The sequence below is a fragment of the Mucilaginibacter angelicae genome, from assembly GCF_042434235.1.
Classification (GTDB): Bacteria; Bacteroidota; Bacteroidia; order Sphingobacteriales; family Sphingobacteriaceae; genus Mucilaginibacter; species Mucilaginibacter angelicae.
On record NZ_JBHLTS010000020.1, the window covers coordinates 57672 to 115342 of the forward strand.

Below are 57671 nucleotides of genomic sequence, written 5' to 3' on the forward strand. Positions count from 1 at the left end.
AAAATTAGATATGTACATTTCCTGTTAGTTTACCTAAGTCGCCAAATATTTTACGATTCCGGCCAATCCCGCCTTCTTACTTTAAGATGATATTATGAACCGCCCTTTTATCAAACTACGACCTCATTGACCCAAACCTACCGGAAAGAAAATAAAGGATGTGGTATTTTCCCATGTGTTTGTGGTACTTTTAATCTGTCTGCCTTTAAATAAACTTTGACCGGGTTGGCCATAATTTTATGCAGAGGCTATGTTATTTTTGTATCGGATGCCCGATCAAATATTTACATCAATGCAATGCTCCCAATATTAACTGATCTTATTGCCAGCAATCTCAGTGTTGTTTTTTGCGGGATTAATCCCGGCTTAAAATCTGCGTGGGACGGGCACCACTTTTCGGGGCGGAGCAACCGCTTTTGGAAAGCTTTGCACCTGGCAGGCTTTACACCCCATCAAATTGAGCCGTTGAATGATGCATCTATCCTTGATTTCGGTTACGGGCTGACCACTGCCGTAGAAAGGGCAACGGTGCGGGCAGATGAACTTTCCAAAGATGAGTTTGCCGATTCCATCGAGGCTTTCAAAATAAAAATGGCTCGTTTCCAGCCTAAATATATTGCATTCCTTGGTAAACCGGCTTATATAGCCTTTTCCGGTAAAAAGCAAATTTTGTGGGGCCCTCAACCGGAAGATTTTTGTGGGGCAAAGGTTTGGGTACTCCCTAATCCGAGTGGTTTAAACCGGGGATTTACCCTTAATGATCTTATTACCCATTACAAGGAATTGTATGAGGCTATTTCAAAGCCGACTGCTATAATATAGCCCAACAGTAGGTATAGGCGCAAGGAAATCGCTTTTAAAATCAATAGTAAACACGTGGCACCTAACGGAGCCTTAAAGCTTCCATTTTGTCTCCTATAAACACGATACTCCTACGGAGTTTTTAGCAATTGATAAGACACTCCATAGGAGTATCGTGTTTATAGATATTTTGACCCCAATATAATGGCTCCGTTAGGTGCCACGTGTTTACTATCGATTTCAAAAGCAATTCCCTTGTAATGAGCGGATTTCTGCTTGTGCTTACGCTTTTAATAAAGTATTTTTACCTATAAGTCGAACATAGATAAACCAACCAATAGAAGCCTATCCATACTCCAATATCTTTGAAAAACGAGTTTAAAAATATTGACTAACTGGCAAGCATTGAACATAACAAAATTGCAGTATGAAAGTCATATCAGTAAATGTAGGCCAGCCACGGGATATTCCATGGCGTGGACAAATGGTTAGAACATCCGTATTCAAAACGCCTGTTGCCGGGCGTATTCATGCAAGAAAATTCAACTTAGACGGCGATGCCCAGGCCGATCTCATGGCCCATGGCGGCGAGCACCGCGCCGTTATGGTTTACCAGGCCGAATCATATCAATACTGGGGTGAAACCCTGCAGCGTACAGATTTCACTTATGGGCAATTCGGCGAAAACTTTACCATAGAGGGACTGGCCGATAATGAGGTTTGCATTGGCGATCGCTTCAGGATCGGTTCGGCAATTTTTGAAGTTACCCAGCCCCGGGTAACCTGCTGGCGCGTGGGTATCAGCACCGGGGTACCGGAAATGCCGGCCCTGCTTGTTACACATAAACGACCGGGGTTTTATTTCCGTGTGATACAGGAGGGAGATGTTGGCGCGGGCGACGTGATAGAAAAGATTGCCGACGGCGATGAAAAAATGACCGTTGCTGATATTGAAGCGCTGCTTTATTTAAAAGATCACCCTGAAGATAAACTACAACAAGCCTTAAAAATTCCTGCGCTTAGCCAGGGCTGGAAAGGATCATTTCAAAATTTGCTTGATGCTGTTTTGCAAGGTGCCGCCAAAGGAAATGCCGGTTTGAGCGGCCCAATTGAACCACTTGCCTGGACAGGCTTCCGACCGTTCATCGTAAAGCGTACGCGTATGGAATGTGAAGGAGTGCGTTCCTTTGAACTGATACCATCCGAAGGCAACCCAATACCTTCTTTTTTGCCGGGACAACACATTGCAGTCCGGATACACCCAACCAGGAGCGGCGCTCCACTGATACGGATGTATTCTCTTTGCGGGCCGCCGGGTGAATCTGGTTTACGCATTGCGGTAAAGCTGGAAACAAACGGCGCGGGTGGCACTTATATGCATGAACAGGTACATGATGGCGACCTGTTAGAGATCAGTGCACCGCGCGGCACTTTCACTTTGACGGAAAGTAAAAAGCCATTGGTTCTTCTTAGCGCCGGGGTAGGCATTACGCCTTTATTAAGTATCCTTCACCATGTTGCCCGCCTCGATCCTGACCGTGAGCTTTGGTGGATCCATTCCTGCAGAAACAGAACTTACGAGGCATTCAGGGATGAAGTAACAACCCTTGGAATGCAGTTGTCCTCATTTCAGCGAGTGGTCATATACAGTTCCCCCAATAACGGTGAACATTGCGGCATTGACTATGATATTAAAGGGCACCTTGATTTGCAGTCCTTACAGGATATGCAACTGCCGATAGAAAGTGAATGTTACTTATGCGGGCCGCCGGCCTATCTCTACAATATCACCGCTGCATTGAAGACCATCGGAATAGCCGATAATAATATTAAATCCGAACTATTCGGAAGCAGCCCCGAAACGGCTGGCGGAAACGGGAAAGCCCCTCACCTTCCCGCAGAAAATACCGGGCTGGGTCCACTCGTTACTTTTAGTAAAAGCAAAGTCTCTTTTCGGTGGCATCCCCGCTTTGGCAGTTTGCTGGAAGCAGCTGAAGCTTGTGATATTCCAGTTAAATGGTCATGCCGGATGGGCGTTTGCCATCGCTGCGAAACGGGTATGATTGACGGAACGGTTGGTTATTCCCCAAATCCGCTTGATCTTCCGGCAGATGGGAACGTACTGATCTGTTGCGCTGTTCCGGAAAGCGCTGTAGACCTGGACTTGTAAATAACTATGCAGAAAAAGACAATTCTAAACCAGGATATTCTGCCCCATCAAATGCTCTGAAGGGCGCGTTTTGGTAACATTATAAAATGTGTTGCTAAAGGAGGACAAGCTTTGATAACCGCATAAAAAAGCTATATCAGCTAAAGAATGTTCATTTCCAACAATGAGTTTGAAAGCCTTCGCCATTCTCAACAGTTTCAGGTATTGCAGAAAAGAAACACTTAAGGTTGACTGGAAGAACCTTGACAAGGTTCTTTCGCTAACTCCAAACTTTGAGCTGATGCTTTGCAGCGTATGGCTTTCGGAAAGGTTATCTTCAAGGTGTGCCAGTATTTTAAGCATCCGTTCATTTTCTGTAAAGGGCAAAGCAACCGAAAGCGCCTGGTTACTTACCTGCGACAGGATGTTTTTAATACTTTGTAAAAACGTAAACCGCTCATCATCCGGCAGGATATGCGCATTCCATTGCTCCGTGAACCGGATCATCTGGAAAAGGAGGTCATTTATAGGGTAGATCCCGACTTTGCTATAAAACTCATTTTGTGAATCTCCATTGGTATGAAAAAACAATGTCCGGCATTTAGTTGCCGGATTACCTATCGTAAACGTATGTTCCACCCCTGCCGGGATCCAAAAATAATGCCGTGCAGGTATTACAAAAAGCTTTTCCCTGAACCTTATATATCCCAATCCCCCTTCAACATACGTTAGCTGACTTTTAGAATGCTTATGAAAGGGGATAAACTTTTCGCATTTCTCATGCATCACAAATATCGAATCCTTATACAATTCTATCTCTTCAAGAGATGCTATCAAACTCATTTTATTTATCTTATCTAATTTCTGAGTTCCGGAAACCGGCTCAGACAGTTATTGAAGTCCTGAATTTTTAAACAATGAAAAAAGAATGATCTACCCCACATGACAGGAGTAGATACATTCAAATCAAAACAACAATTAAACAACAATTATCTTCCGAGGGTGTCTCATTCAATAATTTTGGCACCTCATTATTAGTTTCTTTTAAAATTACTTAAGCCTGATTTCGCTTAAGCTGCATCCCTGCGCCACCATCGGGAAAACATTATTCTCCCGCGTTACCATCACCTCAAGCAAAAATGGACCTTTACTATTCATCATTTCATCCAAAGCACCGGGTAAATCTTCACGGTCAGAAACACATTTCCCCGCAATGCGGTAAGAGGCCGCAAGGGCAACAAAATCCGGGCTCTCGAGGTCTGAAAACGAATACCTGCTCTCGCTAAATAACTCCTGCCACTGGCGGATCATCCCTAAATAGCGGTTATTCAAAACGATGATCTTAATATCTATTTTGTTTTGCATGATAGTGCCTAATTCCTGCAAGGTCATTTGAAAGCCACCGTCCCCGGCTATGGTGATTACAGTTCTGTCGGGTGCGCCATATTTTGCGCCGATTGCGGCAGGCAGGGCAAAGCCCATTGTGCCTAAACCACCGCTGGTTACATTACTTCGGGTTTTATCCATTTTTGCATAACGGCAGGCCACCATTTGATTTTGGCCAACATCCGATACGATGACTGCTTCGCCTTTGGTAAGCACATTTAAGTGACGTACAACTTCACCCATCGTTATTTCGCCCGAGGCTGGGTTTAACTCGGGATTGATAACGATATCAAGCTCTTCCTTATAACGTGTTTGAAACTCCGTCAGCCAGGCAGTATGTTCTTTTTGCTCGATCAAAGCAGTGAGCATTGGCAAAGTTTCCTTACAATCGCCCCAAACGGGCGCTGTTGCTTTTACATTCTTATCAATTTCGGCGGGATCAATATCCAGATGAACCACTTTGGCTTGTTTGGCATATTTATCTAAGCGACCTGTAACCCTGTCATCAAAGCGCATTCCAATCGCAATCAGTAAGTCACACTCGTTGGTTAATACATTGGGGGCGTAATTGCCATGCATTCCCAGCATGCCAACGTTAAGCGGATGATTGCCCGGGATTGCACCCACGCCCAAAATTGTCCAGGCACTCGGGATACCCGACTTTTCTATAAATACTTTAAACTCTGCCTCGGCACCACCTAAAATCACGCCCTGCCCCCATAACACCAATGGCTTTTTAGCCTCGTTAATTAATTTGGCTGCCTGTTCAACATATTCCGGGCGAACAATCGGTTTTGGCCTATAGCTCCGGATATGGTCACATTTGGTATAACCCTTATAATCAAACAACTGCAACTGCGCGTTTTTGGTTATGTCAATTAAAACCGGCCCCGGCCTGCCGCTGCGGGCGATATAAAAGGCTTTGGCTAAAACAGCCGGAATTTCTTCAGCATCGGTTATTTGATAGTTCCATTTGGTTATCGGGCCGGTGATATTGATGATATCTGTTTCCTGGAATGCATCAGTCCCCAACAGATGCGCGTAAACCTGCCCGGTTATACAAACCACCGGGGTGCTGTCTATCATGGCATCGGCAATACCTGTTATCATGTTTGTTGCACCGGGCCCGCTTGTTGCAAGGGCTACTCCTACTTTTCCTGATGTGCGGGCATATCCCTGAGCGGCGTGAATTGCGCCCTGCTCATGCCTAACCAAAATATGTTCGAGCTTTTCGCTGTAATAATATAATGCATCGTATATCGCAATATTAGCACCTCCCGGTACACCAAAAAAAGTACCGACACCTTCGGCAACCAATGCTTCTAATATGGCTATTGATCCTGAAATTTGTTTCGTTTCGCTTATTATTGCCGTTGCTTCCTGTTGTTCAGTTTCCATTGCTGCCTGTTATTTGTGTGTATACTATTATTTAAAATGGTCTGTTTATGCCCTAATTCAGTTAAATTCACCTAATTCGATCGGATTATTTTCTACTTTCTCAAGCTCAAATACAAATTTAGACCGCTCATTCCAGTATCTTATTTCAGAAACAGCCAATCTTTTTATCATTCCGGCCATTAACATGATCAAGTGAAAATGCCTCAACCCTGAATCATACATCTGTCAAAGGCACCATCATGCGCTTATTCCAGTGTACATACGTTTTACTAATAGCAGGAACAACCAGGATAACAAAAGCCAGAACCAGCATTACCACCGCAAATACCATAAAAATAGCCCTGTTAGTTAACAGCTGACTTTGTTGTGTTAGATTTTGCCATATAGCTGCATTTGCTAAACCCGAGGCCTGCTCTGCTGTGAACCCTTTTGAAACATACAGCGCACGGTAAGTATTTAAACGGGTAACCATATTTTGATTTTCGGGTGTGAGGTAAGCAAGAAAGCCCTCTTTAAAATATTGGTTAAAGTATAGCTGCAGGTTATAAAAGCCCGCAAATGAATTTGCAGTCGCGCTAAAACGGGTACAGGCAGCTATGATCATACCGCTTGCTCCTGCAGACGCAGGGGCCGACGAAAGCACACGGATCATGATAGGAACAAACAAAAGGCCCGAAGCAACACCCTGTACAAATACAGGCAGGAGCAGATCAGTGAAGGACAAATCGGGAGTCAATAAAAAGCTCATCCAAATGTTGAATGCTGCCAACAATACAAACCCTGCTACCAAAAGCACTTTAATAGTAACCTTTTTGGCAAGCATCATCCGGATAGAAAAAACCAACAGACCTACCATCCCCACTATATTACACATAGCAAGTACCATCACCTGGAGCGTACTCCACTTAAGCACTCCGCCCGCGTAGCTATAAACCAGGCCGATACTATCCTTAGTACCATAATAAATGGCAAGCAAACAAACAGCGCTTACAAAATTCCATGATTTAAACACACTAAGATGGACAACCGGCCTTTTGACAATGCTTTGCCTGTATAAAAATAACGATGCACCAATTACAGTAGCAATGCTGCTGTAACGGATCCGCGGGTCGGCAAACCAATAGTATTTAGATCCGTAAATAACGGTGTAAGCCAGGGCAAGGGCGCTAAAGGCAAATATGACCATCCCACCCCAGTCAATCTGGTACAAAGGAAAACGTTTATGCACCGATACACCTTTTAACATTAGCAAAGTGATGAGCAAGGTAACGAGTTGGAAGCCGATCAGGTAATAGTACGTTACTTTCCAATCTGCCGATTCTACCACCGCGCCGGCAAGCAACCCTATCAAAACTGTGTTGCTAAGCAGGGTTCCATAAAATACTGCCGGTGCTATGGTTTGCACCCGTTCCTGGGGCAAACGCGAAAAGATCAGCAACAGGCCAAATACAATCACATTACCTGTAACAATCCCCTGAAAAAACCTTATAATAAGAAACAAATTGATATCACGGCAGTACAAACAGGCAACATTGAGTACTATGGCCAGCATCATACTGGTCAATAAATAGCCCCGGGTTTGAAAGTATTTGAAAAAGCGAAACTGTACCGGTAAAACAGTAATAATACCGGCGTAGGTTGACATTACTCCAAACTGGATATCCTCAGGCTGTGCACCGAGGTATGCCACCATGTAACTTTGGGTAAGTACAAACATCCCCAGCTGCACCAGGCCCGACAGCAAGATCATAAACAACGCAATGCGTACGCCCCAATGCCAGCCTGTAATCCAATCTTTAAAATATACCGATTTCATGATTACGATTTCTTTTTAACAGCCACGGTAACATTCATACCAGGTACTACGCTGGCTGATTGTTCATCTGCAAACTCAATCTTTACCGGCACGCGCTGAATGATCTTAACAAAATTGCCTGTAGAATTGTCCGGAGGTAAAAGGGAAAAACGTGAACCGGTAGACCCTGCAATAGCCAAAATCCTCCCTTTAAATACCTTGTTATCTATGGCATCCACGCGAATCTCCACTGGCTGCCCAACATACATGCCGGCTACCTGCGTTTCTTTATAATTGGCGGTGATCCATTTTTCCTTTTCATTAATGATGCTCACCAATGGCTGACCGGGTTGGATCTGCTGACCCTCCAAAATATTTTTACGTCCCAGCCTGCCTGTATATGGGGCACGGATAATGGTATAAGATAAATTAAGCCTTGCCAGCTCCAGTGCTGCTTGTTTCCGTTTTACATCTGCCTGCAATACGGCAAAGTGAGTTTTCAGCTCCGCTATTCGCGCTTCGTTAGTCTTCAGGCCGTTTATGGCGGCGCTGTAATCGCTTTCTGCCACATCATAATGTGCTTTCACCAATTCCAGATCGGCGCCGGTTGCGGCTTCTTCTTTCACCAGGTTGGTGTAACGCCTGATATCCTGTTGCTGCTGCACATATTTGGCCTGTGCTCCTTTGATCTGATCCTGGTTGATATTTGTACCTGTTTCGGCCGAACGGATGCCGGCTTCAAGCACGGTTAGCTGGGCATGGGCATCATCCATAGCGGCTTCTGCAGCCTCCAGTTGGGCCCGGTACTCCCTGTCATCCAGCATAACCAGTGTATCGCCCTGCTTAACCAGTTGGTGCTCGTTAAAGTAAACGTGCTGAATATAACCACCCGCCCGCGCAGATACCGGGTTAATATATGACTCGACCTGGGCGTCGTTAGTTTCTTCGTAGTGTTCGCTGTATTTCAGGTACTGAAAAAAATACACAGCCCCTGCAACTAACAAAACTGCCGCAATAACCGTGATAATAATATTACCCGGATGCGTTTTATGATTTTCTCTTTTCATTTTTTTAAGTGTTGATTATAAATTCCCGCTGGTGTAAAGAATATGGTAATAAATAGCAAGCGCGTCGGTTTGCGCCCTGATTAAATTGAACCTCGATTCCTGGTACAGGTTATCTGCATCCAGCAGATCTGTTAACAGGGAAAGTTGATTTAAATATTTAGTATTTACTATCCGGTAGTTGACCAGCGCCTGTTCTACAGAGTGCTCATTAACCGAAATCCTGTTGAGTGCTTCGGCATATTTTACATAATAAGCCCTGGCCTCCGTTTTCACATTATCAGTATAAGCCTCCTGCCGCACCTCCAGTTCTTTAACCCGGAGTTTGCCCGCAGCTACTTTGCTTTTATTGTGATAAAGCGATGAAATACTGTACTGTGCTTTCAGCCCCACAAACCCGAGGGCATAAGCCTGGTTAACCGGCGGGAACACCAAAAAATTGGGATAATTAATGCCATAGGCGCTGTAAAAGCTTAAACCTGGCATGTTAGCGCTTTGGATTCCTCTCAGTCTGGCCTTTTGTGTCTCCACATTTTCGGCTGCTTTTTGCACACTGTATGATGACACCCCGGCCGCATCTATAAGCGGAAGTAGTGAACTTAATGCAGGCTTAGGCATCCCGGCCGAATCAACCGGCGAAATCCGCACAGAATCAGGAACATTGATCAGCACATCTAATTTCTGGTTAGCAATTGTGATATCGTTTTCATTTTGCTCTAAAGAAAGCTGAACGTTTGATAATGTAACTTCTGCCCTCAAAACATCACTCCTGGTAACTTTTTGATTTTTGTAAAGCGTATTAATATTGCTCAACCGGGTTTGCGCCCTTTTAAGCTGATCAAGGATAAACTTCTGCAAGTCATTAAGCTTAACAAGGTCAAGGTATTGATCAGCCGTTTGTAAAGCAATATTTCCCGACTGATCCAGGGCATTCAATTTTGCCTCGTTTAAGTGCGAAGTCTGCTCTTTTTGCAATGCCCTGAGCTTTCCGCCGTTGTAAATATTAAAGGATGCCTCAACCCCTAAATTGGCAGCATTACGCGTAGGTGGTGTAGATATTGTAATTGAATGGCTCAGCCCTTCTGAAAAAAGCGTCAGGTTTGAGAACCGCTGATATGAACCACCAACATTAATAGTTGGCAATGCTGCTTTGAAAGCATCTTTACGGTCTTCACCGGCAGCGCTTTCTTCGATATTAGCGGCCTGTACCCATCTATTTTGAGTTTTAGCAAATTGTACCGCTTCTGCAAGCGTAAGTTTATAGCCATTGCCGGGGCGCTCCTGAGCTCCCGATATGATCGGGTTCAGGATAAAAATAGTCGTCGCAAAAGCGAAAACTAATAAGATATAAATTTTTAAACTTGTCATGATTCATCCCCCTGTTAAAGTTTTGATAAGACAAATTTCCGGTTAAACAGCAGGTAAAAGTCGACCAAACTACTTCAATGTTCGTCGAAATGGCTTATATCGATCTAAGAAGCCGTTTAAAATTGCAAATATTCATTGCCGTTGGTTTTAACCAACGGTAATAAGTTGAAAAGTCTTGGCTTTAGCCTAATTATGCAAGCGGATTTGGGCTGAAGCCCCTTATGCTACTCATTATTCCGTTGGTTAAAACCAACGGCAATGAAGCTTTATTTACCTGTAATAGATATTCATAAATTTTAAACAGCTTCTAAAAGAAGAGATAAAATTTAATTGAACTTTTTACGGTACTCAACCGGCGACATCCCGGTTGCCGCACGGAAGAATTTTCCGAACACAGACTGATCTGAAAAATTCAGCATCCCGCTGATCTGGGATACAGTGAGTGTTTTGTTTTGCAGCAAAACTTTAGCCTCCAGGATAATGGCATCATCGATCCATTTGCCGGCAGATCTGCCAGATTGCTTTTTAATTGCCGCCGAAAGAGATTTGGGTGTTAAATGAAGATGATCTGCATAAAATTCGAGCTTGCGTTCCTGCTTATAATTATTGCTGAGCAGATACCTGAACTTTGCAAATAAAGGGTGAGATTTTACTGAAGATGACGTACCGGAGATTTGTTGCCAATGATAAGCGTCAACTTCATAAACGAGGGCAAAAATATAACTCCGGATAATATCGGCCTGGTTATATCCGGATCCGGATTGCGTTAGTTGGATGAGCTCATAGATCTTGCTGAATTTAGTAAGCCCCGGCTCCTTCAGTGGTAAAACGTGGAGATCGCTGTTTTCAAAAAAGTCAAACCTCGACAGAAAAAAAAGATCAGCGTGCCGTTCCAGTAAAAATGAGTCTTTGAAAAATATAACATCCATTTTCAGCAAGTCGCTGTTCTTGGTGAAATACCGGATAACCGAAGGGCCAAGGGTAATAATTGAAGGCGCTTTAACTTCCCACGATGCGAGGCCGGCATTCAGTTTCACGCCGCCCTCTTTTATATAAACAATCGCATAGCTTTCTGCCCGATAAGGCTCTTCGTGATAAGGGCGATCACCTGAACTCACAAAAAGATATTCCTTGCTGGTATCGGGCACAGCGAATAGCCTGCTGTGCCTCGAAAGAGAAAAAGTTTTCATGCTATCCATCAGCACAAAACTACAATATTAAGTGTGCTTTCTCCCTTTATACTTCAGCCCCGTTTAAGCCGGGTTTGATTTCGGAGGCATGTTATTCAACAATATGGTCAGCTACTTTTTTTACTGTTTTTTTCTTTACGCCGGTCTTGTCACTAACAATACCAGAAGCCAGATCTTTAGCTTCGTCTTTTAATTTATGCTTAATAGATTGGATCACTTCGCCCCCGCTTTCGGTTAAAAACAAATAAGCTAATGTGCCGGCCAATACCGCACCTGCGGCCACTGCAACGATCAGCCTGGTATTATCTTCTTTTTTAAATAGATTTTTCATAATTGTTTAACAAAACAAGCGACCAATTGTTAGTATAAAAAATGAGGAATTATGCCATGGTACAACATAATTGCCTGTTAATGTTAAAGCTTGTGAGGCCTGCTAATACCCAATTTCCTGATTCTGGAATTAAGAGTTGAAGCATTCATGCCAAGAATATCAGCAGCACCGCCCTTCCCTGAAACCCGCCAGCCACACTCTAACAAAACCCGCTGAATATGAGTTCGTTCATTTTCTATTCTTGTTTTATCCGGCCTTCCCGTAGTGGCCGAAGCTTTAAGCAAGGGAGGAATTTTTGTTATTAAAGGGCCATCGTTGATAAGCATACTTCTGAATATAAAATTTTCAAATTCCCTGATATTTCCCGGCCATTCATAATTCAAAAGTTCAGACAAGACATGCTCTGAGACATCAGTAATGGCATTGCCAGCCTCCTCAGCATATTTTGAGATAAAGTGTCTTGCAAGCATGGGAATATCCTCTTTTCTTTCCCTTAGGGGTGGCGTTTTTATCGGAAATACGTTCAACCGGTAATAAAGATCAAGGCGAAACTTTCCGTTTGCAAGTTCCTGCTCCAGGTTGCGGTTCGTTGCTGCGATGACACGCACATTAATTTTTTTGGTTTTACCTCCTACCGGCTCAATTTCCTTTTCCTGTAATACCCGCAAAAATTTTATCTGGTCATCTGCGGGCAATTCTCCAATTTCGTCGAGAAAGATTGTCCCATCATTTGCCTGTTCAAACTTGCCGATCCTTTTTGTTAAGGCGCCCGTAAAAGCGCCCTTTTCATGCCCGAATAACTCCGGTTCAATAAGATTGGCAGGAAGTGCAGAACAATTGACTACAACAAACGGACTATTATTCCGGGCAGAAAGTGCATGAATTTCCTTTGCAACTAACTCTTTTCCCGTACCGCTTTCGCCCAGAATTAAAACAGCGATATTTGACCTCGCAGCAATCCTGATCTGTTCATACATTTCCCTCATTGCCCAGCTATTACCAATAATCGAATTCGGGATTTCATCCTCTGCTTTTGTAAGGGCTTTCTTCGGAGATGGCTCTTTAAGTATTCCGCTCTTTTTTTGCTTGTCGCGGTATAGTGCAATGTCAATCATAACAAGCACATCCTTTTCACGAAAGGGTTTAACGAGAAAGCCATAAGGCTCTGTTACTTTAGCTTCCTCAAATGTTTTTCTATTGGAATTTGCCGATAAATAGATGAATGGTATATTCCTTTTGTTCAATTCCCTTGCCAGATCAATTCCTGTTTGATCACCTTTGAGAATTATATCCAACAAAACAAGATCGATATGCTGGTCGGCAATTGACCGTAAACCCTCCTGAACCGATCTGGCTACGGGCGGAACGATGTAGCCTGATTTCAATAGCGTGCGCTCAAGGCTATGTGCCTCGATAAACTGATCTTCGACAATTAATATTTTGGGTTTCACGATTAAATTTTTTAGGGATTGCGTTTTGTACTTTTTGAAAATCTGATGTCGAATTGTGTCCCTTTTATATTTTTTATTTCAAGTGCTGCTTCAAGGTCCTGGCATAACCCACGGATCATTTTGAGACCCAGTGAGCCCCATTTAAGAGGATCGTTGCTCAGGTTTATCCCGATTCCATTATCCCCGATTATAAGCTGTACCTCTTCTCCGGCTTCGTCCAGTTTAATACTTATCACATTGTTTTCCTTCCGCCCAACAAACGCATGTTTTATAGCATTGGTAATTGCTTCATTTACAATTAACCCTATTGGTATTGCGGCGGAAATATCAACATTCAAAGGTTTCAAATCCAAGCGATAGCAAATTGGCTGGTCGCTTCTTAAGCTCTCTTTCAAATAACCAATTAAGTCTTCCAGGTAAATTTGAAGGTTAATAGTTTCAGATTCATCAGTAAGATAAAGTTTTTGATGAATAAGTGACATGGCATAAATGCGGTGCTGACTGGTTTCTATAGCCTTCAATGCGTCATCTTTAAGAAATTCGGCCTGTATCTGCAACAGGCAAATAACGGTATGCAGGTTGTTTTTAACCCGGTGATGCACTTCCCTTAGCAGCCATTCCTTATCCTGCAATAACACTTGCAGTTGTTGATTTTTCTTTTGTATTACAGACGACATTTGTAATTTTCTCCGGTATTGCTTGTAATAAATGGCGCCAACCAAAGCAAAAGCAATTGTTCCGCAAATACTTATATTTCTAAACGTTTCAGCATTCCTTAGATTTGCATGTTCAAGTTGCTCGCTTTTGGTTAGAAGCTTAATCTCCTCACTTTTTTTATCCGCCTCATATTTATTTTGCAAATCATGCATGGCGGCCACCTTAGATTCCTGGTAAATGATGTCGTCGCATCTTTTGTTTGCCCCAAGATATTTCATTGCCGACTTATAATCGCCTAAAGCTGAGTCAGCAAGGAAGAACATATAATAAAGGTGCCCATTACTTTGCACAGAGGCCTCATTTCGTCGTTTTAGTGCCTCCTGCAGATAAGGGAGCGCCTTTTGGTATGCCCCGCTTTCAACGTAAAAGAAAGCTAATCTATGATAAGTTGCTTCGTCCAGGTCCTGTACGGATTGGGCCAGGTGGAACTCCTTTAAAAAATACCTTTCAGCTTGTTTGTAATTTTTAAGTTTCAGATAGCAATCACCAATATCCCCGGCTTCAATTAGTTTGGATTGATAGGTTCCAAGATGATATTTTGGATAGGACTTCTGAAAAAATATCAGTGCATTTTTATATTCTTTTTTGCTTATCATTATTTGGCCTATTGCCTCTATCGACTCTGCAAGCGTGGTTTGAATGCCCGGGAAAAGTATGTAACATTTCATGGCCTTATTATAATGATCTGCCGCGTCCTGAAACTTTCCCGTATTGCGAAAAATAAAGCCCAAAGCATAGTTTGCATCTCCAATACAAAGGCTATCCGATTTATTTTCAGCCTCCCGGACAGCCTTAATCCCAAACAACAATGCCTTGTCATAATCACCCTTTTGATTATAGAGATTTGTTAATTCAAGGTCTAAATATTGAGGCGGTATACAGTGATTTTTCCCTGCTTTTGAAGCAGCGGCAAGTAGTATTTGCTCCGATTCAACGAAGCGGCCCTGTTGAGCCAATATGGAACCTTTGATCCCCGAAATGCGAATGCCGGTTGTGCAGTCATTGAATTTATTTGCCAGGGCAGCGGCAGTGTCAAGATATTGGGAAGCCTTTTGAAAATTTGATGACGATGTTCCTTCCAAACGCAGGCGGTATTGGAAAGCAAGCATGAGCAATAAATCAATCTTAGCCTTATCATGTAAATCAGGCAGCTCTTTTTCCGCATCCGTTATCCTGCTAAGCTGAATTAAAGCATCGGCAATAAGTAAAACCGCTTTATTAAAGTTATCCCTGTCATTTAATTTGGAAGCCTGTATTTTGGCCTGCCTGGCATAGATCAAACATTTTTCTAATGCCTGGATCCGGTTCAACGGTTTATAATAATAAATACTTCCCAGATTTAAGAGACTCTGCACTTTTCTTTCACTTTCCGACTGGCTTTTTATTTCCTTCAGTAAGGAAACCTCCATCACAGGGTTAACACGATCTGGACACCTGTACAGTTGCCCCAATGCTGAAATATTATTTAAAAGGAAGAAGCATACTAAAAAACCGCACCGTTTTAATGACCGTCGGAGCAGTGCTTTTTTGATTCTGAAGTTCCATGAAGTGCCAACACCAATTGTTTTCCCATTTTCCATATTGAAAGAATCCCCCCTCCCAAAGTCTGAAACATTGTTAGGGTTAAGTTACAAAGAAATAGCCGCAAAAGTAACTGTTTTTTATCGTCTCATTTCAACATAATGCCTTAACAAATTTTGTTAGATATAACAAGAAGTATAAAAATAATATTTCACAAATATCTAATAAACAAACACTTATACGTTTGGCATAACCCTTGTATCCAGCCGCTCAAACAGCATTGAAAAGTTTCACAATGCTGAAAAGCAAGTGGTACTTGAGGAACGATCTACATCGGGGAAAAACACCACAAATACATTGAAAAGCAATTTGAATCAGATCAATTTGAAGGCTAAGAAAATCATAAGAAAGGGAATTTAGGGATGGGTGACGGATCAATACGGGCAATTAATTAAATACATAAATAAACAACTGATTTTAATGACGCTAATGTTTAGAAACATCAATTAAAACTATTAAACAAAACGATTATGAAAAACTCAAATGCAACTATTTTAGATGCCGCAACAGATCCGGCTATTGAACCTAAGGTAAGATCATTTCTTGCCGAATTAAACAAAGACAGCAGCCCCTTCTGGGAGCTTCCTGGCGACCAGGTCCGTTCCATTTTAACCGGTTTGCAAAACCAAACACCGGTGGATGTTTCGGGGATTACCATCGAAGAAAAAACAATATCACCCGAAGGTAACCCCATTTTGCTTTATATAGTTAGGCCTGAAGGAGTAAGCGATAAACTACCGGTATTGTTGTTTATCCATGGCGGAGTATGGAAAGCCGGCAACTTTGAAAACCACAAAAGGCTTGTACGTGATTTGGTGGTGGGTGCACAGGTGGCAGCCGTATTTGTTGAGTATACACCAATTCCGGAGGCCATCTATCCAACTCAAATTAATGAAGTGTATGCCGCTGCAAAATGGGTTGTAAATAACGGCGATGAAATAAATGTAGATGGTAAACGCATGGCAGTGGCCGGAAACAGTGTTGGAGGTAATATGTCGGCGGCCATGGCATTGATGGTAAAACACATGGGTGAGTTTGATTTATTATTCCAGGTTTTATTATATCCGGCTGTGGGTGCCGACTTTGAAACTGAATCGTATAACGCTTTTGGAACCGGCCGGTTCCTGACTAAAGCATTTATGCAATATGGATGGGATATCTACGCACCTGATCCTAAAACCAGGGCAATCCCGTATGCTGTACCGATGGCTGCTTCTGTTGAACAGTTAAAAGGCCTGCCGCCTGCACTTATTCAAACAGCCGAAAATTGCCCGCTAAGGGACGAAGGAGAGGCATATGGCAGAAAATTAAGTGAAGCCGGTGTTAAGGTAACCTCAACCCGTTACAACGGAATGATCCATGATTTTGGCCTCCTTAACGGCATAAACGATACCGCAGCCGTCAAATCATCTATCCTGCAAATTACAACAGAGCTTAAGCAATACTTGAAGTAATCGAAGCTGATTATTATCATTTCGAAGAGCAGGCCACAGCAACAAAATAACTGACACATTCATAACCAACAAATAATAACAACTAAAGGTATATTAAAATGAAAACTCAAAATTTTATCAAAACAGTGCTGCTGCTGTTAGCAGCTACGCTTAGCTTTAAGCTATCGGCACAAACAATTGATGCGGCTAAAGATCCGCGAATTGACCCGCAGGTGCGCGAATTTTTACAAAAATTGAACGATGCCGGGAAAGGGCAAACCCCAATATATAAATTGCCGGGTACAGGGCCGGCCGATGCACTTACCGCATTGCAAAACCAGACGCAGGTAGATATGTCTGGCATAGAAGTAACTGAAAAAGATATCACACAGGAAGGCGTTGCTGTCCACATCCATATCGTTAAGCCGGAAGGGGCAAGTGCCAAATTACCGGTAGTTGTATTTTACCACGGGGGCGTATGGTTAGTAGGCAACTATGAAAACCATAAAAGGCTTGTAAGGGACATTGTTGTAGGTACAGGCTTTGCAGCGGTATTTGTGGATTACTCATTATTGCCGGGATCAAAATATCCAACCCAAATCAATCAGGCGTATGCCGCCCTAACCTGGGTTGCAGCCCATGGCGAAGAGATAGGTGTTGACCCAACCCGAATGGCTATTGCCGGCAATAGTGTAGGTGGCAACATGGCAGCAGCCATTGCATTGATGGCTAAAGACAAAAATGGCCCCGCATTGCGTATGGAAGTATTGCTTTATCCGGCAGTTGGTGCTGATTTTAATACCGGATCATATAAAACATATGCAAACGGCCGGTTTCTTTCAAAGGATTTCATGGAATTTGGGTACAATCTTTATACACCAAACCTGCAGACCAGAAAAGAAATCTATGCCGTACCCATGGCCGCAACAATTGATCAGTTAAAAGGATTGCCACGCACTATTATTCAAACTGACGACAATGACCCGCTACGTGACGAAGGCGAAGCCTATGGCCGCAAGCTACTTGAGGCTGGTGTAGATTGTTCGGTGACCCGCTACATGAACCTGATCCATGATTTCCAGGTATTAAATGCCATCAACAACGTGCCTGGAGTAAAAGCATCAATCAGGCAGGTATGCACCGAACTAAAAGATGCCTTGAAATAGAAAGAATTTGATTTGATACACACCTGTTAAAACCCATACTAAAAATTTTTATATGTTTTGTACCGGCGACAAGTTATGGGATAACCATCGACCTTACGCCGGTACATAACTTTTTCAGCATAGGATTTTAAAGTATTTTATTGGAAGATAGGGAGTTACGGGCAATTATTTAATAAAAGGCGTAATTTTATAAATTACGCCTTTCCTGGTTATTGACAGGTTTATTTTGTGCTTCGAAAAAAGAAGAATGCCGCCAACACACGCGGGTTGTTGCCGCTACAGGCAATTTGTTTTCGTAGCCTTAAGAAACTTTAAGAGTTGAAAATCAATATATTGTACCTGCGACTCCCAGGATGTTATAAATAAATGGAAAAGGCGGAATTGCACCTTGTGATAAAAGAATGTTTAAGAAATAATAAAATTCATCAGAAAAAGCTGTATAAAACCTTTTATGGCTTTGCATACAGTATTGCTTTACGTTATGCAGGTGGCGGGGAAGAAGCATCCGTTATTATGAATAAGGGCTTTTATAATGTTTTTGCCGGGTTAAGCAATTATGACAAAACATCTGAATTTAAAGAATGGTTGAAATATCATATTCTCATTGCGGCTATTGAATACCTTTTCATGATCAGGCAACTTCCTGCAATGCTAATTGAATCAAAAACAAGTGATAGTAATCCCGTCTCTGACAATTTAGGAACGGGGTTGTCGTACGATGAGAAGATTCAAATGCTGAATCAACTCCCTTATCGTTGCCGGGCAGTTTTTAATCTTTTTGCCATTGATGGTTATGAACATGAAAGAATTTCAGATATGCTCCATATTTCAGTTGACACTTCCAGGCTACTTTTAGCACAGGCCAGGGAGAGTTTAAATTACTTCATGAGCTTGTTATCATGAATTAAATCAATTTGATTATTATTAGGAAGGAAAATATCCCTATTTACTTCACTGATTGCCCAAACTTTGAAATTTCCATGGCGGCCAATATAACCCTTCAGCGTTTATGGCGCCCTCATCTTTTAAGCAAAGTTACAGCATGCCCAAGCTACACGCCAGCCTTCTTCAGTATAACGCATTCTCCAACTTTTTATCTATTTTAAACAGATCATTATACTTAATAAGTTCGTCATCTTTAAGTGAGCAGGTAAGGTAAGTTATATTCAAACCCTGCCGAATTAATTTCCGTTTGTTCGTTTGTCCTGCAAATAATTTTGCTATTAATTTATCCCTTCCCCATATAACCATATTGCCGGTTCGTGATGCCCGGTTATCATCGTTACCCAAAAACTTAACCGGCAATTCCTGTTTACCTTTATTGGGAGATGGAGATAGAAGAAAAACGATTTTATCACCCTGTACACTCACACTCACAACAGAATGATTATGAGTTCCATTAACAAGAGCTGCTAAAGAAGCCTGATCCGCTTTTATCCTTAAATAATAATTGCTATCCGGTTCGTGTATTGTTAAAGTGAGTGATGGAATATTAAGTTCCACCTGGGTTTTTCTGCGGATGCTGTACCAGCGCAGGCGCTCCATATTTATTGCCATAAGGCGGATACCTGCTTCCGGAAACTCATAACAATCACCCACAAATAAGCCCGTTTGTAAATAAAGTTGATGACGAAAGTCGCGGTATGCCTTTGATTGCGGCTGCACGTCAGTGATCGCCTTAGTAAAATCCTGGCTCAGCAAAGCGGCTTTAAGTACTAATGCCGCATCAAAATCACCTATACCTGCATCAATTTTCTCTGCAGAATAATCCGGATTGAACCTCCCATAATGAAGGTTATTGATAAAAATGATAAGAGCATCAGTTAACCACATATCAAACTGCACTTTTTGCAGGCTACTTATCTGGGTATGATGATTGGTCAATAATTCTAATTGGGTATATGTTAGTTTTTCGGGATGATAAGCGGTATGGTTTAAGCCGTATTGATTTACACAATCCAATAATATCATAGCATCTCCGGCATGCATTTTAACTGTATCGGGCGCAATCCAGGCAAGTTTATATCCCAACAGGCGGTAAAAACGCGCTACCGAAAGGGGATAATACAACTTTTTTTGCTGCTTGCCGAGCTGCTGCCGAATGACGGGAGTTATAGCTGTATCCACGCCAACAAAATGATATGAAACAGACCTTGCCGCCAACCCTAATGAACTAAACATCAAACACAGGCAACAGCTTAGCTTTAAGAGATTTTTCATACAAAAGAATTTTGTGCCAGAAACGAGGCTATGAAGGGTTTTAAATTACGGATGATCCGTTTGTATGCTTTAATTGGATTTGGCAATATCCAACACCATTCTGCCCTCAATATCCCCTGCTTTCATCCTGTCAAATATCCCGTTGATATCCTCCAGACCGGCCGTATGAACAGTTGCTTTCACTTTACCCTCCAACGCAAATTCAATGGCTTCCTGCATATCTTTCCTGGTGCCAACGATAGAGCCGCGAACAGTGTACCGGTTAATGACTGATTCAAAGATGGGCAGGTCGAAATCGCCTTTTGGCAAACCGTTTAAAGCTATGGTTCCTTTTTTCCGCAATGCTGATATGCCTTGTTTAAAAGCAATAGGTGAAACCGCTGTTACCAACACGCCATGCATGCCGCCGGTTGCTTTTTTCAAACACTCTCCCGGGTCCTGGTTCAGGGCATTTACCGTCAAATCGGCTCCTAAACTCCTGGCCAGTTGAAGCTTGTCATCAGCTACATCAATAGCAGCTACATGCAGGCCCATGGCTTTGGCATACTGAACTGCAAGGTGCCCTAAGCCTCCAATGCCCGATATAGCGATCCACTCACCGGGTTTAGCTTCAGTTTCTTTTATCCCTTTATAAACAGTAACACCGGCGCAAATAATAGGCGCCATTTGGGTAAAACTTATGTTAGCAGGAAAATGGGCCACATACCGCGAGTCGGCAATTACATATTCTGCAAAACCGCCATCTACGCTATAACCTCCGTTTTGCTGGGAATCACAAAGTGTTTCCCAGCCGGTTATGCAAAACTCGCAGCACCCGCAGGCACTGTACAGCCAGGGCACGCCTACAATATCACCTTCCTTAACATTTTTAACGCCATTGCCAAGCGCTGCCACATAGCCAATAGCCTCGTGCCCGGGTATCAACGGCATTTTAGGCTTGGCCGGCCAATCGCCCTGGCAGGCATGCAAATCGGTATGGCACACACCGCAGGCCATCACTTTTACCAATATTTGGTTTTCGCCCGGCTCTTTCACCGGCATTTCCTCAATTTGCAGCGGCTGTCCAAATGCATGGATCACCGCGGCCTTCATTTTTTTAGGCAGCATATATCTTTTTTATAAATGATCAGGAACGGTTTATTTGGCAGCGGGAAATATCAGTAAAGGAATATCCAGCCGCCCGGCCATTTTTTCGCTATGGCTTCTTTTCAGTAACCGGTAAATGAAATCGTGGGGCCGGTGTATCATCACCAGCATATCAACCTGTCCATACTCGCATAGCCAGCTTAAACCGGCTTCCACATGGTCGTTTCTTACACTGCGATAATAGATGAGCGGATAATTTGCTTTGTTAGATACCCCGGTCATGAAGTTTGCAATAGTCTTTTTCAATTCTTCCGATACTTCCCCGTCATGAATATGGGTAAGCAAAATCTCTGCACCTAATATTTTGGCTAAGGGTATTAAATGAAATAAACTCTCCAGGTCATTTTCGGGATGGGCAAAATCTGTCGCGAATGCTATCTTTTTAAGGGGAACGATCTTAGTTTCGGGTGAGATGAGCATTAAAGGTTTGGTAGTGGCTTCGATCATGTTTTTACTATGGTTGCCTAATAAAAAACTGCTCATCCCTTCGCCATGGGTCCCCATCACTACAAGGTCTACCGGGTTGTTTTCCACATAGCTTTCCACCACATCAGTCACCATACCCGATTCATTTCTGAACCTGATTTCCGGCTTAAACTCATCGGGCCGGGCAGTTTTTTCCAGTTGGGATTTCAGGGTTTCGAGTCCATGGGCGCTGTCTGTTAAAAACAGTTCAATATCATCCATTGGCCAAACTACCACACCCGATTGCGGCATTTCTGCGGGCACAATAACCGCGTTACAGAGTACGATATTGGCCTTGATCTGTTTGGCCAGATTATAGCCATATTCAGCAGCATGCTTTGCATTGGCTGAAAAATCAGTAGCAACAAGTAGCGTTTTCATGTTTTGAGTGATTAATATTTGATATCACAAAGCTGCCTGTTTTTGCCGGTGAAAATAATGACGAGGGTCACCTTTAAATATGACCCTTAACCAAAACAAACTGTTTATCAAATAAGTACATGCGGTAAATTGTGCTGCGTCAAACGAAAAGTATTAATGATGATCATGTGAGCTTAATACTGCGGTAAGATTAGATTAAACCCAATAATCAGAATGACGAAGATCTGTTATCAGAACATGCCTTATCGTTATTTGTTTTTTTTAAATCATTGATCCATAAAACACAAGGGGCTGTAAGTTTATGATACAGCCCCTTCACTACAGGTTAAAAATGATTATTATTTAGTAACTATATTTATCCGCCCTCCTGTTTTAAACAGATCATGTGATACAAAATAACCCGCATTAACCTTTCCATCAACCTGTATTGATGTTACTGCCCTACCCTTGCCGGGCTTGCTGATAATTAATGTTTTGCCATTACTGGTTATCCATTTTACTTCGTCAAACAGCGGCGCGGTTACAATGTATTTCGGATCGGTTGCCGAAAAGGGGTACAAGCCTAAGGCGCTGAAAACATACCATGATGACATTTCGCCGGCATCATCCATACCGCTGAGCTCCAGCCCTTCATTGCCAATGCCGTACAGGTTATTTAAAATATAGTCGATTATTTTTTGTGATTTTGCAGGTTTGTTGATGAATATGTAAGCGAAGGGCGCTTCATGATCGGGCTGGTTACCCTGGCAGTACTGGCCTATCATGGTTTCCACATTGCGGGCAATATAGTTAGGGTTCCATGGCAGGGTAAACAGCGAATCGAGCTTTGATTCAAAGCCTTTTGGCCCGCCATAAAGCTCAATCAGCCCCGGCATATCATGCGGCGCAAAAAAGGATACCTGCCAGGCATTAGCCTCGCGGTACATGTATTCATAATATGGGTGCTGCGGATCGAAGTTTTTAATCCAATCACCATTTTCCAGCCGGCCGCGCATAAACCGGGTAGCCGGATCAAACATGTTTTTATAGTTTTTTGAACGTGCCATCAGGATCCGGTAATTGGCCGTGTCGCCTAACTTTTTGGCTATCTGGGCTACCGAATAATCATCGTATGAGTATTCAAGAGTTTTTGAAACGCCGGCTTTGGCTTTGGTTTCAACCTCTGGCCTGGCAATGTCAGGATCAGAGATATAGCCTTTTTTAATATACTCGGTAATAAATGGGCGCGGCCCGCCTTCAACATTTGCGTTTCTTAACAGTAATTTATAAGTGCCCTCAACGTCAAAATTGTCAATCCCCCGCAGGTAAGCTCCGGCGATTGATGAAGCCCCGTGATCACCATGAAAAAACGTAGGGATAAAGCCTGTTTTGTCGCCTACATCTTTCAATGATTTAATAACATCAAGCGTTACATCAGGAGTGATCAAACCTAACAACACATCCTTATTGCGATAGGTATCCCACAATGATGGTTCAGTATAATACCTGGCCCCGGTTTTCACTATGTTCTTTTTGGCATCGGTAAACTCGCCGTTTACATCACTGCGCAAAGCCGGCCAAAGGAACGAGCGGTACAGACACGAATAAAACATGCGTTTTTGTTTTTCGGTGCCGCCCCTTACCTGTATGTTTGATAATAGCTTTTCCCAGGTTTGCGTTGCCTCAGTACGGATAGCATCGAAGCTTTTGCTGCCTATCTCTTTCTCCAGGTTTTCCTTGGCGTTTTTTTCACTTACAAAGGATAGGCCTATTTTAAGCTCAACCGGGCCGGTACCGCCATCAGCTAAATATAACATCGCGTATCCGCTGCGCTGCCCATCATCCGTTTTTTCTAATTTGTTTATTTTGGTGTTTATCGTAGCATAAAAATAAACGTTTTCGCCTCCCTGGAAACCTTGTACAGCGTTAGCCCCCGCCTGCTCTATGCGCCAGGTTGATACCCTGCTGTTAGCTTTGCCCAAATCAAAAAGGATTTGCCTGTTGCTATTGTCTTTAAACTCATATTTATGATAACCGCACCTTAATGTTGAGGTAAGGTTCACATTTACATGATAATCGTCAAGATACACCTGGTAAAAGCCCGGTGCCGAACTTTCTTTTTGGTGCGAAAACTTTGAACCAAATTTGCTGCCCTGTGGCTTTGACACCGGCAGAATGGGAATATTACAAAGGTTCCAGTGGCCTTTATTGGTATGCGTAAAGCCATAAATAACCGAGTCTTCATATTGATAACCCGCACCCGAGCCATAAGCAGTTATTGGGCTTAATTGTACCATGGCATTTGGCAATGAGCTGCCCGGAAAGGTAAGCCCGGCCCATGACCGCCATCCTTTGGGTAACTCATAACCCAGAATTTTAGGATCATTAAGCGGCGCGGTGCCTATAAACGTGTTTACATATTTAGTGTACACCGGTTTGGTTTGAGCGTTTGCCGCGTTTACCGTAAAAAAAATCAATAATGTTAAACAGATCAGGGTTTTAATTGGATTGTTCATTGATAAGTTCTATTAGCGTTACAAATTACCTGCTAAATTGATTTAGGGCAAGGCAAAATATAAATATTTATTGATGTTCTGTTCATTTTTTTAACGTTGAATGCCCCACTCCGTTTAAGTTAAAATCTCCAATTTCATTTTTCCTGAAAAGTATTTCAAAACTGTAACAAACCTGCTACTCAAAACCGAATAATTGTTATATTGACAACAAATTTCACGGCCCCCAATTACCGTAACCATAGATAAACCAAAATGAAGATATTCCGGCGCGTTCAGTCGTTTAAAAAGCGAAAAAAACAATCATTTTTAATATTGGGGGGATTATGTTCCCTTGTAATATCTGCCGGCTGCAGCCATAAGCCGGATGCTGTACCCGAACAGCCACTCTTCAAACTACTACAGCCCGAACAAACGCATATTGACTTTGCCAATACTTTAACCGAGGGTTTGAACACCAACGTGCTGATGTATGAGTATTTTTATAACGGAGGCGGCGTTGCCACCGGCGATTTGAACGGCGACGGCCTGCCCGACGTTTATTTTACCGGAAACATGACCGATAATAAACTGTACCTGAACCAGGGCAATATGCAGTTTAAAGATATCACCACCGAAGCGGGCGTGGCAGGTCGCCCCGGCCCCTGGAAAACCGGCGTAACCATGGCCGACGTTAACGGTGATGGCAAAATTGACCTGTACGTTTGCTACTCGGGCAAGGTACGGGCCGAAAAGCGGGTTAACCAATTGTTTATAAACCAGGGCAACGATGCCAGCGGCATCCCCATGTTTAAAGACATGACCGCGGATTACGGTCTTGATTTCCCCTCATTCAGTACCCAGGCTTACTTTTTTGATTACGATCGCGACGGCGATCTCGACCTGCTGCTGGTTAACCATAATCCGGCCCGGATCAGTATCCTCGATGATGTTTTTGTTAAAGATATGATGGCCAAAAGGGATGCTGAATCAGGCATTCGCCTGTTGAGGAATGATAATAATCATTTTACAGATATTACTATCGAAACAGGCATTGTTAATAATCCCCTATCCTACGGTTTAGCCGCAGGTATTGCTGATGTTAATGGCGATGGCTGGCCGGATATTTATGTATCCAATGATTATAGCGTGCCCGATGGGTTGTATATCAATAATACCAAAGGCGCATTTACCGATGAGCTTCAAAAACAGATCGGGCATACTTCATTTTATTCCATGGGTAATGATGTGGTGGATATCAACAACGATGGCAAACCAGATATTTACACATTGGATATGTTGCCTGAAGATAACAAACGCCAAAAGCTTTTATTCGGCATTGATAATTATGAAGCGTTCGACCTGAACCTGAGGGTGGGCTTTTATTACCAGTATATGCGCAACATGATGCAGATCAACAACGGTGATAACTCCTTCAGCGAAATTGGTCAGCTGGCAGGTGTTTCCAATACCGACTGGAGCTGGTCGCCCCTGTTTGCCGATTATGACAACGATGGCTGGAAGGATCTTTTTGTAAGCAACGGCTACACCCGCGATTATACCAACATGGACTTTTTAAAGTTCATGGGCGATAACCTTAAGGACAGGCGGGTAATGCGGCAGGATTTGCTGAATATTGTAAACCAGATGCCCTCCTCGCAGGTTAAAAGCTACCTGTTTAAAAATAACGGCAATACTACATTTACCAATACCAGCCAGCAATGGGGAATAACGCTGCCATCAAACAGCAATGGCGCAGCCTATGTCGATCTGGATAACGACGGCGACCTTGACCTCGTGGTAAACAATATTAATCAGCCCGCCTTTGTTTACGAAAACCAGGCAGCAAAGCAAAACAGCAATCACTATTTATCTATAAACCTGAAAGGTGCCGGTGGTAATACACAGGGTATCGGCGCTAAAGTTGCTATTTATAATGGCAATAAACATCAATACCTGGAGCAGATGCCAACCCGTGGTTTTCAGTCGTCCGTATCACCCGTACTGCATTTTGGCTTGGGGAAAGATGAGCAGATTGATTCTTTAAGGATCACCTGGCAGCGGGGCGGCTCACAGTTGCTTACTAAGGTAAAAGCCGATAAACAGATCACTTTAAATGAAAAGGATGCCACAGGTAATAGCCCGGTTCAAAAATCGATAAAGCCAATATATAAGGAAATTCAATCACCCATCGCATATGCCGAAAGTGATAATACTACCAATGACTTTAAACGGCAGCCTTTACTGATCAATTCCATCTCATTTTCCGGCTCATGCCTGGCCAAAGCCGATGTAAATGGCGATGGTCTTGAAGATGTGTATGTTGGCGGGCATGATGAAAAAGCAGGTATTTTATACCTGCAGCAAAAGGACGGCAGATTTATAACTAAAACCACCCCTGCTTTTGAAGCTGACAGGAAGAGTACCGATGCCGCCGCTGTTTTTTTTGATGCGAATAACGATGGCAAGCCCGATCTGTATATTTGCTCCGGCGGATACGCCGACTATAAACCGGATGATGCTTTATTACAGGACAGGCTATACCTCAACGATGGTAAAGGAAACTTTATAAAATCAAAAGACGCCCTGCCCAAAATGACCGGCAGTAAAAGCTGCGTAAAGATATCCGATATTAATGGCGATGGTTTTGCCGATCTTTTTGTAGGTGGCAGGGTTATCCCGGGGCAATATCCTGAAGCGCCTGAAAGTTATATTTTGATAAACGATGGCAAGGGAAAGTTCAGTAACCAAACGGCTAACTATAACCCGGCGCTAAAAAATACAGGCATGGTAACCGATGCCGCCTGGGTTGATATGAACGGCGACAAAAAGCCCGACCTGATTTTAGTTGGCGAATGGATGCCCTTAACGGTTTTTGAAAACGCCAACGGCAAGCTCACTGATGCCACAACAAAATACTTCGATAAAAAATATACCGGCTGGTGGAACTGTATCAGTGTAAGTGATATCAATCACGACGGGCATCCCGATATTATTGCGGGGAACCTGGGCTTAAACACCCAATGTAAAGCCAGTGACGCCGAGCCGGCAGAATTATTATACAAAGATTTTGACGATAACGGCTCGGTCGATCCCATCCTTTGTTTTTATATTCAGCACACAAGCTACCCTTATGTAACCCGCGATGAAATGCTCGACCAGATGAGCATGATGCGTACCCGTTTCCCCGATTATAAAAGCTATGCCGATGCAACGGTTGATAAAATATTTACCCCCGAAGAATTGCAGGGCGTAAAGAAGCTCAGCACCAATCACCTGGCCACTACCCTTTTTATCAGCAATAAGCAAGGGAAACTGCACGAAGCGGCACTGCCAATCCAGGCGCAATACGCCCCGGTTTATACCATAACCACGCTTGATTATGATCACGATGGCAAAGATGACCTGTTGCTTTGCGGTAATATGAACCATGCCCGCATCCGTTTTGGCAAGTATGATGCCAATTACGGGGTATTGCTTAAAGGCGATGGAAAAGGCGGTTATAGTTATATGAGCCAGCAGCAATCAGGCTTTGGCTTAAAAGGCGATGTGAGGGGCGTACTTCAATTAAATAATATGTTGCTTTTCAGTATGGATAAAGGCAAACTGAAAGCTTACACGCCACAGTAATCAAATTATGAAAAGAAATATATCAATAGCACTGCTTGGTTTATTTGCGATAACAGGCTGCCATAAAACACCGCCCCCGCAGTTAGGTAACAAGGATGTCGGCAAGGTAATTAGCCAGATGGCCGCCGTGATGATCCATGATGTTACCAACCCACCTTTGGCATCGCGTTTTTTTGCTTATACCTGCCTGGCTGGGTACGAGATTGTGTCACAAAATGATAAGCAGGTTAAAAGTATGCATGGCATACTGAATGATTATCCTGCCATCAGTACTCCAAAGCAAATTTCGGGCTATAACAGTCAGCTCAGTGCCTTGCTGGCTATGTATGAAACAGCCGGGAAACTTCAGCCATCGGGCAGTTTAATGCTTAAAAATGAGGATGCTTTTTTAGATTCATGCCGGGCAATAGGTTTTAGCAATGAAATGATTGACAGTTCAAAAAGTTATGCCAAATTCATCAGCAAAAAAATACTGGCTTATGCCAAGGCAGATGGTTATCGTAAAATAAGCAATTACCCACGTTATAAACTTAAACGCACGCCCGGCAGCTGGGACCTTACCCCGCCGGCCTATATGCTGCCTGTCGAACCTTATTTCAATACCGTACGGCCTTTCACGCTCGATTCGGCAGCGCAGTTTGTTCCTGATCCGCCTGTTCCTTTTTCTACCGATAAAAACTCGGCCTTTTATAAATTTCTGCAATTGAGCTATGCCAAGAGTGGTAACGGCTTAAAGCAGGAAGAGAAGGATATCGCCAACTTTTGGGATTGCAATCCCTTCGCTGTTCAAAACGACGGGCACATGCTCATCGGGCTAAAAAAGATCTCGCCGGGGGCGCATTGGATGGGCATCGCAAATATTGCCTGTAAGCAATCTAAAGCAAGTTTTTCAAAGACCCTGGAAGTAAATACTGTTGTTGCCGTAGGTTTGATGGATGCCTTTATTTGCTGCTGGGATGATAAATACCGCACCAACCGCATCCGGCCCGAAACAGCCATCCGCCAATATATTGATCCGCATTGGAAACCTTTACTGCAAACCCCGCCATTTCCTGAATATATCAGCGGGCATTCGGTGGTTTCGTCAACATCGGCGGTGATCCTTACCCACTATTTTGGCGATAACTTTAAATATACAGATAGCGTGGAGATTAGTTATGGCGTACCGCCAAGGCATTTCAGCTCCTTTACCCAGGCCGCTAAGGAAGCTGCCATATCCAGGTTTTGGGGTGGCATCCACTTTATGGATGCCATTGATAACGGCATTATACAAGGTAATAAAGTAGGCAAAAGGGTGTTGGATAAATTAAATAACCCAAAAGGGTCATGAAATAAATATGTGTAATTGACAGTTGTTATAATTTAAATTTTATATTTCTTTGTTCTTAGAAGCTGTTCAAATTTGACGAGTATGATTTACAGGTAGATAAAACTTCATTGCCGTTGGTTTTAACCAACGGAATAATGAGTAGCTATAAGAGGGCTTCAGCCCAAATCCGCTTGCATAATTGGGCTAAAGCCAAGACTTTTTAGCTTTTTTACCGTTGGTTAAAACCAACGGTAATGAATATTTTGAATTTTTAAACAGCCTCTTAAATCTACTATATAAAGTTTAAACCATTCCAACTATTATATACACCTATGCGCCAATCTCATTTTAATAAACAACTCATCAGGGCTTTACTGCTTTTCATTTTTGTTTTTAGCCATAAAGCAGGGTTCGGCTTTCAGCAATCAGATAACGGGCTATCCAAATCGGATACCGCCTCTGTGCCTAAAGAAATTGAAGACCCCGAAAACATCGGCATCAATAAAGAAGCCAGCCATGCCACCCTTATGCCTTATAGTTCATTAAAAGAAGCATTGGCGGCAAATCGTCATGCGTCATCATTTAGTCGCAGCCTTAATGGCCTCTGGAAATTTAACTGGGTAGACTGGCCGCAAAAGCGCCCGGTTAATTTTTATAAACCCGATTACGATGTATCTAAATGGAAGGATATCAAAGTGCCATCCAACTGGCAGGTTGAAGGCTATGGCACCCCCTACTACAGCAATTTCACGTACATCTTCCAAAAAGATTTCCCAAGGGTAATGAGCACCCCGCCCGTAAAATATACTGCTTATAAAGAGCGGAACCCGGTGGGCAGCTACCGCCGTGATTTTACCGTACCTGCCGAATGGAACGGTCGCCGTATTTTTATAACTTTTGATGGCGTTGATGCAGGTTTCTTTATCTGGGTGAATGGTAAAAAGGTTGGTTACAGTGTAAACAGCCGCAACGCCGCCGAGTTTGACCTCACCAAATACCTTAAACCAGGTAAAAATACTTTAGCTGTCGAAGTTTACCGCTTTACTACAGGTAGTTACCTTGAAGACCAGGATATGTGGCGCTTAAGCGGCATTTTCAGAAACGTAACCCTCTGGAGCAGTCCGCAGGAACACATCAGGGATTATTTTGTAAAAACAAATTTTGATAAGCAATATAAAGATGCCGATGTGGTGGTATCAACCAAAATTAAAAATTACGGCACAGTGCCGGTTAAGGCCCGTGTATTGGACGTAGCTTTATATAATGGCAGCGTACCGGTACCCGGAGCAACCGCCAAAAAAGCTATCCCCGCTTTAAAAGCGGGCGAAGAGGTTGTGGTTGAAACCAGCTTTCATGTAAACAATCCGCAAAAATGGACGGCCGAAACCCCTAAGCTTTATACAACCGTAGTTAAAATTAATGATGGGGCAAATGTAGTTGAAACCTTATCATCACGCACAGGTTTCAGGAGCATTGAGATTAAAGGCCGCTTATTCCTGGTTAATGGTGTGCCTATCAAGCTGAAAGGTGTAAACCGTCATGAAAACTGGCCTAACGATGGTCACGCGGTTACCGAAGAGCAAATGATCAGGGACATTGTACTGATTAAACAGGCAAACTGCAATCATGTGCGCACCTGCCACTATTCAGATGATCCGCGTTGGTATGAACTGTGCGATCAGTATGGTATTTACCTTGTTGCCGAAGCTAACTTAGAAAGCCACGGCGCCTGGGACGAGTTTAATGAAGAACCAGGGATCAAAGCAGCGCTGATTGACAGGAACGTGGCCAATGTGGAGAATTTCAAAAACCATCCATCGGTTATTATCTGGAGCTTAGGTAACGAGTGCGGCAGCGGCGGCTCAAATTTCAGGGCCATTTTGAAAGTAATTAAAGGTATTGATACCTCCCGCCCTACGCATTACCAGGGTTTCGGCATCGGCAAAAACAACCCTGCCGACATGGACAGTGAAATGTATACCGATGTAGAGAACCTCGAAAAAAATGCCAACGATAATACTTTAACCAAACCGTTTTACCTTTGCGAATATGCGCACGCCATGTTCAACTCCATGGGTTCGGTAGATATTTATAACGACCTTTTTGATAAATACCCGCAGTTATTAGGTGGTGCCATCTGGGAATGGCAGGATCAGGGGATCTATAACAACCGCGATCCTAAACACCCGATTACCGCTTTTGGCGGCGGCTTTGGCGAGTATCCAAACGACCAGTACTTTATCCATAAAGGAGTTGTTTTCTCTGATCGTTCATTAAAACCACATTACCCTGAGTTAAAACATGCCTACCAATGGATCAGCATTCATGCTAAAGATCTGAAAAATGGTATCGTTACTATTAAAAACCGGTACCAGTTCATTAACCTGAACAGCTTTACCGCCAAATGGGAAGTTAGCGAAAACGGCACTGTCATATCATCCGGTAACCTGGCATTAAAGGAAATTAAACCAGGCAATGAGTTGGAGGTAAAGATCCCATACAACGTTACTCCTAAACCCGGAGCAGAATATTTCCTGAGGGTTTCATTTGATCAGGCGGCTGATAAAATGTGGGCCAAAAAAGGATATGAAGTTGCTGCCCAGCAATTGGAATTGCCAATAGCTATCCCTGCCGCTAAAGAACAACCTGCAACAGGTAAATTAACTTTAGCCGAGGGTAAAGACGAAATTAAAGTAAAAGGCCCCGGCTTTAGCCTGGAATTTGACAAAGCGAAAGGTACTTTTTCGAAAATGGAAAAAGATGGCGAAAACGTTTTGCAGGATAACGGCGGCCCGATGCTGCACCTATGGCGCGCACCACACCGCAAGGATGATATGTGGGCTTATGATGATTATTGGGTTAAATATGGTTTAAAAGATTTAGCCTGGAAAACTGATGAGGTGAAAGCCAGCCAGCTTGCTACCGGCGAAGTGGAGATAAAAGTAAGCCTTACCGGCACAGGTAAAAATGATTTTGCGGTTCATCACCAGGCGGTTTATACCATTAACGGAAACGGCAATATCAAAGTGGATAACAACGTAAGCTTTAATGGAAATGATAAGATTGTGTTCGGTCGCTTAGGTGTTCGCCTGTTCCTGAAGCAGGACATGAACCAGTTTGAATACTTTGGCCGCGGCCCGATGGAAAACTATGCCGACAGAAAAAGCGGCTTTGACGTTGGCCATTATACAAGCAGCATAGCCCAACAAATGACGCCTTATGAAAAACCGATGGATTGCGGTAACCACGAGGATGTACGCTGGGCTAAAGTATCCACCGCCAATGGTTTGGGCATAGCTGTTAAGCAGGCCGGCGAACTGTTCCAGGTAACCGCATTGCCTTACAGCGATGAGGAAATGACCGATGTTGAATACAAAATAGACCTGCCAAAAAGCAAAGGCACGGTGCTATGCATCAGCCATAAAACTTTGGGTGTAGGTTCATACGGTTGCGGCCCTAAACCGCTGGAGCAATACCAGGTGTACGCAAAACCTGCATCGTTTAGCTACCAGATCCAGCTGTTGGGTAAAAAGTAAGAGCCTGAATATATAGTAAATAATATATTTCCACCGCGTCATTGCGAGGTACGAAGCAATCCCCGATTAGCAGGTCTGCCCTGTATAGTTTGGGATTGCTTCGTACCTCGCAATGACGCTTTTTTATTGCTTCTAAGACAATTTTCACCTTACTTCGAACTTAAAACTAACGACTTAATACCAAGCAAAAAAACTTTCCGGAAACGATTGCATAGTTTTAATTGGGCATATTCTTTTTTTGTAGTTCAAGGTTGAGTAATCTTGTTAACAGGTTTAATTTCTCTGTAAAGCAGCCAATTGACATTTTACCACCAGCCATGGCAACGGGCACAAATAACCAATAATGAAAAAAGTATTTCTGCAATTATTGTTCATTGTTACCTGCTTCAACACGTTTGGACAGCAAACCATAGTTAAATACTTATCGGGCACTGACAAGGACCATACCGTGCAATGGAATTTCTTTTGTACCGACGGACGAAAGAGCAGACAATGGACAAAGATTGCGGTGCCATCCAACTGGGAATTACAAGGTTTTGGCACCTACAACTACGGGCACGATAAAGTTAAGGGCAACGAACAGGGTTTATACAAACATGAATTTACCGCCGGCAACTGGCAAAACAAAAAGGTGTTCATTGTTTTTGAAGGCTCAATGACCGATACCAAAGTGATGGTGAACGGTAAACAAGCCGGCCCGGTACACCAGGGTAGTTTTTATAGGTTTAAGTACGATATAACCGGTTTAATAAAATCAAACGCCCAAAACCTGCTCGAGGTTACTGTTGATAAAACATCGGCAAACTCATCAGTAAATGATGCAGAACGCCGTAATAGTGATTTTTGGGTATTCGGCGGGATTTATCGCCCGGTTTACCTGGAGATTGTTCCCGAAACTTTTATTGAAAGGCTTGCCATAAATGCGAAAGCCGACGGCTCTTTTCAGGCTGATGTATATCCGCAAAACTTAAAAGGCGATGAAACCATTGAAGCGCAGGTACAAAAACTAAACGGCGAAAAGGTAGGCCCGTCCTTCAGCATAAAAGCAAATACTACCGATGAGCATCTCGAACTAAAATCAAACTTCAATAAACCCCTATTATGGAATGCCGAGTTTCCAAACCTTTACCAGGTCGTTGTGGCGATAAAAAACAAAAAGGGTGTTGTTCACAGTGTCAATCAAAAATTTGGTTTCCGCACAGTTGAGTTAAGGGTTAATGATGGCTTATATGTAAACGGTGCCAGGATCATGATGAAAGGCAGCGACCGTCACAGCTTCTGGCCTGAAACCGGTCGTACGTTAAGCCACGAGATCCAGTTAATGGATGTTAAGCTGATGAAGCAGATGAACATGAATGCAGTACGGATGTCGCACTACCCACCTGATGCTGATTTTTTAGATGTATGTGATTCATTAGGCGTGTATGTACTTGATGAGCTAACCGGATGGCAGGCCAAATATGATACCATTGTAGGGAAAAAACTGGTAAAAGAACTGGTAGTTCGGGACGTTAACCACCCGGCTATCCTGTTTTGGGATAACGGCAACGAGGGCGGTTTTAACCGTGGCCTTGATAATGATTATGCCTTGTACGATCCTCAAAAGCGTACGGTGATCCACCCATGGGAAAAATTTAATGGTACCGATACCAAGCATTATCCCGATTATAATTACATGGTTAATGCAGCGGCTAACGGGCAGGAGGTATTTTTTCCTACCGAATTTATGCACGGTTTGTATGATGGTGGTGCCGGGGCCGCGCTTGATGATTTCTGGGTACAGATGGTAAAACACCCACACGGAGCTGGCGGTTTTATCTGGGCGTTTTTGGATGAAGCAGTCATTCGTACCGATAAAAACGGGATTTATGATGCTGATGGCAACCATGCCCCCGATGGCATTGTTGGCCCGCACCGCGAAAAGGAAGGCAGCTTTTATGCCATCAAAGAGATTTGGTCGCCGGTGTACATTGACCCGCAGCCTATTGATAAAGCCTTTAACGGGAAAATCCCGGTTGAAAACAGGTATAGCTTTACCAATCTTAACCAATGCACCTTTAAATGGCAGCTGGTTAAATTCCCATCGGCCAATGCCAAAACAACTGCTGCTATTGTAAGCGCTGCCGGTTCAATGGCGAAGCTTGATCTTAAACCCGGTGAAAAAGGCACGCTTAACCTGGCGCTGCCTGCAACATGGGCAAAAAACGACGCGCTGTATCTTACCGCATATGGTGCTGATAAAAAAGAGATCTTTACCTGGAGCTGGGCGTTGAAAACACCTGCCGCTATTAACAAAATCGTTGCCTCACCTGCTAAATCAGAAATTAAAATTACCGATGATGGTCAGCAGCTTCAGGTTCAATGTGATGGCATCATATATTATTTCGATAAAGCCACGGGCTATATTCAAAAAGTGGTTAAACCATCGGGCACTGTTTCTTTATCGGGCGGCCCTGTTTTGGCAGGCGTAAATACCACATTAAAGCAGTTCAGCAATAAAGCTATTAAAGGCGGTTATATTGTTAAAGCCGATTATGATGGCGCCGCGTCCCTGCATGTAAAATGGACTTTTACCCCGGGACAACCTGCCAAACTGGAATATCAATACACTCAAAAAGGCGATGCAGATTTTATGGGTATCACTTTTAACTATCCTGAGGAAAAAATCACCGGGATGAAGTGGCTTGGCCGCGGGCCATATCGTGTTTGGAAAAACAGGCTCAAAGGTCAGCAATTTGGTGTTTGGCACAAAGCCTACAACAATACCATCACCGGCCAAACCTGGGGCTACCCCGAATTTAAAGGTTACCACGCCGAGCTTAACTGGGCGGTGATCGAAAATAAGGAATCACCTTTTACAGTTTATACAGCCGATAAAAACATCTACCTGCAAATGCTGCACCCGGCAAGGGAGCAGGCCGCACTTGAAAACAACAATGTTGAACCGGCTTTTCCCGAAGGCAGTATCGGTTTTTTAAATGCAATAAGCCCAATCGGTACCAAGTTCCAGGCAGCTAAAGTAATGGGGCCGCAAAGCCAGACTAATCATGCCAGCGGTGAGCCTATAAACGGTACCCTGTGGTTTGATTTTACGCATTGATCATTGAAAACACTAAACCAATCAATAAAATAAAACCCTTATTCCCCGGTAACCCAATGTCATTATTTAAGGAAAATCCCCCAGAGGGGGAACAGGTTTGTAGTAACATAGATTCCCCAAATAACCGTGCCAGAGGTACGGAACACCGGGGTTGTGTACCTCTGGCACACTAAAACGTTCATTTATTTTATTTCTACAAACCTTTTGCACCTCTGGTGCAACCTGTCAATTCCTTAAATAATGACATTGCCCGTTAACCGTCGTCTTCCAATAAAGTTGCCTTGGTTGCATTACCGTACACATAGCAGGTAATTTCAAATTTAATATCTGGTGCAACAAACTCTACAGGTTTGGCCAGCGGCAAAAGCTGATAACCGGGCTGATTTTTTTGAGATCAGCTTTGGTATACATCGCTGTATACTTCCATCATTTCCAGGGCCTTTTCCACCATACTTTTCGAGCCTATAAATATAGCTGAACGCTGGTGCAGTTCTCTCACTTCAAGATCAAGGATCCTCGTTTGCCCATCAGAAGCAGCCCCGCCGGCTTGCTCAACTATCATAGCCATGGGGTTGCATTCGTAAATGAGCCGCAATTTTCCGTTGGGAGCGGCGGTGGTTGCGGGGTAAATAAAGATGCCGCCTTTAATCAGGTTGCGGTGAAAATCGGCTACCATGGATCCGATGTACCTCGAACTGTATGGCCTACCGGTAAGCAGATCCTCTTCCTGGCAGTACCTGATGTATCTTCTGACACCCTCAGGGAAACGGATATAGTTCCCTTCATTAACGGAATAAATCCGGCCATGGTCGGGGATCATCATATCAGGATGTGACAGGCAGAATTCGCCCAGGGATGGGTCGAGGGTAAAACCGTTTACACCATTCCCTGTAGTATAAACGAGCATGGTTGATGAGCCATATATAATATAACCTGCGGCAACCTGCTGATTTCCCTTCTGAAGCACATCTTCCGGCCTGACCATGCCGCCTGTGCTAACCCGCCTGTAAATGGAGAATATAGTACCGATCCCCACATTAACATCGATGTTCGAGGAGCCGTCGAGGGGATCAATGGCAACAATATACCGGGCATTTCCCAAAATCCCGGGGTCGATAGCGATAAGTTCCTCGTCTTCTTCAGAAACAATCGCACAGCATTCACCTCCCCTTTTTAAAGCAGTTATAAACTGCTCATTTGCATAAACGTCAAGGCGCTGCTGGCATTCCCCCTGGATGTTTACGGTGCCGGTCTCCCCAAAAACTCCGGCGAGGCCTGCTCTGTTAATTTCCCGGTTAACCACTTTTGCCGCGATACCAATGTCTCTTAACAAGCGGGACAGCCCGCCTGTTGCACAAGGAAAATCAGCCTGTTTTTCAATAATGAACTGATCTAAGGTTCTGAATTGCTGCTTCATTGCTGTTTGCTTTTTTGCTTTATACTTAAGAAACCCATTCGTGTACAGGCTGGCTAACCCGGGGTTGCCCGGCTTCGGCAGCGCTGATAACTTTTACTGTTTTCATAAAAGAGTCGGGGGTTACGGAGATGCTTCCAATCCCCTCTTCCACCAAAAACCGGGCGAAATCGGGGAAGTCTGATGGCCCCTGGCCGCAGATCCCCACTTTAACATTCATATCCCGGGCGGTGCGGATCAGGGACGAGATCATCATTTTTACAGCCTCGTTGCGTTCATTGTACAGGCCGGCAACCAGGGAAGAATCGCGGTCAAGCCCCAATACCAGCTGGGTTAGGTCATTGGAGCCGATGGAAAAGCCGTCAATGTATTTACCAAATTCTCCGGCAAGGATGATATTTGAGGGCAATTCAGCCATGAGGTAAACTTCCAGTCCTTCTTCGCCCCGTTTCAAACCATATGCTTCCATGGTTTCGTAAACTTTTAACAACTCGCCAACAGTACGGCAGAAGGGGATCATGACCGTAACATTGTCCAGGCCCATTATTTCCCTTACTTTCCGGATGGCTTTGCATTCCATACCGAAAGCTTCCCGGTAGGCATCGGAATAATACCTCGAAGCGCCGCGCCAGCCTATCATAGGGTTCTCTTCTTCCGGTTCAAAATATTTGCCGCCCGGCATATTTGCATATTCATTGGTCTTAAAATCGGAGAAACGAACGATGACCCTGTTTGGGTAAAAAGCCGCAGCAATCCTGGCTATACCGTACGATAATTTTTCGACAAAGAATTCTTCACCTCCGGCATATCCCCTGGTTTGCTCCGCGATATAGCTGCTCAGTTCTGCATCGCCAAGACTTTCATGCTTAAGCAGTGCCATGGGATGAACTTTAATATAATTGTTAATAATGAACTCTTCACGGGCCAGCCCAACACCCTGACTTGGATAGTGGGCATAATGTAAGGCCATTTCCGGGGAGGCGACATTCATCATCACCGGTGTTTTAATTTCCGGCAGATCAGCAAGCCTGTGTTCTGTTTTTTCGTAACCGATCTTACCGCTGTAAATGATCCCGGCCTCCCCTTCTGCGCATGAGGCAGTAATTTCCATTCCTGTTTTTAAAATACCGGTAGCATTTCCGCAGCCAACAATAGCCGGTACCCCCAGCTCCCGGGCAACAATGGCGGCATGGCAGGTCCTGCCCCCTTTGTTGGTGATAATGGCGGAAGCTTTTTTCATTACCGGCTCCCAGTCCGGGTCGGTCATGTCGGTAACCATGATATCGCCTTCCTGAAAACCGATGCTGTGAATCCCGGTCTTATCCAATCCTTCCAGTAAATGAACTTTCCCGGAGGCAATTTTATCACCAACGGCAATGCCTTTGAGCAAAACTTTTTCATGACGGCCTTCGTCATGTATCTGATAGGAGATGATAGCGCCCTCCTCCCGGCGCGAGTGGATTGTTTCAGGCCTGGCCTGCACAACAAAAAGCTCACCCGAGATCCCGTCAACAGCCCATTCAATATCCATGGGGCACCATTTCTTTTTAAGGACGGAGTAATAATCCTCAATAATAGTTACCCAGCGGCTCAGCTCAAGTACCTGACTCTCAGTAAGGCAGAAAGATGCGGCTTCGGATACGGTGGTCGGAACAATTCTGACCGGTTCGGCGGCCGTTGTTCCGTAGATCATTTTCTGATGCTTTTGCCCAAGCTTTTTTTCTATGATGGAGTTAAAGCCCTTGTTCAGCAGGGGCTTAAATACGATAAATTCATCCGGGCTCACCGAACCCTGAACAATCATTTCGCCCAGCCCGTACGAGCCGTTAATGACGATCACATCTTTGAAGCCGCTTTCTGTATCCAGTGAAAAAGCAACGCCTGATACGCCCAGGTCAGAGCGTACCATTTTTTGTATACAAACAGATAAGCCCACCTGGAAATGGTCGTACCCGAACATTTTACGATAGCTGATAGCCCGGTCGGTAAACAGGGATGCGAAGCAGTTTTTGACTGCGACCAGTAAATTTGAAGTACCGCTGATGTTCAGGTAAGTATCCTGCTGGCCAGCGAAAGAGGCGTCGGGCAAGTCTTCTGCAGTAGCAGAAGAACGGACTGCCACATCAGTATTTTCCTGCCGGTATTGCAGGCAGAGCTGCGCATACCCTTCGCTGATCTGTGAAGCCATCTCCTCCGGAAAATTGCCTTCCCTGATCAATGACCTGATTGCCGATCCGCATGCTGCCAGTTGCTGCAGGTCATCAGTGTCTGTAGCGTTAATCCTGTCACGGATAGCACTATCCAGTTGGTTAAAAGCTATAAACCTGTGATAGGCAGAGGCGGTGACGATGAACCCATCCGGAATCCGGATCCCTGATTGTCCCAGGTACTGAATCATTTCGCCGAGGGATGCATTTTTACCGCCAACGGTCTCTATATCCTTAATAGCGGCTTCCGCTAATCTGAGGGTGAATTTTTCCTGCTGCATAATATCTCTTTTTTTAGTAAAGGTATTTTGGCAGCCATGCTTTAAATGTGTAAATCTTATTTAAAAATGATAGTATATTATCCATATATTGACTACAATTACATTATGTAAGTAATATAGCATGGATTTTTTTTTCAGCAGAATTTCAGGAAACAGCGAACAATCCTTCAGCCTGAAGGAATCATCGCTTTATCATGGGCTGAATGACCTGCATGACCATAATGAGGTTGAATTGATTTACATCATAGAAGGAAAGGGTACGATCATGATCCATGAAAAACTGGAGCAGCTATTGAGCGGCACGATGATCATGATTGGCAGTAATGTTCCGCATATGCTGCGGTTTGAATCGTTTGGCTATCTGAAGCCTTTGACTAAAGTGGGGAAATTTGAATTGCCTGTCCGCCTGCTTACCTTACATTTTAATCCTCAAACTTTTGGCAACACTTTTATGGCCCTGCCAGAAAATTACCTGATCAATCAGTTGTTCAGCGACTGCATGAATGGCCTGATCATCCACCCAAACGAGCATACTGTGATCCTGGCGCAACTGAGGGAATTAATGAGCGCACCAAAATATGACCACTTGCCTTTATTGATAAGATTATTTAACGGCATCGCCCTCAGTCAGCAGCATACCAGCTTTACTTCGGCCCCTGCGGCTAACACCTACAACAAACTGGATGAACAGCGGCTGACTAAAATTTATTTATATACCCTGAATAACTTCACCAAAACCATTAAACTAAAGGATGTGGCCGCTATTATCTATATGAGCCCGAATGCTTTTTGTAAATACTTCAGGGCCCTTACCCATAAAAGTTATTTTGAGTTTTTACTGGAGGTAAAAATAAACTATGCCTGCCGGTTGCTTAAAGAAACCGATTACAGCATGGTAGTTGTTTGTTATGACTCGGGCTTTAGTAACCATTCTAATTTTAACAGGCATTTTAAGAAGATCACCGGACAAACACCCTTAGAATACCGGAAAACGAACCAGCGCTCCGTTCCCGCATTGTAGCGCAAATTTGCATCATATAGATAACCTTCTTGCGTTTCAGCAAAATCAATTATAAGTACCCTCCCAATCCAAAGGTTCCGGAAAGAGGTTCCTGTATGCTTCTGCCCCAAACTGGTCAACAAAACGCGACCATTCCATAATATAGTCTTCACCCCAGCCCATATTCCAGAACATTCCTCCCCTGTCATTATTAGGGAACATTATCCAGGGTGGTAAAATCAGGTCCGGGTCTTTTGAAATTTCAAGCAGTTGCTCCCTTACATGCATTAAAATTAACCCAAGCTTATTTTTACCGGTACCATCCCCGCCATCGGCCCAATAATTGTCATTAGGGTTATGTTGTATAATCGTAGCATCGCCCGTCTCTAACAGGATCTTTTTTAACCGGTGATGCTGGAAAAATTTCGCCTTTACCGCTTTTAGCATGATCGCATCCTTCACATCTTCCCAATCAGGCCTTAGCTTGTGTTGAAGCTTCGAGCTCAAATTTGCTACATCCTGCGGTGCTTTCATTACCTTAATCCGGTCCCATAAATTAACATCTTCAAACTTTATCGATTGAACATAATGCTCAACCGTGGGCCAGATTTCATTCAACAGAATTACAGGGGTATAGTAAAAGTTAGAAAATTCGCCGTAAGGTTCCGATGGCTTAAAAAATTTAATTTCTTCCATAATTTATTAATTGCAATAAGGCGAATTTTATTTTCGTTCAAAATAACACTTTAAAACATATTGTAGCAACCGGTATTTACTATTACCAGGTTGAATAATGATGCATTACTAAACCTACGCTACATTTTTGGATTGACAATCTCTGCATAATCCCGCCTGGAAACGAACCGGATTGAAAGCAGGATCAGCACGAGATCAACCGATACGAAAACAACCTTCGAAGCCGGATCATGACTACAGATATGGGCAATTAGTGCAGACACCATGGCGATAATAAACCCCGCATACACCCACTCCTTTATACGCACCGGAACCCGGGGCACCAGCAATACAATAGCACCAATTACTTTTGCTGTTACCAATTCAATCCTAAAATAATCAGGAAAGCCAAGAATTTGCAGATCGCGGGCATGGGAGTAAGAAAAATAAGCACTGAAAAGCATAAAGAAACTGATAAATCCCCTGACAAACCAGTATCCTGTTTTTTTATTGTTGTTCATGTTTTGTATGTATTTTATCTCCGGTTAATAAGCAATCTCAACAGTAGCTTTATAAGTTTCCTCATTAGCTATATTGGCAATTATAAAATGAGCAACATCCGCCCGGGAGATTTTCAGGCCATTTTTCAAAAAGGTATTGAGTGCTATCCTATAATTTCCGGTTGTGGGCTTGTCTACCAGTTGAGGAGGCCGAATGATGGTCCAGTCCAGCCCGCTTTCCTTAACCCTCGTTTCCATAATCCTCAGATCAGCATACATATATTTCAGCAGCTTTTGGATCACATACCTGGCAAGCAACCTGGCAAACAGAGGAAGCACAGGACTAACATCAAGGGCTGAAGCAGAAATAAAAAACACACGTTTCACACCAACCTTTTGCATGGCCCCTAAAATATTAACCGCACCTTCAGAATAAAGGCTTGTCGGTTTATCGCCGGTAATTCCACCGCTAACACCAATCGCCGATATCACCGCGTTTGAATGCCCGACATATTCAATAAATGATAACGGATCAGTAACGTCTCCTTTAACGATCTTCAGATTAGGATGAGCGAGATCGAGTTTGGAAGGTGTGCGCAGTACGGCCGTAACATAATGGCCATTAGCAAGCGCCTCATTGATGCACTGCTTGCCAATACCGCCATTGCCGCCTAATATTAAAATATGAAAAGATGATAATGCTTGTTCCTGTTTCATAATGAATTGATTTATTTAATCCGTTTCCTGGTACCTGTATTGCAGTCTTAAAATCAATTGAACTTGAATATGCTTAACAGGATAATAATAAAGAAGATGAACAGCTGGGCTATATGAAACCTTTTCAGGTTCCCCCTGATCCTGTCCATTAGTTGCGGCAGCCCGGCTTCGTTAAGATCAATGGCTTTTCGCAATTTTAATCCCTGCCGCCGCCCTACCAATATCCCATTGGCAATCAATACCAGCACAAACCCGAATTTTATCCTGAACCAGAGTTGTTCGCCAAAAACGCCATGGGTTAAGGCCATCATACCTATTCCGCTAAGTACCAGCAAAGCAGCACCAATACCTATCAGGCGGGAAAACTTATTAAGGAACAGTAAAACGCCGGACGACTTCTCCCGTTCGCGGTCATAAAGCTTCCAAAAGGTTTGATAACCAAAGTAATCGATCAGGGTGGTCCCGGCCATAACCACCAATGCCGCCAGATGCACAATCAGCAGGCTTGATAATAAAATTGTTGTGTTCATCAGTTGTCGTTTAAAAGTTTAAATTAAAACCAAATGGTTTTAATTTAATACAATATTATACCATTTGGTTTTAAAAAACAAATACTAAATGCTTTTTACATAAATTTGCTTCCAAATGGTTTAAAATGAATAAAACTGTAGAACTGGTTATGCAATGGGGGGCTTTTGAAGAACAATTCCCTAAAGCCTCTTTAGAAGACTTTTTTCGTTATCAACTGGCTATAGCAGAGAAGCCAGTACCCGCTGTTGAACAGGAAGGGAAATTGATACCTCCACTGGACGGGCGGCTATTGATCCTGTTGAGGAGGATAGGCAAGTTCCATATGGCTTACTCAAACAAGGCACTCGAGGGTACAGGTTTCGACCAGATCGAGGAGTTCGGCATCCTCGTAACTATCCACAATATGGGCAACCCGATTAAATCTGAAGCCATTTACAACAACATCATTGAATTATCCAGCGGTACCAATATGTTGATCAGGATGAAAAAAAGAGGACTTGTTACTGAGGATGAAGACATCGACGATAAAAGAGTAAAAAGACTAAAAGTAACCCCGAAAGGTGAGAAAGCACTCCAAACGGCGAAAGAACAGGTGCAGAAAGTAGCCTATATGATGCTGCATGACCTAAGCGATGGAGATAAGCTGTTATGCATTCAACTGCTTAAACCAATTGATAAGCGATTTTCGGGTATGTATCAGAAACAAAAAAATAAACCTTTTGATGATATTTATCAGGAAAACATCACGTAACTTAATCATTTGCAGGTTTAGTTGCGATAGTATCCTGTATTTGGACCAACCTGTAATTCCTCTGCCCTATTAATAAGCTCATCTTAATAAGCTCATCTATGATCCGGGCTGCAAATTAATGCCCTGCGCCTGCATTGAATAACTTATCCTATTAGTTGATTTTTATAATCGCATTTTAAATTTATAATTTCCCTGTAACTATATCCGGCAAAACGAGGTCTTATATATTATGAGACTGATTCAGGCATTTCTTTTAACCTTGTTCACCTTTTTAATATTCAACCTTGCCAATGCACAAACCACAGGAGGTAAAATCTCGGGCACTGTTTTAGATGATGCTAAAAAACCGCTTGATGGTGCAACTGTGACCCTGCTCGTTGCAAAAGATTCGGCAGTGGTAAGTACCCTGCTTGCCAACAAGGATGGCAGCTTTACTTTTCAAAACTTAAAAGACAATACCTATATCATAAAAGCAACCTATATAGGCTATAAAAGCTACCGCAGCGAGCCTGTTATCAGCCGGCAAAAACCGGTTAACTTACCGGCAATTATTTTAGCAACGGCAGGCAAAGCCCTGAATGAAGTAGCCGTGACCGCTAAAAAATCATATATCCAGCAAAAAATCGACCGCACAGTAGTTAATGTGGGCGCGCTGATATCCAATACCGGCGCTAATGCACTGGAAGTACTATCAAAAACCCCGGGCGTGCAGATAGATGCTGATGGTAATATCACTTTTAAGGGAAAAAGCGGCGTATTGGTAATGATAGATGATAAACCTACTTACCTTTCGGCCTCAAACCTGGCTACTTACCTGCGTTCTTTACCCTCTTCGGCATTGGATCAGATCGAGCTGATGGATAACCCGCCGGCTAAGTATGATGCTGCCGGCAATGCAGGCGTGATCAACATTAAAACCAAGAAAAACACCATCAAGGGATTTAATGCTGTAATATCTGCCGATTATGCGCAGGGCTTTTATAGCCGTACCGATGAGAGCATTAACCTCAATTATCGCATCAACAAGGTTAACCTGTTTGCTAACCTCGCTTATAACGGGCAACATACATACAGGAGACTTGAAATTGACCGGAATTATTTTGATGAAAACGGTGTACAAACTTCCTCATTAAAGGATATTTCGTATTTCAGGCCTATAAGCAACAATACCAATATTAAGGCCGGAATGGATTATTACGTTTCGCCCAAAACTACCTGGGGTGTGGTATTTACCGGAACCATATCCCGCGACCATGATAACAGCCCGGTATACAGTTTGTTATATGGCCAAAACGGCGGATTGGACTCGACTATCAATACCATGAATACGTCCAAAAACAAATTTGACAGTAAGGGCATCAATCTAAATTATACCCATAAGTATGACAGCACCGGCCGGACGCTTACTTTTGACCTGGATTACATCCGCGATGTATCGGGCGGAAACCAGTTATTTGTGAATGATACCTATTTACCCGACGGCACTTTAACCAATTCACGTACACTCCATGATGACCTGCCTTCAACCATCAATATTTACTCTGCCAAGGCCGATTATTCCCATCCGCTTAAAGGCAAAGCCAAACTGGAGGCCGGCATTAAAAGCAGCTATGTAAATACCGATAATGCCGCCAATTATTTTAATGTGATTGATGGTGAAAGCACTATTGATTACAACAATACCAACCGGTTTTTATATAAAGAGAATATCAATGCGGCATACATTAATTTTAATAAAACCCTGGGCCGGTTTTCATTACAAACGGGCTTACGGGCCGAGAATACCAATGGCATTGGCCACCAGTTAGGGAATGCACAAAAGCCCGACTCATCATTTGCCAATCATTACACCAATCTTTTTCCAACTGCTTATTTTTCGTACAATCTGGATACGGCCGGGCACAAGGTGCTGGTTCTTTCATACGGCCGTCGCATAGGCAGGCCTAATTATGGGAGTTTAAACCCCTTCACTTTTTTTGTGGATGAGTATACCTATTTTTCCGGCAACCCCTTTCTGAAGCCCCAGTTTACCGATAATTACAAACTGGCCTATAGTTACAGGAGCCTGTTTACCTTTGCTGTAGCCTATAATTATACAACCGATGTACAGAATGAAACCATTCACAAAAACGGCAACATCTTTATCAGCACCACCGGCAACATAGGGCAGCAAAAAACGCTGGATTTTTCGGTCAATACCAATTTTCAGCCAGCCAAATGGTGGTCGGTTAACCTGTATACCGAGGTATACAATAATACTTACCAGGGCGAATTTTACACGGGCCGTCTCCATCAGTCAAAATATACATTTTCAGCCAATGGAAACAACCAGTTTACCATATCAAAAAGCTGGAGTGCCGAATTAAGCGGTTTTTATAATACCAGCGGCACTTACGGCCAGTTTGTTTCTATTCCTACCGGCATGCTCAACGCGGCTATCCAGAAAAAGATCCTGAACAACAAGGGATCCATCAAGCTAAATATGCGCGACGTTTTTAAATCGTTTAGTCCAAGCGGTACCATTACCAATATTGTGGGCGCTACCGCAACCTATCACAATTTTGTGGATACACAAGTGGCAACCCTGGCGTTTACCTATAATCTCGGTAACTTAACCCATTCGGCCCCTAAACGGGATACCGGCGGCGCCGAAAGCGAACAAGGCAGGGCGCATTAACCGAAACAGGCTAATCATTTCTTATCACTGCTCCCGCAGTATTATTGTTACATTAACAGTTAAAAACGTTATTGCTTTTTAATCCATTTCTTCGATATTTGGTTTAGTCGTGCATAAGTGCCGGCTTTACCAATTTACCTTTTAATCAGCAAAAAATACAGGCCTTCGCCAAGGTGAAATGCCCGCGTTTTTTGCACAGAAAAACAACCTGCAAATCAAACTATTTACCACATGGAAAAATCACGCCGTACTTTTATCAGGCAGGCCGCATTGGCCGGGGCCGGGATCATGTTTGCCCCCAAAAGCTGGAGCGCACAAAGTTATAAGCGTATCATTGGCGCTAATGACCGTGTTAGAGTTGGGGTGATAGGCTTTTCAGACAGGCACAAAAGCTCGCACGTACCCAGCTTCATGAACCATTACAAGGAGCTCAATTTTGATGTGGTTGCGGTTTCTGATATCTGGAACAAACGGCGTGAGGAAGGCGCAGCCCTGTGGAAGGATAAAATGCAGCATGATGTAAAAGCCTACCGCAATAACGAGGAATTGTACGACAGCAAAACGGTGGATGCCGTGTTCATCAGCACTGCCGATTTTCAGCATGCGCGTCATTGTATTGAAGCGGTAAAAGCTGGCTGCGATGCTTATGTAGAAAAGCCTTTTGCCGAAACCATGGAAGATAACAAAGCCGCCTTAAAAGCGGTAAAGGAATCGGGTAAGATTGTGCAGATCGGTTCGCAACGCCGGAGCGGCGCTAATTATCATGCCGCCAATGATTTTATCCGTTCGGGTAAGTTTGGCCCTATCACTATGGTTGAGCTTACCTGGAATGTGAACCAGCCCGGACGCTGGCGCAGGCCCGAACTATTGAGCCAGCTTAAGGAACAGGATACCGACTGGAAACGTTTTATTATGAACCGCCCTTACGAGGATTTTGATCCGCGTAAATACCTGGAGTATCGTTTGTTCTGGCCATACTCATCGGGATTAGCTGGTCAGTGGATGAGCCACCAGATTGATACCGTACACTGGTTCAGCGGTTTAAAACACCCGCGCAGCGTAGTTGCCAATGGCGGCATTTATATGTGGAAAGACGGGCGCCGCAACTGGGATACCATATTGGCCGCGTTTGATTACGGTCCGCTTGATGATCCTTCAACCGGTTTCCAGGTTACTTTTGGTTCGCGGATGCATAATGGCGATGAGCATCCGGCCGAGATCTACTACTCTAACGGCGGCGAACTTAACCTTAATACCAACAAGGTATCGCCCGAAGGCGGCCTTACTCAGAAAATGGCTGATGCTATGCACATGAACGCCAATCTGCTACCAGAGCTTAGCCTGGCCAATACCGAAAAAGTTGTAGCATCGGCCAATACCGGGGGCGATATCCTTACCTCAAACCATGTACGTAACTGGATGGAATGCGTGCGCAGCCGCAAACAACCCAATGCGCCGGTTGAAGCAGGTTACAGCCATTCCATAGCCAATATCATGACTAATGCAGCGGTACATACCGGCTACAAGGCTACTTTTGATGAAGGCACACAAGAGGTAATGGCTAACGGGAAGGTGTTTAAATATTGATAATAGATATTCGGAAGAAATAAAAGCGGGGAATTGTGCGATTCCCTCCCCTGGGAGGGTGCAGGGAGGGGTTTCATCAGCCAGATCATTCGTTTGAAATGTCGTATAAACCCCTCCCCGCCACCACACATTCCCAACGCACCCCTCCTGAAGGAGGGAATAAAAAACCGCCTGAACATTAAGACTCTTTGTTACCGATAATACATAACCCTGTGTAACCTTACATCAAACAATGAAAAACATAAAAAAATGGGGCCTTGCCTTTGCCGCCAATATCCTGCTGCTACAAATGGTACAAGCACAAAAAGCCGAGCCGGTAACAATCATTAAAACGGCAAATAATAAAATAGATATCCTGATTGGTGGAAAACCATTCACCAGTTTCCTGTACCCCGATACTTTGGAGAAGCCGGTGCTTTATCCAATCCGTTCGGCAGGCGGTACGCTGGTAACGCGCGGCTTTCCATTGGCTACACGCCCGGGCGATCCTACAGATCATCCGCACCATATTGGTTTATGGTTTAATTTTGAAAACCTGAACGGGCTCGATTTCTGGAATAACTCCTACGCTATCCCCGCTGCTAAAAAGAGCGGCTACGGCTGGATCCGTACCGACCGGATCCTGAAAATGGAGAACGGAACAAAAGGCATACTGGCCTACCACGCCAACTGGACAAACCAGCAAAAACAGGTGATACTGGAAGAGAACACCCGTTTTGAATTTAGCGGGAACGGGCAGGAACGCATCATTGACCGTATAACTACACTAACTGCAGATATGGATGCCTTTTTTAAAGATGCCAAAGATGGGATGCTTGGCTTGCGCCTGGCCCATGAGCTGCAAATCCCGGATACTGCCGACCAGAAATTCACAGATGATAAGGGCAATATAACCGTAGTAAAAGGCGGCGCCGATAAAGTAGCCAACGGCACTTACCTCACCAGCGCAGGCAAAGCCGGTAATGATGCATGGAGCACCCGCGGCGTATGGTGCAAGGTATACGGCAAAATGGGAGCAGATTCGGTAAGCATTGCTATTATTGATCATCCGCAAAACCCTAATTACCCTACTTTTTGGCATGCGCGCGGCTACGGTTTATTTGCCGCCAATCCGCTGGGCGAAAAGATATTTACCAATGGTAAATCGGAAAAGAACCTTACTTTAAAGAAAGGCGAATCGGTAACATTCAGGTACCGTATTATTATACACAATGGCAAACAAACCAATAGCAGCGCCCAATTAAATGAGGAGGCCGCAGCTTTTGGGAAAATGAGGTAAACCATTCAAGTCAGCTTTCAAGGCGTAGAAGATTTCTCCTCACCCACACACATTGCCCCAACAGGTTCGTTCGAAATGACAATTTTTTTATTCGTTTTTACAATCATTTGCACCGCTGGTGCAAATGATTGTATCATACCTATTCGCTTTTCAAACTTTTAACCGGGCTTGTCAACGCTGCTTTTATTGTTTGGATACTTACTGTAAGCATGGTGATAACCAACGCTGTGATACCGGTTAATACAAATACCCACGGCGAAATTCCCGACCGGTAATCGAAATGCTGCAGCCAGCTATTCATCATATATATTGCTATTGGCGTGGCTACCAGGAGCGAGATAAATACTAAAACTATAAAATCAGCAGTTAACAACCGCCAAAGGTTGAAAACGGTTGCGCCAAGCACTTTCCGTACACCTATCTCTTTTACACGTTGCTCGGCCATGAAGGATGCCATGCCAAATAAACCCAGGCAGCTGATAAAGATAGCCAGTGCAGCAAAGAACCCGGCCAGCTTGCCTATGCGCTGCTCATTACCGAATTTTTGAGCATATGCCGTATCTACAAAGCTGTATTGAAAAGGTTGTTCAGGATTGAATTGTTTAAAAACCTGCTGGATACTTTCAATAGCTTTTCCCGCGCTCATTTTGGGATTTATGCGTAGCAATACTGTACCGGCAGCATCCTTATTAAAAAAATAAATGCAGGGCTTTACCTGTCCGTATGGCGAATCGACGATGATATCGTTGATCACACCAATTATTTTGAAAGCATGCCCGTAATAGGTAATACTGTTACCCACGGGGTTCTTCATTCCCATAAACTTTATTGCCGACTCGTTAACAACCACAGCTGATGAATCTGTCAGAAAATCTTTAGAAAAATCCCGGCCTCCTTTAAATTGCCAGCCTGCGGTTTTTCCGTAATCAACCGAAACACCATTTTGCTGAAAGTCCACACTTAAGTTCGGATCCTTCTCTTTCCATTCAATAGCGCTGGTGCTGCCAGCGTTTTGCGTAGGGTTTACATCTCCTTCAGCAACAGAAACCACTGCACCGGTTTTATAAAGTTCGTTCCTTACTGCTGTAAAACTTTTATGAACCTGGTCGGTACCGGGGTTAACCGCTAACAAGCCATCGCGACTGTAACCAACTGGGCGGTCTTTTGCAAATTGGATTTGCCTGAAAACTACTATAGTACCAATAATCAGCGTAATTGACACTGTAAACTGCAGCACTACAAGCACCTTACGGGGAAGTGCCGCCAGTTTTCCTGCCCTGAACGCCCCTTTAAGCACCTTTACCGGTTGAAAGGATGACAAATAAAACGCCGGATAGCTGCCTGCGATGAGCCCGGTAAACAAGGTAAAGCCCAGTCCCAGCAGCCAGAATACAGCACTGCCCCAAAGGATGGTCATTTGCTTTTCTGCCACTTCGTTAAAAAGAGGCAAGCTTAACTGCACCATAAGCAATGAGAGTACAAAGGCCAGCGCAACGCATAATACCGACTCACTGAAGAACTGGTAAATAAGCTGGCTCCGGGCCGAGCCGATGGCTTTTCTAATCCCTACTTCGCGCGCCCGTTTCTCCGACCGTGCAGTGCTCAGGTTCATGAAGTTGATGCAGGCCAGCAGCAATACAAAAACACCGATTATGCCAAACATCCATACATATTGAATGCGACCACCTGTATTTTTGCCGTCTTTAAATTCATCGTACAAATGCCATTTGTTCATAGGGAATAAAAACAGCGCAGGCTTCTTTTTGGCAAGTACAGCGCTTACATTACGCAGCTTCGCATCTCTTATTTTTAAGGATAAAGCAGTGAGATCAGCATTTGGTTGTGTTTGCACATAAAGGGTACAGAAGTTGAGCCTCCATGGCTCACTCATCGATTTGATATCATTAGCTGTAAAACCCATGTCCCAGGGGGCAATAAAACTAAGACCGGCAAATGTGGCATTCTGGGGCATATCTTCAAATACACCGGCCACCTTTGCATTATAATGGTTATCTATTTTTAAAGTTTTGTTTATCGGGTCGGCATCGCCGAAGTAGGCTTTTGAAGTTGATGCCGATATTAAAATTGAAGTAGGGTCCGTAAGGGCATTACGATTGCCTTTCACCATTTGCAGCGTAAACATTTCAGGTCCGCCTGCTTCCATAAACACGCCGGTACGGGTTAATTTTTTATTATCCAGCGCAAGCATGTGATCGCCATAGCCGGCACTGTTTACTACCTGCTTAAAAAGACTGCCATAGCTTTTCCGCAGCTCGGCCGCAAGCGGAAGCGGCACAGATTGCCAGGTTTGCTCTTCGCCATTGTTGGTAACGTTTTGGATTACCTGGGCAATGGTTCCGCGGTTTTTATGATTGTTATTAAAAGAGAGCTCGTCCCAGATCCAAAGCCCTATCAGCATGGCTACTGCCATACCAACAGATAATCCTGCAATATTGATAACAGAGTGAACCTTGTTTTTTATAAGGTTACGCCAGGCAATTTTCAGATAGTTTTTGATCATAACAATAATTTTAATTGGCCGTTGATGATTGAAGACAATTGTTACATGGAATTGCATAACATACATGCCAAAACAACAACAACCTAATATTCAATAAATTACAACAAACCAAAAAGCGCAAAACCGTTCATATACGAACGGTAGGTGTCCGCTTATAAAAAGTCGATGATCTATGTGTAGTTGCAGCTAAGAACAGCCTAAAAACAAAAAGAAATCGTCATTGCGAGGTACGAAGCAATCCCAAACTATACAAAGTGGCTCTGCTTATCGGGGATTGCTTCGTACCTCGCAATGACGGTTTGGGATATATTATTTCTATTAAATCAAATTCAGACAGCTTCTAAGCAGTTTGAAAAAGTCATACAAAATAAAAGCCGGTGCATCAGTCACGTTACACCGGCTTTTATATCAGATCAGGAACAGATTAAATTACTTAAGATCGTGGTTTAAATCCCACATCTTTAAGCTTTTAATCAAGGCTTCGCCATCAGCAAAAGCAGATAAACCTGTTGCGTCTTTATCAGGATAAACCATTGTTGAGATCACCTTTTCACCGTCATTACCAAATACTTCCAGTGATGACCTGTCAACCAATACCTTAATCTTAACAATACCGCCAACCGCTTTCATAGGGGCCGTTTGCACCAGGTTTTCGGGCGATTTATTGTTTTTTTCTGAACCTGTACAATCCACAAAAAGCTGTTGTTTTTCGGCATCATAGCCAACCACTACCTTTTTATCAGTACCTGCTTTTTCAACTAAGTTAAACCCTACCCTTTTTGCGCTCCTGATATCAAACTCGGCATCTATCCAATAGGCATTTCCATCGCCCTGTAGCTTCAGATCAGAACCGCTGATTGTAATATTCTTCTTTTCTAAAGCTTTTCCCCGGGCATATCCAGGCAAGGCCTTAGTTACAAATACCGATGGCAACTGGTTAAGTACCAATCCATCATCGGTTGTTTTTAATGAAAGATCATGCGGGATAGACATTTGCCCTTTCCATGGATAAGTTTCCTGTCCGCCGTTTTGTAGCCAGCCCAACAGGATCTTTTTGTTTTGCGGGGCGTCCCGCCAGGCTATCGCCGCATAAAATGCATCGCCATAATCAACCTTTAGCACCTTGCTGTTATCATTAAGACTTTTGAAAGTCGTACCGTCAAAATCGCCAACAAAATATTGGATCAGCGGGCCGTGTTCACCACCCGATGATACAAAAAGCACCCATTTGATATTTGCTGAATTACCATCAACCACCAGCGGTAATAACGACGGGCATTCCCAGCCGTTTCTGGTAAAACCTGCCGGGCCGAAATCGCTTAGCTTAGTCCAATCTTTTAAATTTTTGGAACCATAAAACCTCACAAGATGCTCATCAACCATCGATACGGTCATGACCCATTGTTTGGATGACTCATGCCAAAAAACGTTTGGATCACGAAAATCATGCATATTCAAATCGATAACCGGATTTTTAGCGTATTGCTTATAGCTTAAACCGCCATCGTTACTATAGGCAATAAACTGTGATTCCTTTTTTTGTTTGGGCTGATCGGCAGTAAAAATGGCTACGAGCGGTGGCTTACCGTTTATACCAAATCCGCTGGTGTTATTTTTATCCAGTACTACCGAGCCTGAATAGATCCAGGTGGTAGTATCTTTCGTAACAACTTCGGGAATGGCCACAGGTAAATATTTCCAGGTTATGAAGTCCTTACTGGTGGCGTGCCCCCAGCTCATGTGCCCCCATTTATTTTCAAATGGATTGTGCTGGTAGTATAAATTAAATTCGCCGTTCAAAAAGATCAATCCGTTTGGGTCATTTGTCCAGTTGGCCTGCGGCGTAAAATGGTATGCAGGCCGCCAGTGTGGTGTAGGTGTTCCCTTTTCCTGGGCAAACGCGCTCCCGGTCATCGTGATCAATCCCAGGTACAGTAATTTAATTTTATTCATATTTTATAATTCAATAGTCTTAAATATTATTTGTTGGCTGGCTTTGCTTTACCTCCCGACCAAAGCAACTTATACTTGCAACAGCTCCTAACAGGCATAAAATCAGGTATCTTAATTTTATCATATAGTATCCTGCCTTAATGTTTCAGAGCGGCTCTCTGTAAATTAAAACTGCCTGCAATTTACCATCTGGTATTTTGTTTATATAGGTCATTGCTGAAATTTATCTGATTTTGGGGAATTGGCAGGTATTCATTGCTAATTTTCTAAAAGATGCAGAGTGCAGTTTTTCTGGCAGCAAAATAGCCATCTGTAAAATATGCTATTTGTCATCACGACATTTCGTGACCGGTTTTCATTTTCTGCGAAATGCAAAGATTTAGAATATCTTAAAACAGGTCACACGCAGCTAATAATCAAATATTTACAAATGGCATAGAAAATGGTTTCATAAGTAATGAGTTGAAACTAAAACGTTAAAACCATGAAAAAGACCAACCAAATCCTTGTTAGTACAATCATTTTAAGTGCTCTTGTAGCGCAAGGTGCACTGAGTAGTGCGCAAAACGCGTCGTCAGATGAGTCTATCCGTCCCTTTCACGTAAACATCCCGAAAGCGAAACTTACCGATCTTAAACGCCGCATTTTAGCAACACAATGGCCGGAGCGTGAAACTGTAAATGACCAATCGCAGGGCGTACAGCTTGCCACTATCCAGGCTTTAGCACAATACTGGGCCACAAGCTATGATTGGCAAAAATGTGAGGCAAAAATGAATGCCATTCCTCAATTCATCACTAATATCGATGGGCTTGACATTCATTTTATCCATGTAAAGTCGAAACACAAAAACGCTTTACCCATCATTATCACACACGGCTGGCCGGGTTCAATTATTGAACAGTTAAAAATTATCGGCCCCCTTACTGATCCTACCGCATACGGAGGCAAGGCCGAGGATGCTTTTGATGTGGTTATTCCATCACTTCCGGGATATGGCTTTTCGGGTAAGCCAACCGCAACCGGCTGGGACCCGCAACATATTGCAAGGGCATGGGTGGTGCTGATGAAACGTTTGGGATATACGCGGTTTGTAGCGCAGGGCGGTGACTGGGGCAACGCTGTTACAGAACAAATGGCGCTGCTAACCCCTCCCGGCCTGCTTGGCATTCATACCAATATGCCTGCCACAGTTCCGGCCGATGTTGCTAAAGCACTCCAGTATAACGAACCACAACCGTCAGGCCTTTCAGATGATGAGAAACATGCCTGGGACCAGCTCGACTTTTTTTACAAGCACGGCCTGGGTTATGCTAACGAGATGGCTAACCGGCCGCAGACCTTATATGGAATCCAGGATTCGCCCATAGGCTTGGCCGCCTGGATGCTTGATCACGATGGGGTCAGTCTTGCACTCATGACACGCGTTATCAACGGCGAATCTGAAGGCTTAACCAAAGACGACATTTTAGACAATATTACGCTTTATTGGTTAACAAGTACAGCCACTTCGTCGGCGCGCCTCTATTGGGAAAGCAAACTTGCTTTTTTTGCGCCAAAGGGTATCACCATCCCTGTTGCGGTGAGCGCTTTTCCTGATGAGCTTTACCAGGCGCCCAAAAGCTGGACAGAACGGGCTTATCCTAAATTGATCTATTACAACAAACTTAACAAAGGCGGTCACTTTGCAGCATGGGAACAGCCCCAAAAATTTGCAGAAGAAATGCGGGCATCATTTAAAACGCTTAGATAATTCAAAGTATAATATATATCAGTTTATAAAAAACTTTAAAATAATGGAAAAAGAAAGCACCAGTCCACAAGTGGACACCCCAACTGAAAAGGTAGTGTACACTGCCAAAACACATACCACAGGTGGCCGCGATGGCGGATCATCACGCACTTCAGACGGTCGTCTGGACATTAAACTTTCAATCCCCGGTGGCCCGGGCGAGGGAACTAACCCCGAGCAGTTATTTGCCGCAGGCTGGTCGTCATGCTTCTTCAGCGCCCTGAAAATAGAGGCTGCCAAAAGGAAGATAAGGTTTCCGGCAGATGCCTTTGTTGATGCAGAAGTAGACCTTTGCCTTACAGGCGAAGCCTATTCTTTGCAGGCACGTCTCAACATCAGCCTGCCAGGTGTCGACCGCGAAACAGCTGAAGCCCTGGCGATGGCAGGACACGGGACTTGCCCTTACTCTAAAGCTACACACGGTAATATCAAAGTGGAAACTATTGTGCTTTAAGCCACACATCGTCAGAAATTAGCCCGCTGATGTTATAAAGCGGGCTTCTTCATTGCCCGGAGGGCTAAAAACTAAACCAAATAAACAGTTAAATTATGAAGATCAATAAAATTCTGTTTGTTGTTACATCTCATGATGAGTTGGGCAACACCGGTAAAAAAACAGGCCTGTGGATTGAGGAATTCGCAGCACCTTATTATAAATTTCATGATCTCGGAAAACATATTGTTATTGCATCCCCAAAAGGAGGCCAGGCCCCTATCGACCCCAAAAGCGATCTTCCGGAAAATAAAACCGAGGCTACAAAGAGATATTACAGCGATAAGGAAACACAGGATAAGCTAAGCAATACAGTAGCATTGAACACCGTTTCAGAAAGTGACTTTGATGCTATATTTTACCCTGGTGGCCATGGCCCCATGTGGGATTTGCCCGACAATCAGCATTCTATAAAGCTTATAGAATCGTTTTACAATAACGGGAAGCCGGTTACACTGGTTTGTCATGCTCCTGTAGCTTTAAAAAATGTAAAAACTCCGGATGGCGAATGGCTGGTTAAAGGCAAAAGAGTAGCCGCCTTTACCAATACCGAAGAGGAAGCCGTGCAACTGACCAATGTAGTGCCCTTTCTGTTAGAAGATATGCTGAAAGAAAGGGGCGCAAATTTTCAAAAAGGCGAAGACTGGTTGCCTTTTGTAACCCGCGAAGGTTTGTTGATCACAGGCCAAAATCCGGCTTCATCTGTTTTGGCTGCTGATACCTTACTTGATTATTCGGAAAGATTGTGAGCTAAACTATCGATAGCTAACGCAGCAGATAATCCCCCTCATGTTAGCTATCGATAAAAGCTAAATTTACGCACTGCCTTTACAAATACAATCGTTAATGTGCATCCGGCACTTCTACCTTACCTGGTTTTACTGCGGCACGCTTTTTTATTGTCATGATCACCAGAGGGATACAACAGGCATTTAAAATAGCCAGCAGCAGGAAAGCATCCATATAGCTAAGCAGGTAAGTTTGCCTGATAATTGTGTTTTCTAAAGCACCGATTGACTGTTGCAGGGCACGCAGATAGTTGGCCCCATGTGCTATAAAATTATTGATAAAGGACTGCCGGCGTGCTATGGTAAGTGGATCGGAAGCAGTTACGTGTGTAATTAATGACATCCGGTTATCGGCCGCCCTGTGCGCTATATAGGTATTAATCAGCGCGATACCGAACGAGCCGCCCATTTGCCGCA

39 protein-coding genes (1 of these 39 only partly in view) are annotated in these 57671 nt (G+C 43.7%); 17 read left to right on the top strand and 22 right to left on the bottom strand.

What is annotated here, in order from left to right; translation table 11 throughout:
• Nucleotides 1–297: 297 nt before the first annotated feature.
• Together mug and ACFFGT_RS08575 are read left to right on the top strand one after the other, a co-directional pair.
• Complete coding sequence (gene mug, locus ACFFGT_RS08570; RefSeq protein WP_377022105.1) at nt 298–822, top strand: G/U mismatch-specific DNA glycosylase; 525 nt, start codon at nt 298–300, stop codon at nt 820–822.
• 406 nt (nt 823–1228) lie between these two features.
• Nucleotides 1229–2971, top strand: a complete 1743-nt coding sequence (locus ACFFGT_RS08575) for an MOSC domain-containing protein (protein ID WP_377022106.1) — start codon at nt 1229–1231, stop codon at nt 2969–2971.
• A gap of 24 nt (nt 2972–2995) precedes the next feature.
• Here the strand turns inward: ACFFGT_RS08575 and ACFFGT_RS08580 are convergent, their stop codons facing one another.
• From ACFFGT_RS08580 to ACFFGT_RS08620, 9 genes are all read right to left on the bottom strand, one after another.
• Nucleotides 2996–3793 (bottom strand): AraC family transcriptional regulator, encoded by a 798-nt coding sequence (locus ACFFGT_RS08580; protein ID WP_377022107.1) that lies wholly within the window; start codon nt 3791–3793, stop codon nt 2996–2998.
• Between the two features lie 207 nt (nt 3794–4000).
• Nucleotides 4001–5734: a biosynthetic-type acetolactate synthase large subunit gene (gene ilvB, locus ACFFGT_RS08585; protein ID WP_377022108.1), complete on the bottom strand. Its 1734-nt coding sequence runs from the start codon at nt 5732–5734 to the stop codon at nt 4001–4003.
• A 214-nt stretch (nt 5735–5948) separates the two neighbouring features.
• The gene (locus ACFFGT_RS08590) at nt 5949–7550 is read right to left on the bottom strand and encodes an MFS transporter (RefSeq protein WP_377022109.1); all 1602 of its coding nucleotides are present in this window, start codon (nt 7548–7550) and stop codon (nt 5949–5951) included.
• 2 nt (nt 7551–7552) lie between these two features.
• On the bottom strand, nt 7553–8596 hold the full coding sequence (locus ACFFGT_RS08595) for an HlyD family secretion protein (RefSeq protein ID WP_377022110.1): 1044 nt from the start codon (nt 8594–8596) through the stop codon (nt 7553–7555).
• A 15-nt stretch (nt 8597–8611) separates the two neighbouring features.
• A complete protein-coding gene (locus ACFFGT_RS08600) occupies nt 8612–9961 on the bottom strand; it encodes a TolC family protein (protein WP_377022111.1) in 1350 nt (449 codons plus the stop codon).
• Nucleotides 9962–10287: 326 nt separating this feature from the next.
• Entirely contained in the window at nt 10288–11151 is an 864-nt protein-coding gene (locus tag ACFFGT_RS08605; protein WP_377022112.1) for a helix-turn-helix domain-containing protein, read from the bottom strand.
• A gap of 91 nt (nt 11152–11242) precedes the next feature.
• The gene (locus tag ACFFGT_RS08610) at nt 11243–11482 is read right to left on the bottom strand and encodes a hypothetical protein (protein ID WP_377022113.1); all 240 of its coding nucleotides are present in this window, start codon (nt 11480–11482) and stop codon (nt 11243–11245) included.
• Nucleotides 11483–11565: 83 nt separating this feature from the next.
• Nucleotides 11566–12933 (bottom strand): sigma-54-dependent transcriptional regulator, encoded by a 1368-nt coding sequence (locus tag ACFFGT_RS08615; protein ID WP_377022114.1) that lies wholly within the window; start codon nt 12931–12933, stop codon nt 11566–11568.
• Between the two features lie 11 nt (nt 12934–12944).
• Nucleotides 12945–15059 carry a tetratricopeptide repeat-containing sensor histidine kinase gene (locus ACFFGT_RS08620; RefSeq protein WP_377022115.1) on the bottom strand — a complete coding sequence of 705 codons (2115 nt, stop codon included), beginning with the start codon at nt 15057–15059 and terminating at the stop codon, nt 12945–12947.
• Nucleotides 15060–15701: 642 nt separating this feature from the next.
• Between ACFFGT_RS08620 and ACFFGT_RS08625 the strand changes: the two genes are divergently transcribed.
• The 3 genes from ACFFGT_RS08625 to ACFFGT_RS08635 all read left to right on the top strand — a co-directional run bounded on the left by ACFFGT_RS08625 (nt 15702) and on the right by ACFFGT_RS08635 (nt 18733).
• Nucleotides 15702–16685 (top strand): alpha/beta hydrolase, encoded by a 984-nt coding sequence (locus ACFFGT_RS08625; protein WP_377022116.1) that lies wholly within the window; start codon nt 15702–15704, stop codon nt 16683–16685.
• Between the two features lie 98 nt (nt 16686–16783).
• Complete coding sequence (locus ACFFGT_RS08630) at nt 16784–17830, top strand: alpha/beta hydrolase (protein WP_377022117.1); 1047 nt, start codon at nt 16784–16786, stop codon at nt 17828–17830.
• A 366-nt stretch (nt 17831–18196) separates the two neighbouring features.
• A complete protein-coding gene (locus ACFFGT_RS08635; protein ID WP_377022118.1) occupies nt 18197–18733 on the top strand; it encodes an RNA polymerase sigma factor in 537 nt (178 codons plus the stop codon).
• A 165-nt stretch (nt 18734–18898) separates the two neighbouring features.
• Here ACFFGT_RS08635 and ACFFGT_RS08640 read toward each other — a convergent pair whose 3' ends face one another.
• From ACFFGT_RS08640 to ACFFGT_RS08655, 4 genes are all read right to left on the bottom strand, one after another.
• Nucleotides 18899–20050 carry a L,D-transpeptidase scaffold domain-containing protein gene (locus ACFFGT_RS08640; protein ID WP_377022119.1) on the bottom strand — a complete coding sequence of 384 codons (1152 nt, stop codon included), beginning with the start codon at nt 20048–20050 and terminating at the stop codon, nt 18899–18901.
• A 69-nt stretch (nt 20051–20119) separates the two neighbouring features.
• Nucleotides 20120–21157 carry an alcohol dehydrogenase AdhP gene (gene adhP / locus ACFFGT_RS08645; protein ID WP_377022120.1) on the bottom strand — a complete coding sequence of 346 codons (1038 nt, stop codon included), beginning with the start codon at nt 21155–21157 and terminating at the stop codon, nt 20120–20122.
• A 30-nt stretch (nt 21158–21187) separates the two neighbouring features.
• Nucleotides 21188–22042: a universal stress protein gene (locus tag ACFFGT_RS08650; protein ID WP_377022121.1), complete on the bottom strand. Its 855-nt coding sequence runs from the start codon at nt 22040–22042 to the stop codon at nt 21188–21190.
• A 338-nt stretch (nt 22043–22380) separates the two neighbouring features.
• Nucleotides 22381–24537: a GH92 family glycosyl hydrolase gene (locus tag ACFFGT_RS08655; protein WP_377022122.1), complete on the bottom strand. Its 2157-nt coding sequence runs from the start codon at nt 24535–24537 to the stop codon at nt 22381–22383.
• A 252-nt stretch (nt 24538–24789) separates the two neighbouring features.
• Between ACFFGT_RS08655 and ACFFGT_RS08660 the strand changes: the two genes are divergently transcribed.
• From ACFFGT_RS08660 to ACFFGT_RS08675, 4 genes are all read left to right on the top strand, one after another.
• On the top strand, nt 24790–28143 hold the full coding sequence (locus ACFFGT_RS08660) for a VCBS repeat-containing protein (RefSeq protein WP_377022123.1): 3354 nt from the start codon (nt 24790–24792) through the stop codon (nt 28141–28143).
• Nucleotides 28144–28150: 7 nt separating this feature from the next.
• On the top strand, nt 28151–29473 hold the full coding sequence (locus tag ACFFGT_RS08665) for a vanadium-dependent haloperoxidase (RefSeq protein WP_377022124.1): 1323 nt from the start codon (nt 28151–28153) through the stop codon (nt 29471–29473).
• Between the two features lie 311 nt (nt 29474–29784).
• Nucleotides 29785–32988, top strand: coding sequence for a glycoside hydrolase family 2 TIM barrel-domain containing protein (locus ACFFGT_RS08670; protein ID WP_377022125.1), 3204 nt, complete (start codon nt 29785–29787; stop codon nt 32986–32988).
• Between the two features lie 343 nt (nt 32989–33331).
• Nucleotides 33332–36088, top strand: a complete 2757-nt coding sequence (locus ACFFGT_RS08675) for a glycoside hydrolase family 2 protein (protein ID WP_377022126.1) — start codon at nt 33332–33334, stop codon at nt 36086–36088.
• A 394-nt stretch (nt 36089–36482) separates the two neighbouring features.
• Here the strand turns inward: ACFFGT_RS08675 and fbp are convergent, their stop codons facing one another.
• Together fbp and ppsA are read right to left on the bottom strand one after the other, a co-directional pair.
• A complete protein-coding gene (fbp, locus tag ACFFGT_RS08680; protein WP_377022127.1) occupies nt 36483–37505 on the bottom strand; it encodes a class 1 fructose-bisphosphatase in 1023 nt (340 codons plus the stop codon).
• Between the two features lie 25 nt (nt 37506–37530).
• Entirely contained in the window at nt 37531–39990 is a 2460-nt protein-coding gene (ppsA, locus tag ACFFGT_RS08685; protein ID WP_377022128.1) for a phosphoenolpyruvate synthase, read from the bottom strand.
• 121 nt (nt 39991–40111) lie between these two features.
• Here ppsA and ACFFGT_RS08690 point away from each other — a divergent pair, with 121 nt between their 5' ends.
• A complete protein-coding gene (locus tag ACFFGT_RS08690) occupies nt 40112–41011 on the top strand; it encodes a helix-turn-helix domain-containing protein (protein ID WP_377022129.1) in 900 nt (299 codons plus the stop codon).
• A gap of 45 nt (nt 41012–41056) precedes the next feature.
• On the opposite strand, the gene ybiA is transcribed toward ACFFGT_RS08690, so the two are convergent.
• The 4 genes from ybiA to ACFFGT_RS08710 form a co-directional block, all read right to left on the bottom strand.
• Nucleotides 41057–41686: a riboflavin biosynthesis intermediates N-glycosidase gene (gene ybiA / locus ACFFGT_RS08695; protein WP_377022130.1), complete on the bottom strand. Its 630-nt coding sequence runs from the start codon at nt 41684–41686 to the stop codon at nt 41057–41059.
• A 119-nt stretch (nt 41687–41805) separates the two neighbouring features.
• Complete coding sequence (locus ACFFGT_RS08700) at nt 41806–42186, bottom strand: DoxX family protein (protein ID WP_377022131.1); 381 nt, start codon at nt 42184–42186, stop codon at nt 41806–41808.
• 24 nt (nt 42187–42210) lie between these two features.
• Complete coding sequence (locus ACFFGT_RS08705; RefSeq protein ID WP_377022132.1) at nt 42211–42882, bottom strand: NAD(P)-dependent oxidoreductase; 672 nt, start codon at nt 42880–42882, stop codon at nt 42211–42213.
• A 53-nt stretch (nt 42883–42935) separates the two neighbouring features.
• Complete coding sequence (locus ACFFGT_RS08710; protein ID WP_377022133.1) at nt 42936–43412, bottom strand: hypothetical protein; 477 nt, start codon at nt 43410–43412, stop codon at nt 42936–42938.
• A 125-nt stretch (nt 43413–43537) separates the two neighbouring features.
• On the opposite strand from ACFFGT_RS08710, the gene ACFFGT_RS08715 reads away from it, so the two are divergent.
• The 4 genes from ACFFGT_RS08715 (at nt 43538) to ACFFGT_RS08730 (ending at nt 49707) form a co-directional block, all read left to right on the top strand.
• Nucleotides 43538–44164, top strand: a complete 627-nt coding sequence (locus ACFFGT_RS08715; RefSeq protein WP_377022134.1) for a MarR family winged helix-turn-helix transcriptional regulator — start codon at nt 43538–43540, stop codon at nt 44162–44164.
• Nucleotides 44165–44393: 229 nt separating this feature from the next.
• Complete coding sequence (locus ACFFGT_RS08720) at nt 44394–46841, top strand: TonB-dependent receptor (RefSeq protein ID WP_377022135.1); 2448 nt, start codon at nt 44394–44396, stop codon at nt 46839–46841.
• Nucleotides 46842–47072: 231 nt separating this feature from the next.
• The gene (locus ACFFGT_RS08725) at nt 47073–48428 is read left to right on the top strand and encodes a Gfo/Idh/MocA family protein (protein WP_377022136.1); all 1356 of its coding nucleotides are present in this window, start codon (nt 47073–47075) and stop codon (nt 48426–48428) included.
• A gap of 232 nt (nt 48429–48660) precedes the next feature.
• On the top strand, nt 48661–49707 hold the full coding sequence (locus ACFFGT_RS08730; protein WP_377022137.1) for a DUF6807 domain-containing protein: 1047 nt from the start codon (nt 48661–48663) through the stop codon (nt 49705–49707).
• 139 nt (nt 49708–49846) lie between these two features.
• Here the strand turns inward: ACFFGT_RS08730 and ACFFGT_RS08735 are convergent, their stop codons facing one another.
• Both ACFFGT_RS08735 and ACFFGT_RS08740 read right to left on the bottom strand, forming a co-directional pair.
• Complete coding sequence (locus ACFFGT_RS08735; protein WP_377022138.1) at nt 49847–52228, bottom strand: ABC transporter permease; 2382 nt, start codon at nt 52226–52228, stop codon at nt 49847–49849.
• A 429-nt stretch (nt 52229–52657) separates the two neighbouring features.
• The gene (locus tag ACFFGT_RS08740; RefSeq protein WP_377022139.1) at nt 52658–54181 is read right to left on the bottom strand and encodes a glycoside hydrolase family 32 protein; all 1524 of its coding nucleotides are present in this window, start codon (nt 54179–54181) and stop codon (nt 52658–52660) included.
• Nucleotides 54182–54665: 484 nt separating this feature from the next.
• Between ACFFGT_RS08740 and ACFFGT_RS08745 the strand changes: the two genes are divergently transcribed.
• The 3 genes from ACFFGT_RS08745 to ACFFGT_RS08755 all read left to right on the top strand — a co-directional run bounded on the left by ACFFGT_RS08745 (nt 54666) and on the right by ACFFGT_RS08755 (nt 57215).
• Nucleotides 54666–55934, top strand: coding sequence for an epoxide hydrolase family protein (locus tag ACFFGT_RS08745; RefSeq protein WP_377022140.1), 1269 nt, complete (start codon nt 54666–54668; stop codon nt 55932–55934).
• A gap of 43 nt (nt 55935–55977) precedes the next feature.
• The gene (locus ACFFGT_RS08750) at nt 55978–56427 is read left to right on the top strand and encodes an organic hydroperoxide resistance protein (RefSeq protein ID WP_377022141.1); all 450 of its coding nucleotides are present in this window, start codon (nt 55978–55980) and stop codon (nt 56425–56427) included.
• A gap of 95 nt (nt 56428–56522) precedes the next feature.
• Complete coding sequence (locus ACFFGT_RS08755; protein WP_377022142.1) at nt 56523–57215, top strand: type 1 glutamine amidotransferase domain-containing protein; 693 nt, start codon at nt 56523–56525, stop codon at nt 57213–57215.
• A gap of 94 nt (nt 57216–57309) precedes the next feature.
• On the opposite strand, the gene ACFFGT_RS08760 is transcribed toward ACFFGT_RS08755, so the two are convergent.
• Nucleotides 57310–57671: the end of a DHA2 family efflux MFS transporter permease subunit gene (locus tag ACFFGT_RS08760; protein WP_377022143.1), read on the bottom strand. It continues 1198 nt past the right edge of the window; the window shows 362 of its 1560 coding nt (coding positions 1199–1560); its start codon lies off the right edge, out of view; its stop codon occupies nt 57310–57312.

What these genes read in the sequence shown, in the direction of transcription:
- mug (WP_377022105.1), top strand. Translation starts at nt 298, where the DNA reads ATGCTCCCAATATTAACTGATCTTATTGCCAGCAATCTCAGTGTTGTT.
- ACFFGT_RS08575 (WP_377022106.1), top strand. Translation starts at nt 1,229, where the DNA reads ATGAAAGTCATATCAGTAAATGTAGGCCAGCCACGGGATATTCCATGG.
- ACFFGT_RS08580 (WP_377022107.1), bottom strand. Translation starts at nt 3,793, where the DNA reads ATGAGTTTGATAGCATCTCTTGAAGAGATAGAATTGTATAAGGATTCG.
- ilvB (WP_377022108.1), bottom strand. Translation starts at nt 5,734, where the DNA reads ATGGAAACTGAACAACAGGAAGCAACGGCAATAATAAGCGAAACGAAA.
- ACFFGT_RS08590 (WP_377022109.1), bottom strand. Translation starts at nt 7,550, where the DNA reads ATGAAATCGGTATATTTTAAAGATTGGATTACAGGCTGGCATTGGGGC.
- ACFFGT_RS08595 (WP_377022110.1), bottom strand. Translation starts at nt 8,596, where the DNA reads ATGAAAAGAGAAAATCATAAAACGCATCCGGGTAATATTATTATCACG.
- ACFFGT_RS08600 (WP_377022111.1), bottom strand. Translation starts at nt 9,961, where the DNA reads ATGACAAGTTTAAAAATTTATATCTTATTAGTTTTCGCTTTTGCGACG.
- ACFFGT_RS08605 (WP_377022112.1), bottom strand. Translation starts at nt 11,151, where the DNA reads ATGAAAACTTTTTCTCTTTCGAGGCACAGCAGGCTATTCGCTGTGCCC.
- ACFFGT_RS08610 (WP_377022113.1), bottom strand. Translation starts at nt 11,482, where the DNA reads ATGAAAAATCTATTTAAAAAAGAAGATAATACCAGGCTGATCGTTGCA.
- ACFFGT_RS08620 (WP_377022115.1), bottom strand. Translation starts at nt 15,059, where the DNA reads ATGGAGGTTTCCTTACTGAAGGAAATAAAAAGCCAGTCGGAAAGTGAA.
- ACFFGT_RS08625 (WP_377022116.1), top strand. Translation starts at nt 15,702, where the DNA reads ATGAAAAACTCAAATGCAACTATTTTAGATGCCGCAACAGATCCGGCT.
- ACFFGT_RS08630 (WP_377022117.1), top strand. Translation starts at nt 16,784, where the DNA reads ATGAAAACTCAAAATTTTATCAAAACAGTGCTGCTGCTGTTAGCAGCT.
- ACFFGT_RS08635 (WP_377022118.1), top strand. Translation starts at nt 18,197, where the DNA reads ATGGAAAAGGCGGAATTGCACCTTGTGATAAAAGAATGTTTAAGAAAT.
- ACFFGT_RS08640 (WP_377022119.1), bottom strand. Translation starts at nt 20,050, where the DNA reads ATGAAAAATCTCTTAAAGCTAAGCTGTTGCCTGTGTTTGATGTTTAGT.
- adhP (WP_377022120.1), bottom strand. Translation starts at nt 21,157, where the DNA reads ATGCTGCCTAAAAAAATGAAGGCCGCGGTGATCCATGCATTTGGACAG.
- ACFFGT_RS08650 (WP_377022121.1), bottom strand. Translation starts at nt 22,042, where the DNA reads ATGAAAACGCTACTTGTTGCTACTGATTTTTCAGCCAATGCAAAGCAT.
- ACFFGT_RS08655 (WP_377022122.1), bottom strand. Translation starts at nt 24,537, where the DNA reads ATGAACAATCCAATTAAAACCCTGATCTGTTTAACATTATTGATTTTT.
- ACFFGT_RS08660 (WP_377022123.1), top strand. Translation starts at nt 24,790, where the DNA reads ATGAAGATATTCCGGCGCGTTCAGTCGTTTAAAAAGCGAAAAAAACAA.
- ACFFGT_RS08665 (WP_377022124.1), top strand. Translation starts at nt 28,151, where the DNA reads ATGAAAAGAAATATATCAATAGCACTGCTTGGTTTATTTGCGATAACA.
- ACFFGT_RS08670 (WP_377022125.1), top strand. Translation starts at nt 29,785, where the DNA reads ATGCGCCAATCTCATTTTAATAAACAACTCATCAGGGCTTTACTGCTT.
- ACFFGT_RS08675 (WP_377022126.1), top strand. Translation starts at nt 33,332, where the DNA reads ATGAAAAAAGTATTTCTGCAATTATTGTTCATTGTTACCTGCTTCAAC.
- fbp (WP_377022127.1), bottom strand. Translation starts at nt 37,505, where the DNA reads ATGAAGCAGCAATTCAGAACCTTAGATCAGTTCATTATTGAAAAACAG.
- ppsA (WP_377022128.1), bottom strand. Translation starts at nt 39,990, where the DNA reads ATGCAGCAGGAAAAATTCACCCTCAGATTAGCGGAAGCCGCTATTAAG.
- ACFFGT_RS08690 (WP_377022129.1), top strand. Translation starts at nt 40,112, where the DNA reads ATGGATTTTTTTTTCAGCAGAATTTCAGGAAACAGCGAACAATCCTTC.
- ybiA (WP_377022130.1), bottom strand. Translation starts at nt 41,686, where the DNA reads ATGGAAGAAATTAAATTTTTTAAGCCATCGGAACCTTACGGCGAATTT.
- ACFFGT_RS08700 (WP_377022131.1), bottom strand. Translation starts at nt 42,186, where the DNA reads ATGAACAACAATAAAAAAACAGGATACTGGTTTGTCAGGGGATTTATC.
- ACFFGT_RS08705 (WP_377022132.1), bottom strand. Translation starts at nt 42,882, where the DNA reads ATGAAACAGGAACAAGCATTATCATCTTTTCATATTTTAATATTAGGC.
- ACFFGT_RS08710 (WP_377022133.1), bottom strand. Translation starts at nt 43,412, where the DNA reads ATGAACACAACAATTTTATTATCAAGCCTGCTGATTGTGCATCTGGCG.
- ACFFGT_RS08715 (WP_377022134.1), top strand. Translation starts at nt 43,538, where the DNA reads ATGAATAAAACTGTAGAACTGGTTATGCAATGGGGGGCTTTTGAAGAA.
- ACFFGT_RS08720 (WP_377022135.1), top strand. Translation starts at nt 44,394, where the DNA reads ATGAGACTGATTCAGGCATTTCTTTTAACCTTGTTCACCTTTTTAATA.
- ACFFGT_RS08725 (WP_377022136.1), top strand. Translation starts at nt 47,073, where the DNA reads ATGGAAAAATCACGCCGTACTTTTATCAGGCAGGCCGCATTGGCCGGG.
- ACFFGT_RS08730 (WP_377022137.1), top strand. Translation starts at nt 48,661, where the DNA reads ATGAAAAACATAAAAAAATGGGGCCTTGCCTTTGCCGCCAATATCCTG.
- ACFFGT_RS08735 (WP_377022138.1), bottom strand. Translation starts at nt 52,228, where the DNA reads ATGATCAAAAACTATCTGAAAATTGCCTGGCGTAACCTTATAAAAAAC.
- ACFFGT_RS08740 (WP_377022139.1), bottom strand. Translation starts at nt 54,181, where the DNA reads ATGAATAAAATTAAATTACTGTACCTGGGATTGATCACGATGACCGGG.
- ACFFGT_RS08745 (WP_377022140.1), top strand. Translation starts at nt 54,666, where the DNA reads ATGAAAAAGACCAACCAAATCCTTGTTAGTACAATCATTTTAAGTGCT.
- ACFFGT_RS08750 (WP_377022141.1), top strand. Translation starts at nt 55,978, where the DNA reads ATGGAAAAAGAAAGCACCAGTCCACAAGTGGACACCCCAACTGAAAAG.
- ACFFGT_RS08755 (WP_377022142.1), top strand. Translation starts at nt 56,523, where the DNA reads ATGAAGATCAATAAAATTCTGTTTGTTGTTACATCTCATGATGAGTTG.